We start from the raw sequence: 57,535 nt of genomic DNA on the forward strand, positions 1-57,535 counted from the left end.
CCGCCGCCCCCTCCACCACCCACACGTCCGGCCGCGACGACGCGGCCGAGGAAGCGAGAACCGCATGACCTCCACCCAGCGCACCAGCGTCCTGCTCGGCACCCAGGACCTCACCGTCGAGGACCGCCCCGTCCCCGCCGTCGACCCCGGCGACGTGCTCGTCCGGGTCGCCGCCGTGGGTGTCTGCGGCTCCGACGTGCACTACTACCGCCACGGCCGCATCGGCGACTTCGTCGTCGAGGAGCCCCTCGTCCTCGGGCACGAGCTGTCCGGCACGATCGAGGCCGTCGGCGAGGGCGTCGACCCGTCCCGCGTGGGGGAGCGCGTGGCCATCGAGCCGCAGCGCCCCTGCCACCGCTGCGCGCAGTGCCTGGCCGGCCGCTACAACCTCTGCCCGCACATGCGCTTCTACGCGACGCCGCCGGTCGACGGCGCCTTCACCGAGTTCGTCACCATCGAGGCCGAGTTCGCCCACGTCCTGCCCGACGCCGTCTCGTTCGAGGCCGGCGCGCTCCTGGAACCCCTGTCCGTCGGCATCGCCGCCGTCCGCAAGGCGGCCATCGTGCCCGGTTCGTCGGTGCTCATCGCCGGCGCCGGTCCGATCGGCATCATCTGCGCCCAGGTCGCGAAGGCCTTCGGTGCCTCGCGCATCGTCGTCAGCGACCTGTTGCCGGAGCGCCGGGCGCGGGCCCTGGAGTACGGCGCCACCGAGGTCGTCGACCCCACCGCCGTGTCCGTCGCGTCCGACATCGTCCCCGTCGACGCGTTCATCGACGCGAGCGGTGCACCCCGAGCGGTGTCGGACGGCATCAGGGCGGTCGGTCCGGCGGGTGCCGCGGTGCTGGTCGGGCTCGGCAACTCCGAGATGACGCTGCCGGTCGAGCACATCCAGAACCTCGAGGTCACGGTCACCGGGATCTTCCGGTACACGAACACGTGGCCGGTCGCCATCGAGCTGGTCGCGTCCGGGCAGGTCGACCTCGACTCGCTCGTCACCGGTCGCTTCGGGCTCGACGACGTCCGCGAGGCCCTCGAGAGCGACACCGACCCGGAGTCGCTCAAGTCCGTCGTCTACCCCGGCGGCGTCCCGGCCTGAGTGGGCTGCGCGTCGTCCGGTGCGAGGTCCCGTACTCCGTGACGGCGCGCAGACCTCGCACGGAGTGCGGGACCTCGCACCAGAGCGAGCGACCCGGCGGAAGCGCACGCGGCGTGCGGACGCGCGCACAGGGCGGACGGGAGGCGCGGGGCCAGGCCGCCCCGCGCCTCCCGTCCGGCACGTGACCCGGAACGGGGCCACCGCCGCGTCACCGGGACGCGCTACGGTTCGCGCATGACCGCTTCACCGGCCGCCGTCGCGCCGCAGCGCACCGACCGGCGCGCGCTCGTCTCCTGGGCGCTCTGGGACTGGGGTTCCGCCGCGTTCAACGCGGTCGTCACCACCTTCGTGTTCAGCACGTACCTGGCCAGCCGGGCGTTCGTGGACCCGGCGCTCGTCGCCGACACGTCCGCGGCCGGCAAGGCGATCGTGGAACGGGAGCTCGCGCACAACGCGGCCGTCGTGTCCACCGCACTGACCATCGCGGGGATCGTCGTGGCCCTGGTGGCACCGGCCATGGGGCGGCTCGCGGACTCGTCCGGGCACCGCCGCCGGTCGGTCCTCATCGCCACGATCGGCGTCGCGCTGTCGATCGGCGGCATGGTCTTCGTGGCGCCGAGCCAGCCGTACCTGCTGCTCGGCGCAGCCCTGCTCGGCATCGGCACCGTCGCCTACGAGGTCGCGAGCGTCGGCTACAACGCCATGATCGGGCAGGTCGCCTCCGGGGAACGCACCGGCCGCGTCTCCGCCATCGGGTGGGCCGCCGGGTACTTCGGCGGGATCGTGCTGCTCGTCCTGCTGCTCGTGCTCTGCATCCAGGACTTCCGGGGCGACGGGGTCGTCGGCGGGCTCCTGCAGCTGCCGGCCACCGTCGCCGCGGGGCAGTGGGACGTCCGCGTCGCGATCGGCATCGCCGCCGTCTGGCTGGCGGTCAGCTCGATCCCGCTGTTCCTCACCGTGCCCGAGGCGGCGCCCGACCGCACCCGCGGTGGCGGCGTGTTCAGTGCCTACGCGGACCTCGGCCGGGACATCGCACGGCTGTGGCGCGAGCGCCGCAACGTCCTCGCGTTCCTGCTCGCCAGCGCGGTGTTCCGCGACGGCGTCGGGGCCGTCTTCACGTTCGGCGGGATCGTCGCCGCGCAGGTGTTCGGGTTCACGCCGTCGCAGGTCATCCTGTTCGCCATCGCCGCGAACGTCGTGGCCGGCATCGCGACGTTCGTCTCCGGACGCCTCGACGACCGGTTCGGGTCGCGTGCGCTCATCATGGTCTCGCTCGTCGGCCTCGCCGTGTGCGGGGTCGGGGTCTTCGCCGCCGGCAACGAGACGCAGTGGTTCTGGGTGCTCGGGCTGACCCTCGCCGTGTTCGTCGGTCCGGTGCAGTCGTCGTCCCGCGCGTACCTGGCGCGGCTGGCGACCCCCGGCCGCGAGGGGGAGCTCTTCGGCCTCTACGCCACCACCGGCCGGGCCGCGTCGTTCCTCGCGCCGGCGCTGTTCGGCGTGGCGGTGACCGTCGGTGGGTCGACCCGGTTCGGGATCCTCGGCGTGGTCGTCGTGCTCATCGCCGGGCTGGTGCTGATGGCGTTCGTCAAGCGGGAACCGCAGGGCGCGCGGGCCTGATCCACGGCGTGCCGTCGGCGCTGCCTGGAGGCGCGGTGCCGGTCCGTCCACAGACTGCGGTTCTGCGCACGGTTGGGCACAGGGCCGTGGTCGCGTCGGGCGGCCCGGGCCGCGGTGCGCCAGGATGGGTGCATGACCGACCAGCGCATCGCCGTCGTCGTCCTCGCCGCCGGGCAGGGCACGCGCATGAAGTCGTCCACGCCCAAGGTGCTGCACCGGCTCGCCGGACTGCCGCTCATCGGGCACGTCCTGCGCACGGCGTCGTCGCTCAACCCCGAGCACGTCGCCGTCGTCGTGCGGCACGAGCGTGACCTCGTCGCGGCCGAGGCCGTCGAGCGCGTCCCCGACGCGATCGTCGTCGACCAGGACGACGTCCCCGGCACCGGCCGCGCGGTCGAGGTGGCGGTCGAAGCACTACCCGCCGACTTCGACGGCGCCGTCGTGGTGCTGTCCGGCGACGTCCCGCTGCTCGACGCCGCGTCGCTCCGGCTCCTGGTCGACGCCCACGTCGGCGGCGGCAACGGGGCGACCTTCGTGAGTGCGATCGCCCCGGACCCGACCGGCCTCGGACGGATCGTGCGGGATGCTTCGGGCGCCTTCGTCAGCGTCGTCGAGCACAAGGACGCGACGGCCGAACAGCTGACCATCACCGAGGCGAACGCGGGCATCTACGCGTTCGACGTGGCGCACCTGCGCGCCGCCTTGCCGTCGCTCACCACGGCGAACGCCCAGGGCGAGAAGTACATCACCGACGCCCCCGCGCTGATCAGCGAGCGTGGCGGGCGCATCGACGTGGTCACCCTGACCGATCCGTGGCTCGTCGCCGGCATCAACGACCGAGCGCAGCTCTCCGACGCCGCGCGTGAACTCAACGCCCGCATCGTCCGCCGCCACCAGCTCGCCGGCGTCACCGTGCAGGACCCGGCGACCACCTGGATCGACCTCGACGTCACCATCGAGCCCGACGCCGAGGTCCTGCCGGGCACCCAGCTCGTCGGCGCCACCGCGATCGCCGCCGGCGCCGTCGTCGGGCCGGACACCACACTCCGCGACACCGAGGTCGGGGCCCGCGCCACCGTGAACCGCGTCGACGCCACCCTCGCCGTGATCGGGGACGGCGCCTCGGTCGGCCCGTTCGCCTACCTGCGGCCGGGCACGATCCTCGGTGACGACGGCAAGATCGGCACCTTCGTCGAGACGAAGAACGCCCGGATCGGCCGCGGCAGCAAGGTCCCGCACCTGTCCTACATCGGCGACGCCGAGGTGGGCGAGGACTCGAACATCGGCGCGAACACCATCACCGCGAACTACGACGGCGTGCACAAGCACCGCACCGAGGTCGGCTCGAACGTCCGCACAGGCTCGCACAACGTGTTCGTCGCCCCCGTTAGGATTGGTGACGGTGCGTACACCGGCGCCGGGACCACCGTCCGCAAGGACGTTCCGGCAGGATCGCTCGCGATCAGCTACGCCCCACAGCGCAACACCGACGGATGGGTCGAGGAACACCGACCCGGCACACCGGCGGCCGAGGCTGCTCGGCTCGCGAACGGCGAATAGATCCCGGCGACCACCCGTCGCCGACATCGACCCCGCGTGGGTCAGGGAGTGAGCACCGCACTTGTCCGGAATCAAGACAACCGGCCAGAAACGACTCGTCCTCGTCTCGGGGCGAGCACACCCGGCGCTCTCTGCCGAGATCGCGGAGGAGCTCGGGGTCGACCTCGTGCCGACCGATGCCCGGACCTTCGCGAACGGTGAGCTCTACGCCCGCTTCGACGAGTCGGTCCGTGGCTGCGACGCCTTCGTCATCCAGTCGCACACCGCGCCGATCAACGAGTGGCTCATGGAGCAGCTCATCATGGTCGACGCGCTGAAGCGTGCCTCGGCGAAGCGCATCACGGTCGTGGCGCCGTTCTACCCGTACGCCCGCCAGGACAAGAAGGGCCGCGGCCGCGAGCCGATCTCGGCCCGCCTCGTCGCCGACCTGTTCAAGGCCGCCGGCGCGCACCGCATCATGAGCGTCGACCTGCACGCCGCGCAGATCCAGGGCTTCTTCGACGGCCCGGTCGACCACCTGTTCGCCATGCCGGTGCTGCTCGAGCGTTTCCGCCAGATCCTCGACCCGAAGACGCTCACCGTCGTGTCGCCCGACATGGGCCGCGTCCGTGTCGCCGACATCTGGTCCGAGAAGCTCGGCGCCCCGCTCGCCATCATCCACAAGCGCCGCGACCCGCTCGTGCCGAACCAGGTCTCGGTGCACGAGATCGTCGGTGACGTCAGCGGCCGCGTGTGCCTGCTCGTCGACGACCTCATCGACACCGGCCGCACGATCGCCAAGGCTGCCGAGGCGCTCAAGAACGCCGGCGCCACGGGTGTCGTCGTCGCCGCGACCCACGCCGTCTTCTCCGACCCCGCCACCGAGCTGCTGCAGAGCGAGTTCATCGACCGCGTGGTCGTGACGGACACCCTGCCCCTGCCGATGGAGAAGCGCTGGGACCGCCTCGAGGTCCTGCCGATCGCCCCGCTCATCGCCCGTGCCATCCACGAGGTCTTCGACGACGGTTCGGTGACCTCGATGTTCGACGGCGCCGCTTGACCCACCCTGCGCGTGACGCCCTCGCGGCCCGGCTCCGGGCCGCGGGGAGCGTCTTCGCCGAGGACGAAGCCGACCTGTTGCTCGAGGCCGGTGACGGTGAGCCGGTGCGACTCCGCACCCTCGTGCAGCGTCGGCTGGCCGGTGAGCCGCTCGAGTACGTGCTCGGCTGGGCCGCCTTCGACGGGCACCGCATCCGTGTGACCCCAGGCGTCTTCGTGCCGCGAGCCCGCACCACCGTCGTCGTCGAGCAGGCTGCGCGTCGGCTGCAGCGCTACGACCGCGTGGTCGACCTGTGCTGCGGCGCCGGCGCGATCTCGGTCGCCCTGTTCGGTCGCGTCGGGGCGCTCGACCTCGTCGCCACCGACATCGACCCGGACGCCGTCGACGTCGCGGCCGAGAACATCGGGGACCGCGGCATCGTCGTCGCCGGTGACCTGTTCGCGCCGCTGCCCGATCGGTTCCGCGGCGCCGTGGCGGTCATCGCGGTGAACGCCCCCTACGTGCCGACGGCCTCGATCGAACTCATGCCGACCGAGGCCCGCGAGCACGAACACCGCGTCGCCCTCGACGGTGGTGCGGACGGCCTCGACCTGCACCGGCGGATCGCCGCGGGTGCGGGGGAGTGGCTCCGCCCCGGTGGCGCCGTCGTCATCGAGGTGTCCGAGGCCCAGGCCGAGGCGTCCGCCGCTGCGTTCACTGCCGCCGGGTTCTCCGCCGTGGTCGAGCGGGAGGCCGAGGTCGACGGCACCTGCGTCGTCGCGACCCTGCCCGCCTGACCCTGCCCCTGACCCTGACCCTGACCCTGCCCGCCGGGCCTGGCCTGCGCGCCGAACCCCGGGGTCGAGCGGTCACGACACACCGCTCAGGTTCGCCGAGGCGGCACGAAGTGTCGCCTGCGCGTCCGCGAACCGACGCTTTCTGCACCCCCGGCGCGACGCACGTGGCGTGTCGCGCGAGCACGGCGAGGGGCGTGGCGGGTCGGCACCGGGCCTCCAGGCCGTCGGGTGACCGGAGCGCGCCTGCGTCGAGCGGTCACGACATGCCGCTCAGGTTCGCCGAGGCGGCATGAAGTGTCGCCTGCACGTCTGCGAACCGACGCTTTCTGCACCCCGTGCGCGACGCATGTGGCGTGTCGCGCGAGCACCGTGAGGGGCGTGGCGGGCCGGCACCGGGCCTCCAGGCCGTCGGGTGACCGGAGCGCGCCTGCGACGAGCGGTCACGACATGCCGCTCAGGTTCGCCGAGGCGGCATGAAGTGTCGCCCGCGCGCCCACGAACCGACGCTTTCTGCACCCCCGGCGCGACGCACGTGGCGTGTCGCGCGAGCACGGCGAGGGGCGTGGCGGGCCGGCACCGGGCCTCCAGGCCGTCGGGTGACCGGAGCGCGCCTGCGACGAGCGGTCACGACACGCCGCTCGGGTTCGCCGAGGCGGCACGAAGTGTCGCCCGCGCGCCCACGAACCGACGCATCCTGCCCACTCGACGGCCGTCAGGGGGGCGTGTCGCAGGCCCGTTGCGGGACCGTCAGCGCGCGTCGACCGTCACCGTGTGCCAGCCCGTCGCGCCGTTGGGTGCCGGCGGCCGGTCCACGCTCGTCTGCACCTCGCCGTCCGCACTGGTCGCCCGCACCTCGATGCGGTGGGAGCCGGCGGTCGGCGTCCACCGCACCACCCACTGTCGCCAGGTGTCCGCGGAGATCGAGTCGGCGAGTTCGGCGCGCTGCCAGTCGCCGCCTCCGACGCGGACCTCGACGGCCTTCACGCCCCTGTGCGGCTGCCACGCGACCCCGGCGATCGCCACCGGCTTGCCCGCGGTCACCGTCGACCCGTTCCGCGGGGTGTCGATGCGGGACTCGAGCTTGACCGGGCCACGCTCCGACCAGCCACGCGGTGTCCAGTAGCCCTGCGCGTCGGCGAACCGGGTGACCTCGAGCTCGGTGACCCACTTCGTCGCCGAGACGTACCCGAACAGGCCCGGCACGACCATCCGCACCGGGAACCCGTGCTCGGTCGGCAGGGGCTCGCCGTTCATCCCGACCGCGAGCAGCGCCGCGGTGCCGTCGTCCTGCAGCACGTCGAGCGGGGTGCCCGCGGAGAACCCGTCGATGCTCCGTGAGAGCACCATGTCGGCGTCGCCCGTCGGACGTGCCCGGGCGAGGAGCTTCCGGATGGGGTAGCCCAGCCAGCGGGCCGTGCCGATGAGGTCACCGCCGACCTCGTTCGACACACAGCTCAGGGTGGCCACGTGCTCCTCGAGCGGCAGTGCGAGCAGCTCGTCCCACGTCAGCGTGACCTCCTGCTCGACCGCACCGTGGATGCGGAGCGACCAGTCGGCGGGATCGACCTGCGGCACCCGCAGGGCCGTGTCGATCCGGTAGAAGTCGGCGTTCGGCGTGATGTAGGGGGTGATGCCGTCGACGTCGAGCGATGCACCCGCGGGGACCGCCGGTGCAGCGGTCGCCGCCACGGGCAGCCGGATGGCCCGCCGGGCAGCAGCGGCCGCCTGCATCGCGGACGACCCCAGCCGGGAGGCGGTGCCCACCACGACCGCGAGGGTCGCCGTCGTGACGCCCCAGACCAGGAACGTCCGACGCTCCGCCGAGGCGGGTCGCGGTGCCGCCGTCGGCACGCTCGCCGCGGCCTCCCACCGGCGCAGCCGCTGGAGCAGCAGGCGCAGGACGACCACTGCCGCCGCGATGCCGAGGACCGTCGGGGCGCCGTCGAGCGTCCCGCTGCCCGAGCGGGTGCTGACGGCCAGCAGCGCCAGCACACCACCGGCGGCGAACACGAGGGCGCCGAAGGGTGGGCGCACACGTTCGAGGACACCGGCGCCGGCACTGATCGCGATGACGATCACCGTCATGAGCACGAACAGGGCGACCTTGTCCCCGGTGCCGAACACGGCGACCATGGAGTCCTTCGCACCCGGGGGAGCGAGGTCGATGACGGCGGACCCGACGGCGACCAGGGGGCTGCCCGCTCCGCCGAGCAGCAGCGCGCCGAACTCGGCGACACCGAGGAACGCGGCGGCGGCCACGACGCCGACGATCGCGGCGATCAGCGTCCAACGTCGGGTCACAGGGCCGTCGGGCCCGCTCGGGCCGTCCGACGGACCCGCCGTCGGTCGACCGATCGGTTCGTCCGTCGTCTCGGTGGTCACCGCCCGAGCGTAGGTCGCCCGGCCGCTCGTGGGCTGTGTGCGCGCGCTTCCCCGCGCGTTCATCGGGTTCGGCCAGCAGGTGGCGCGCGGCTCGTGGGAGGATCGGACCGTGCTGCAGCGTCCGGATGGTGTCCCGCGGTCCGGTCGTGCCCGCGGTGCACGGCGGACACCGATGTCGCCGGCACGTCGACTCGCCACCCTGCGCTGGGTCATCGTCGCCGTCTGGCTGGCCCTCCTGATCACCCGGATCGTCGTCGTCTCCACGGCGCCGGGCGTCGACCTCTCCTGGTACGGCATCGTCGAGTTCGGCGCGATCGGCCTCGGCGTCGTGGTCATCGTGGTCGCCGTCGTACGGACCGCCACGGCACGGCGGCGGCAGGCGGACGAGGCCCTCGCGCTCGCCATCCGGCGGATCGACCCGACGGTGTGGCTCGTGCCGGCGGCGCCGACACCGGAACTCCGTGGCGTCGTCGACGAGATCCGTCCGGACACCCACCTCGGTTCGCGCGTGACGTGGGCCTTCGGCGCCACCGAGGCCTCCCTGTGGGAACTCGACGAACGGCGGGCGACCCGGCTGCTCGTGATCCGGTGGAGTCGCGTCGTGCACGTGGGGCTCGAAGACGTGGCGGAAGGCTTCGACGGCTCGGAACGACTCGACGGTCCAGCAGAGGCCGGCGGCGCGGGGCAACCCGGCGGCTCGCCGCGACCCGGCGGGTCCGGTGGTGCTCGCCGCGCCTGTGCGGTGGCGATCCACCACGTACGACCTGACGACACCCCCGCCGTGGCGACCTTCTTCGTCCGGACCGCCCCGGGTTCGCGTCGGCTGCTCGGGCGCGGTCCGCGGCTGGACCGGCTCGTCGCCGACCTGGCGCGGGAACGCATCGTCGCCTGACGCGACGGAGGGCCCCGGGGTCGGCGAGGCCCTCCTTGCGATGACCCGCACCGACCTCGGTCGTCGGCAGCGGGCGCGGTCGTCAGTGCGTGGACGGCTCCTGCTCGACCTCGCGGCGGTCGTCGTCGGACCACAGCGTGTGGAAGGTGCCGTCCTTGTCGATGCGCTGGTAGGTGTGTGCGCCGAAGAAGTCGCGCTGGCCCTGAATCAGCGACGCCGGCAGCCGGTCGGACGCGAGCGAGTCGAAGTACGACAGCGCGGACGAGAAGCCCGGCGCAGGGACGCCCGACGCGGCCGCGATGCCGACGATGCGGCGCCAGGCGGCTTCGCCCTCGGCGACGGCGTTCGCGAAGTACGGGTCGACGAGCAGTGACTCGAGCTTCGGGTTCTCGGCGTACGCCTCGACGATGCGGTTCAGGAACTGGGCCCGGATGATGCAGCCGCCCCGCCAGATCTTCGCGACGTTGCCGAGGTCGATGTCCCAGCCGTACTCCTTCGCCCCGGCGATGATGAGGTCGAAGCCCTGCGCGTACGCGACGACCTTCGAGGCGTAGAGCGCCGCACGGACGTCGTCGGCGAAGGTGTCCGGCACCTCGGCGATCTGCGGACGGTTCTTGATCGACTGCTGCACGGCGGCACGCTGCGTCGGCTTCGACGAGACGGCGCGGGCGAACACGGCTTCGCCGATGCCCGAGACGGGGATGCCCAGGCCCACGGCGTTCTGCACGGTCCAGACGCCGGTGCCCTTCGAGCCGGCCGCGTCACGGATGACGTCGACGAGCGGCTTGCCGGTGTCGGCGTCGCGCTGCTTGAGGACCTCGCCGGTGATCTCGATCAGGTAGGACTCGAGGTCGCCCTTGTTCCACTCGTCGAACACCTGCACCAGGTCCTCCACCGAGAGCCCGCCGACGCGACGGAGCAGGTCGTACGACTCGGCGATGAGCTGCATGTCGGCGTACTCGATGCCGTTGTGCACCATCTTGACGAAGTGACCGGCGCCGTCGGTGCCGATGTGGGTCACGCACGGTTCACCTTCGGCCACCGCGGCGATCGACTTCAGGATCGGCCCGAGCGTCTCCCAGGCCTCCTTCGAGCCACCGGGCATGATCGACGGGCCCTTGAGTGCACCCTCTTCACCACCGGAGATGCCGGTACCGACGAAGTTCAGGCCCTTCTCGCGCAGGTCGTGCTCACGTCGGATGGTGTCGTGGAAGTTCGCGTTGCCGCCGTCGACGATGATGTCGCCCGGTTCGAACCGTTCGGCGAGCTGCCCGATCACGGCGTCCGTGCCCTTGCCGGCCTGCACCATGATGATGGCTGTCCGGGGCTTCGACAGCGAGGCGACGAACCCGTCGATGTCCTCGGACGCGATGAACCCGGCGTCGCCGTGCTCCTGGAGCAGTTCCTCGGTGCGGGCGTACGTGCGGTTGTAGACCGCCACCGTGTTGCCTTCGCGCGATGCGAGGTTGCGGGCGAGGTTCGAGCCCATCACTGCGAGTCCGACGACTCCGATGTTCGCCCGACCGTTGTTGTCTGCCACGAGGGTCTCCTTTGTCCTGACGTTGGCGCCCAACCTACGACCGGTGGTCTGGGATCGCACAGGTGTTCCGGGAACTGGGGACCAGAGTTCACCGGATCAATACTGTGGAGGGATGAGCGAGCTCGCTGTCCACCCGCCCGTCCTCGTGATGGGGGTCTCCGGCTCCGGCAAGTCCACCATCGGCCAGGCGCTCACCGACGCCCTGGTCGCGCAGGGCGAACCGTGCGTCTTCGTCGACGCCGACGACCTGCACCCGGTCGCCAACAAGGAGAAGATGCGGCAGGGCACCCCGCTCACCGACGAGGACCGCTGGCCGTGGCTCGACGCCTGCGCCGAGCGGATCGCCGCGGTCGAATCGGACGGCTCCCGCTGCGTGATGGCGAACTCGGCGCTCAAGCGCGCCTACCGGGACCGTCTGCGCGAGTCCGCGCCGGGTCTCGTCATCGCCTTCCTCGACGGGTCGCGCGACCTGATCGCCGAACGGCAGTCCCACCGCCAGCACGAGTACATGCCGACGACGCTGCTCGACTCGCAGTTCGCGACCCTCGAGCGGCCGCAGCCCGACGAGGCCGCCGTCGCGGTGTCGATCGACGGATCGGTCGACGACACCGTGCGGGAGATCCTCGCCGCGCTCGCGGTCACTTCCGGCTGAGCTCGGACAGCCGGGCGCGGTACTCCTCGGCGTCGATGTCGCCGCGAGCGAACCGGTCGGCCAGCACACCGCGGGCGTCCGAGCGGGCGCGCCAGCTCCCTCGTCGGAGCACCCCGAACACCAGGAACACGACGAGGAACGCGAAGAAGAAGAACGCGGGGAACAGGAAGAACGGGAACCCGCCGCCCTGCCAGTACGGGCCGTGGGCTGCTGCCGTCGTGAGTGCGGATGCGGTGATGGACGTGAACACGGTGATCTCCTGTGGTCGGTTTCGGGGCCGCTGTCGCGACACGTCGACTCTCCGGCCTGGAGGCCCGCCACGCGTCCGCCGCGCAGCCCCACTTCCGTCTGCTCCCGCGGTCGTACTGCGGTCGTTCCTCACCAGGGACCTACTCCCCGGGGAGTAGTCCACAGGCACCCCTGCGGTCGATGCCGGGGCGGACCGACGTCCCTAGGCTCGACCCATGACGACAGGGCCACGCGAAGACGACCGCGACCTGGCTGGCGACCGCTGGCCGGGGCGTCAGCGGTTCGCCCGGTCCGGTCGGGTCCTGCCGGTGGCCGTCGTGCAGATCGTCGGCACGATCCTCGCGTCCCGCATCACGGTCGCAGGGCCGGGCGGTCCGCCGTGGGCACGACACGGTGCGATCGGCGGCGTCGATCCCGTCGTGCTCGGCCCACTCGCCGGCGCGCTCCTCGTGGCCGGCGTCGTCGTCCTGCCGTGGCGGTGGAGGTGGCCACGATCGGTGCTGCTCGTCACGTTGGCGACAACCGTCGGGTACGCCCTGGTCGTGAGCCCCCGCGGGCCCTTCGTGGCGGCGCTCACGATGGCCATCGCGAACGCGTGGCTGCGGGGCCACCGACGGACCGTGGCGGTGGCCGCTGTCGTCGCCGTCCTGGTGCTCCCGTCGGCCGACGTGCTGCTCGGCCGGGCTCCGGGGCTCGACCTCGGTGCTGTGCTGCTGTGCGCGGCGTGGCTGACGGTGACGATCGCCGTGTCCGAACTCGTCCGGGTGCAGGTCGAGCGGGTCGCCGAACGCCGTCGACAGCGTGCGGAAGCCGAACGGGTGCGGGCGGGCGAGGAGCGTGTGCGCATCGCCCGCGAACTGCACGACTCGGTGGCGCACAGCATGTCCCTCATCAACCTGCAGGCGGGCGTGGCTCTGCACCTCGGTGACGGACTCCCCGCGCAGACCCACGACGCCCTGCTGAACATCCGTGACTCGAGCCGCGATGCGCTCGTCGAGCTCCGGACGATCCTCGGCGTGCTGCGCTCGGTGGACGGCGGCCCCGCGAGCACCGGTGGACCCGATCGGAGTCCCGTTCCCGGCCTCGATCGGGTCGCGGAGCTCGTCGATCGTGCCCGTGCCGCCGGCGTCGCGGTCGATCTCCGGATCCACGGCGACCCGTCGAGCGTCACCGGGACCAGCAGCCGGAGCGCTTTCCGCATCGTGCAGGAATCCGTCACCAACGTCATGAAGCACGCCCCCGGTCACGACACGTCGGTCGTGGTCACCGTCGGGGCCGACGTCGTCGACCTGATCGTCGAGGACCACCCGTCGGCCGTCCCGGACCGCTTCGCGCGACGAGACGGCCTCGGCGCGACCGGCAAGGGCATCATCGGCATGCGGGAGCGCGCCGCCGCGGTCGGCGGAGAGCTGTCCGTGGGGCCGACGACGGACGGCGGTTGGCGCGTCGTGGCACGCCTGCCGATCAGTACCGGCGGTTCGACCGACGACGCCGGTTCGATCGACCTCGCGGACGGAGCCGGATCATGACCCCGATCACCGTCCTGCTCGTCGACGACCAGGTCCTCATCCGTGCCGGCCTCCGCGCGCTCCTCGACGCCGAACCCGGCATGGCGGTCGTCGGCGAGGCCGGCGACGGGGACGCTGCGGTCGACGCTGCCCGGGCGCTGCGACCCGACGTGGTGCTCATGGACATCCGCATGCCCGGCACCGACGGGCTCGCCGCCACCCGCAGCATCAGCGACGACCCGGACCTCGACGGCGTGCACGTCGTCATCCTCACGACCTTCGAGCAGGACGATTACGTCTTCGAGGCGATCCGGTCCGGGGCGGCCGGGTTCCTGGTGAAGGACACGGAACCCGCCGAGCTCCTCCGCGCCGTCCGCACCGTGGTGGCCGGCGACTCGTTGCTCTCACCCGGTGCGACCCGTTCCCTGGTCGAGGCGTACGCCACCCACGCGAAGCCGTCGTCCCTCGCGCCGGGCCTCTCGGTGCTCACCGATCGCGAGCGCGAGGTCATGCAGCTCGTGGCGGTCGGACTCACCAACGCCGAGATCGCCGCGCGGCTGTTCGTCAGTCCGCTCACCACGAAGACCCACGTCTCCCGAGCGATGATCAAGCTCGGTGCCCGCGACCGCGCGCAGCTCGTCGTGTTCGCCTACGAGACCGGACTCGTCACTCCGGGCTGGCAGCCCTGACACCGCGGCCGATCAGCGGCGCACCGCACTGATCGCCCCGTGCGGCCGGTGCCCCGGGTCCGTGCGGGTGTGGGCGTCCACGACGTCGAAGCCCGCTTCGTCCAGCAGCGCCGCCAGGGACGCGACCGGCCAGCGGTACGCGGTGACGACCGCGTGGTCGAAGGCTTCGACCGCGGCGCCCTCGAAGAACCCGAGCAGCAGCCCACCGCCGGGGGTGAGCACCCGATCGAACTCGGCGAGTGCCCCACCGATCCGCGACGGCTCGTGGTGGATCACCGAGTACCAGGCCAGGATCCCGTCGGCGCTGCCGTCCGCGAGCGGGAGCGCTTCGAGCGACCCGAGCCGGAAGTCGACCGAGGCGCTGTGCGTCCGTCGAGCGTGCTCGACGAACTCCGGCACCGCGTCGATGCCGCTGGCACGGTGCCCCTGCCGTGCGAGGTGCGCCGTCCAGTGACCGGGTCCGCACCCGGCGTCGACCAGGGGGCCGCTGCGACCGGTTGCCCAGGCGTCGACGAGGGCTCGGTCGTCGGGGTGGACGGCGTCCATCGACCCGAGCAGCGCCGCGTACTCGTCAGCTCGAGCGCTGTACGCCGCCGACACTCGCTCCGTCATGCGCCGACCGTACCGCCGCAGCGCCGGACCGTGCGAGGTTCCGTGTCCCGTGCGACCCGGCAACCCTCGCACCAAGCACGGAACCTCGCACCACCCAGCAGCCCCGCCGCGGCCGCCCACGTCAGAGCTTGAACGTCGCCCGCGGGATGTCGGACACGATGCGCCGGGCGGTTCGGACCGCGTCCTCCTCGGAGACCTGGTGCGTGACCACGAGCGACGCCAGGTACGCGGCGTCCGCCCGCCGCGCCATGTCGTGCCGCGCGGGGATGGAGCAGTACGCGCGGGTGTCGTCGATGAACCCGGAGGTCTTGGTGAACGACGCGGAGTCGGTGACAGCCGACCGGTAGCGCCCGATGGCCGCCGGGGTGTCGATGAACCACCACGGCGCGCCCGCGTACACGGCGGGGTAGAAGCCCGCGAGCGGCCCGATCTCGCGCGAGAAGACGGTCTCGTCGACGGTGAAGAGCACCAGGTGGAACCCGGGAGCGGTGCCGAAGGACTCGAGCAGCGGCCGGAGGGGCTCCGTGAAGGACCCGACGGCCGGCAGGTCGTGCCCGGTGTCCGGCCCGAAGCGCTCGAGCGTCGGGGTGTGGTGGTTCCGGATCACCCCGGGGTGCAGCTGCATGACGAGGCCGTCCTCGACGCTCATCTCCGCCCAGCGGTAGAGCATGTCGTGCCGGTACGCCGTCGCCTCGGCCTCGGTGATCGACGACGCATCGTGCAGCGCCGCCGCGTGGATGCGTTCCCGCTCGCTCGACGGCAGGGGAGCGGAGCCCGCGTCGAGCACCCCGGTGTCCGTGGCGGTCGCGCCGTGCTCGATGAAGTACCGGCGACGTGCGCGGAGAGCCGCCAACAGCCCTGCGTGGGTGCCCGTGTCGATGCCGGCGGCCTCGCCGATCGACGCGACCACGGGCCTCCAGTCCGACCGCGCCGGGTCGAACACGGCGTCCGCGCGGAACGTGGGGAGCACCCGGCCGGTGAAGCCGGGGTCCGCCGCGAGCTGCGCATGCGCAGCGAGGTCGTCCGCCGGGCCGTCCGTGGTGGCGAGGACCTCGATGCCGAAGGCGTCGAAGAGCGCGCGTGGCCGGAAGGCGGGGGACGCCAGCAGGCCGGCGATGTGGTCGTACTGGTCGTCCGCGTTCGCGGCGGACGGTGCCTGGTCGAGCCCGAACACGTCGTGCAGCTCCGTCTCGAACCAGTAGCGCACGGGGGTCCCGAGGAAGTCGTCCCAGTGCTCCGCCAGCTGCCGCCAGATGGTTCGGCCTGGAGGCACGCCATGCGTCCCCGACAGGTCCGCGCGTCCCAGCGCGGCCAGGTCCACCCCGTTCGCGTGCAGCAGGCGGAGCACGTAGTGGTCGGGGGTGATGAGCAGCGACGCGGGGTCGCTGAACGGCTGGTCCGAGGCGATCAGCGCCGCGTCGACGTGCCCGTGCGGCGAGATGATCGGGGCGTCCTTGACCGCCTCGTACACGGTGCGTGCCACGGCTCGCGCTCCGGGGTCGGCGGGGAACAGCCGGTCGGGGTGCGGTGCGAGCCGGGTGGTGCTGCTGGTCTGGGTCATCATCGACTCCTTCAGGACGGACGGTGTGCCGAGGCGGGCGCGGGCCCGGTCGACTCGCGCACGGTCAGGTGGGTGGGCAGGGCGACGGCGCCGGACATGTGCTCCCCGGGCAGTTCGTCGGCGGGCAGCGCGCCGAGCCGTCCGAGCAGCATCCGGATCGCGACCCGGCCGGCCCGCTCGATCGGCGAGGTCATCGTGGTGAGCGGCGGGTTGCAGAAGTCGGCGCCGAAGATGTCGTCGCAGCCCACGATGCTCATGTCCTCGGGGACGCGGACCCCGCGCTCGCGCAGCCGGGCGAGCATCCCGATGGCGATCAGGTCGTTGAAGGCGATGCACGCGGTCGCACCGGCGTGCACGGCGGCGTCGGCGGCCGCGGCGCCGGAGTCGACGAAGGGTGCGTGCGGCCCGACCCTGGCGACGCGGATCCCCAGGCGCTTGGCGACCTGCACGAGGGCGCGCCACCGACGCTCGTTGGACCACGAGCTGTCCGGCCCGGCGACGTACAGGATCTCCCGGTGTCCCAGCGACACCAGGTGCTGCACCGCCTGCTCCACCCCGCCGGGGGTGTCGATGAGCACCGAGGGCACGCCGGTGGGCCGGCGGTTCACGACGACCAGGGGGATCCGTTCGGCGAACCGTGCGATCTGCGCGTCGGACAGGCGTGACGCCGTGAGCACGACCCCGTCGGCCTTCGCCCCCACGGCGGTGAGTGCGGCCATCTCGGCGTCGGCGGACTCCTCGGTGTCGACGAGCAGCTGCGTCCAGCCGGCCCCGGCGAGCTGGTGCTGGGTGCCGCGGATGACGTCGAAGTAGAACGGGTTCGTGATGTCGGACACGAGCACGGCGACGGCGCGGGTACGGCCCGAGGTCAGCGCCCGCGCCGTCGAGTTGGCGACGTAGCCGAGCTCGCGGGCTGCCCGCTGGATGCGCTCCTGGGTGACGGGGTTGACCCGGTCGGGCAGGGACAGGGCGCGGGAGACGGTGGACGCGGCGACCCCGGTGGCGTCGGCGATGTCGCGGATGGTGACGCGACGCGCGGCACCAGCGGCGGTGCCGGCAGCACCGCCCGTGCGCCCGCCGCCGTCCGTCGAGAGGTCCTTCACGAGGCCGAACGTATTCGCGTCTGGCAACAAGTGGCAACCGGTTGCCGCATGTTGCCAACGGCGGAACAGTGGTGCCACCGAGCAGCGCCGCTCGGAGGAGGTCTCGAGGAGGAAACCCCCGTGAAGACGCGAAGACTGCAAGTCCGCACCCTCGTCGGTGCCGTCGCCGTGGTCGCCCTCGCCGCACTGTCCCTGCAGGGATGTGCCGTGGTGAACGGCAGCGGCGACGACCCGAACACCCTCCGCGTGATGATGGGCGCGGACACCACCTACCCCAAGGAACGCAAGCAGTGGCAGCGGGACACCGCCGCCGAGTTCAAGCGCACGACCGGTGCCGACATCCAGTGGGAGACCTACTCGTCCGCGCAGGAGGAGTTGACCGCGATCCAGACGAGCGTCATCTCCGGGCAGGGCCCCGACGTCTACGCGATCGGCACCACCTTCACCCCGACCGCGTACGCCACCGGTGCGTTCGTCGAGATGGGCACGAAGGAGTGGGACGCGATCGGCGGCAAGGACCAGTTCGACCCCGCGTCGTTCGGCATCTCCGGTCCGAGTGCGTCGAAGCAGATCGGGATCCCGTTCGCCAGCCGTCCGTTCGTGATGGCGGTGAACAAGGACCTGCTCGCGAAGGCCGGCATCACCGACATGCCGACGACGTGGGACGAGCTGACCGCCGACGCGAAGGCCACCACGGGTGACGGACGCCACGGCATGGCGATCGCCTACGCCGACGGCTTCGACCCCTGGAAGTTCGTGTGGGGGATGGCCCAGAACGCCGGCAACACGATCGTCGACGGCTCGAAGGCCGAGATCGACAGCGAGGCCGTCGAGAACGCCTACCGCACCTACTTCGACTGGGTGACGAAGGACGGTGTCGTCGACCCGGCCGCGATCGGCTGGAACAACGCCCAGGCCCTCGCGCAGTTCACCGAGGGCAAGGCAGCGTTCTTCCCGATGACGACCACCACCGCCATCAACTCGTTCCAGGACACCAAGGTCGACGGGAAGTACGAGTTCGCCCTGCTGCCGACCGTCCCGCCGGGTGCGACGGAACGGCCGTCCGACGGCATCGAGGCCGCCAGCATCCTGTCCGGCGACAACTGGGTCGTCGCCGACTACGGCACCAAGCAGGAGCTGTCGTTCGCGTTCGTCGAGCAGCTCAGCGCGCCGGAGGCCCAGCTCGAGTACTACGACCTGTTCGGCAACCTGCCGACCAACGCGTCGGCCGCCGCCGACCTGGCGGCCGACAACCCGCAGCTCAAGCCGATCATCGACGCCGGCCGCCTGTCCAAGCCGACCGCGTTCACCGGCGCCTGGTCGGACATCCAGCTCGCCCTGGTCGACGTGGTCGTGCAGTCGATCCCGTCGCTGAAGTCCGGCGAGGTCACCGACGACCAGCTCCGCAAGCGACTGCAGGACGCCCAGAAGGACGCCCAGGCCACCCTCGACCGTCAGAAGAACGGAGGTCTGTGATGACCAGCACGCAGACCAGGCCCCGCACCGACGCGGCGCCCCCTCGGCCGGTCCGTCCCGCCGGCAAGACGCCCCTCTACAAACGGGGGCGTCCACTGTGGATGCTCCTGCCCGGCGGCGTCCTCATGCTCGCCGTCATCGTGGTGCCGCTCCTGGTGGGCTTCTGGATCGCGATGCTCGACCTCGACCAGTACACGCTCCGCCAGTGGTTCAGCGCCCCGTTCGTCGGGCTGGCCAACTTCACCGAGGCGTTCACGAACTCGCCGCTGCTGCACTCCATCTGGATCTCGGTGTCGTTGTCGGTGCTCGTCACGGCCGTGACCGTGCCGATCGGGGTCGCCGCCGCGATCTCGACGCAGAACCGGTTCCCCGGTCGCGGGCTCGTCCGTTCGATCTACCTGATCCCGTACGTGCTCCCCGCGTTCGTCGTCGGCACGTTCTTCCGCACGATGCTCCAGCCGCAGGGGGTCGTGAACTCGATCCTGCACACCGACGTGCTGTGGCTGAACGGCTCCGCGTCGTACTGGGCGCTCGCCGGCGTGATGATCTGGACGAGCTGGCCCTTCGTCTACCTGCTGTCCCTGGCGGGGCTGCAGGCCGTGGACAACGAGGTGCACGAGGCCGCCGCGCTCGACGGGGTGACCTGGTGGGCGAAGCTGCGGTACATCATCTTCCCGTACCTGCGCGGACCCCTCAGCCTCGCGGTGATCATCTCGATCCTGCACAACATCAACAACTTCACGCTGCCGTTCGTGCTGTTCGGCATCCCGCTGCCGTCCAGCGTCGAGGTGATGCCCGTCCTGACGTACATCGCGAGCTTCCAGTCGTTCCGCTTCGGCCTGTCCGCGGCGATGGCGATCTGCTCGCTCGTGATCGTCGCGATCCCGCTGTTCGTCTACCTGCGGGCGGTCAAGCTCGACACCGGTGACGACGCCGGCCCCAACCGGAAGCAGCGTCGCGCCGACCGCGCCACGCTCGCTGCCGCCCCGACCGCCGCCGACATCGACGGAGCACGCGCATGACCACCCCGAGCACGTCCTTCAGCACCCGCACGCGCCCCACGGCGACGCTCACCGAGAGCATCACGACCGGCAACGGCGGGCGACGGAGCAAGCGCCCCTACGACACCGACGTCACCCGGTTGCTGCCGCGCTGGCTGCTCGTCACCGTCATCGCGGTGATCATCGCGTTCATCGCCGTCCCTGTGCTCTACATCCTGTTCGGCTCCGTCAACTCCGACGTCGCCGTCGCCCGTGGCGAGTACTTCCCGTCCGAGTTCACCCTGTCGAACTACGTCGAGATCTGGTCCACCGTCGCCCTCGGCGAGGGACTGGTGAACTCGATGCTCACCGCCGGTGCCGTCGCCGTCGCGAGTGCCGCACTCGCCGTGTCGACGGCCTACGTGCTCGTTCGGTTCCGGTTCCTCGGGCGGCTGACCATCCTGCGTGGGCTCCTCGCCCTGCAGTCGATCCCCGGCACGCTCCTGCTCCTGCCGGTCTTCGTGGTGTTCTCGAACATCGCCAGCGCCACCGGCGTGCAGATCATCGGCACCCGCTGGGGCCTGTTCGTCACCTACCTGACCTTCGCCCTGCCGTTCTCGACGTGGGTGATGGTCACCTACCTGCGCGGTCTGCCGAAGGAACTCGAGGAAGCGGCACGCATCGACGGCGCCAGCTCGACGAAGATCCTGACGAAGATCGTGCTCCCGCTGTCGTGGCCCGGCATCGTCGTGTCCGCGATCTTCGCCTTCCTGCTCGGCTGGAACGACGTCCTGTTCTCAACGATCATGACGACCCCGAACACCCGGACGGTCGCCGTGGTCCTGCAGGTGCTCGGCACCACCCAAGAGGGCGGCGCGGTCCCGATCTACGGCCAGATGATGGCCGCCTCGATCGTCTGCGCCGTCCCCGTCGTCGCCCTTTACCTGATCTTCCAGCGCTACCTGGTCGGCGGGCTCACCGCCGGCTCCGTCAAGTAGGCCGCAACCCAGAACCGGACTGGAGGCCCGTGGCGGCCCCGCCACGCGCCTCCCGTCCGAACGAAAGGACACCATGACCGACCAGCCCAGTTGGGAACTCTCCGGTTTCGGCGACGAGATCGACGCCGACCCGGTCGTCCAGGTCGCGGTCCTCCAGGCGCTCGGTGCGAGCGCCATCGAGGTCCGCAGCGCCTGGGGCGTCAACGTCGTCGACCTCGACGAGGACCAGCTCGCCGGACTCCACCGGCTGCTCGACGAGCGCGGGCAGACCGTGTCCGCGATCGCCTCGCCGATCGGCAAGGTGCCCGTCGACGAACCGGTCGAGCACGAGGTGTCACGACTCGCCCGTGCGATCCGCGCCGCGCACGCCCTCGGCACGACGAACATCCGGATCTTCTCGTTCTACTTCGAGGGCCGCACACCCGACGACGTCCGCGACGACGTCCTCGTCCGGATGCGGGCACTGGCCGACCTCGCCGAGCGCGAAGGGGTGACCCTGCTGCACGAGAACGAGAAGGACATCTACGGCGACGTCCCCGCGCGGGTGCTCGACATCGTCGAGAGCGTCGGTTCGTCCGCGCTCCGCCTGGCCTGGGACAACGCGAACTACGTGCAGTGCGGCGTCCGGCCCTTCTCCGACGGGTGGGAGCAGCTCGCCCCGTACGTCGACTACCTGCAGGTCAAGGACGCCCTCGCCGCCGACTCGTCGGTGGTGCCGGCGGGCGAGGGCGACGGCGAACTGCTCCAGACCCTCACCGCGCTCCGCGACGCCGGCTACTCCGGGTACGCCTCGCTCGAGCCGCACCTCAGCGACTTCACCTCCCTCGGCGGGTTCTCCGGCCCCGCGGCCTTCGGTCGTGCCGGACGGGCCTTCCGCACCCTCACCGACCAGATCGGAGTCACCCTGCGATGACCGAACCCACCAACCCGCTCCGCCTGGCCGTCGTCGGCGCCGGTGTCATCGGACGCCACCACGCCACCGTCGCCGTGCACCACCCCGACCTGCAGGTCGTCGCCCTCGTCGACGCCGTGCCCGAAGCCGCCACGAGCGCGGCGGAGGCGGTACAGGAGCTGGGTGCCGCCCGCCCGATCACGACGTCCACCATCGAGGAGGCGATCGAACAGACCGACATCGACGTCGTCGCGATCTGCTCGCCCTCGGGCATGCACGTGCAGCTGGCCGAGGCCGCCCTGGCCGCCGGCAAGCACGTCGTCATCGAGAAGCCGCTCGACACCACGATGCCCCGGGCCCGGCAGATCGCGGCGCTCGCCGCAGCCGCTCGCGACCGTGGGCTCGTCACGAGCGTCATCAGCCAGCACCGCTTCGACCCGGCGTCGGCAGCCGTCGCCCGGGCCGCGCACGACGGCGGGTTCGGCACCGTGACCTCGGGGCTCGCGAGTGTCGCCTGGTACCGGTCGCAGGGGTACTACGACTCCGGTGACTGGCGCGGCACCTGGGCGCTCGACGGCGGCGGCGCGGTGATGAACCAGGGCGTGCACACCGTCGACCTGCTCGTCTGGGCGCTCGGCCGTCCGGTCGAGATCTCGGCCCAGACCGGCCTGCTCGCGCACGACCGCATCGAGGTCGAGGACACCGCCGTCGCCACCGTCCGTTTCGCCGGCGGAGCGCTCGGGGTCGTCCACTGCACGACCGCGGCGTACCCGGGGCTCTCCGCCCGGTACGCCGTGTACGGCACGCACGGCTCCGCCATCGTCGACGACGACCGGCTCGCGTACTTCCACATCGCCCCCGACACCGCCACGCTCGAGTCCGCCGCGACGACGTCGAACGCCACCGCGGTCGCCGGCGCGGTCGACCAGAAGGACCAGGTCGTCCCGCCCGAGCACGTCGTCGGCGGCCCGGCTGAACCCGACCACTTCGCCGCGGGGCACGCTCGGCAGTACACGGACATCGTCGACGCGATCCGGCAGGGACGCGAACCGGGTGTCACCGTCCACGCGGCCCTGGTCTCGCTCGCCACCGTCCGCGGGCTCTATGTCAGCGCGACGCTCGGGCAACCCGTGCGCATCGACGACGTGATCGAGGGGAAGTACGACGACGTGGTGCCGGTCGTCGGCGCACCCGCAACCGCCACCGCGACCGAAGGAGCAGTCCGATGAAGTTCTCCGTGTTCACCGCCTCCACCCCAGACTGGACCCCGTCCGTGGCCGCCGAGACCCTGGCCGCGCAGGGCTGGGACGGCATCGAGTGGCGCATCGTCGACGACCGCCCGGCCGACGGCGCCGAGGTCCCCGCCGAGCGGACGTTCTGGGCGGGCAACGACTCGACGTGGCAGTACACCGGCATCCGCGACCGGGTCGGCGAGATCGCCCGGGTCACCGACGCCGCAGGGCTCGAGTACTCGGGCATCGGTGGCTACCAGCCGGCCGCCGACCACGACGGCGTCGAGACGATGCTGCGGGTGACCAGCGAACTGGGTGCCCGGCAGGTCCGCGTCACGATGCCGAACTACCGAGCCGAGAAGGAACGCACCGGCGAGACCTACCCCCGGCTCTTCGACCGCACCCGCACCGACCTCGAGTGGGCGGCGGACCGCGCGGCCGAACTCGGCGTCAAGGTGTTGGTCGAGCTTCACCACATGACCATCACACCGTCGGCCTCCGCAGCACTGCGGTTGATCGACGGTCTCGACCCCGCACACGTCGGGGTGATCCACGACCTCGGCAACCTCGTGATCGAGGGTGACGAGGACCACCTCGCCGCGTTCGAACTGCTCGGGCCGTACCTGGCACACGCCCACGTGAAGAACGCCCGCTGGGTCGACACCGGCGACACCCGTGCCGACGGCAGTTCGATCTGGCAGCACGAGTGGGCGCCCCTGCGCACCGGCCGGGCATCGGTCTCCGAGTACCTCGACGCGCTCCGCCAGGTGGGCTACGACGGGTGGGTCACGATCGAGGACTTCTCCACCGACCTGCCGCTCGAGGCCCGCACCGCCGACAACCTGGCGTACCTCCGCTCCCTCGTGCCGGTGACCGCATGACGGAGCGCCGACCGGGCATCGTGCACGTCGGGGTCGGGGCCTTCGCGCGCGCCCACCTCGCCTGGTACACCGCCCACACCACGGGGGAGCCGTGGGGCATCACCGCCTTCACCGGCCGCTCGCCCGCGGCGGCGGACGCGTTGGCCGCGCAGGACTGCCGGTACACGCTGGTCACCCGAGCCGCGTCCGGCGACGGAGCCGAGGTGGTCGACACGATCGTCGCCGCCCACCCGGGCAGCGACGACACGGCCTGGAGGCACCTGGTCGCGTCCCCCGAGACGACCATCGTCACGCTGACGGTCACCGAGCAGGGCTACCGGCCCGCTTCCGACGTGCCGGCGCGGTTGGTGGCGGGGCTCGACGCCCGCCGTGCCGCCGGCTCCGGGCGCATCGCGCTGGTCAGTCTCGACAACCTGACGCACAACGGGGAGGTCCTGCGCGGTGCCGTGCTCGACGCCGTCGCCGACGACGACCTGCGCGACTGGATCGAGGCGAACGTCGCGTTCCCGAGCTCGATGGTCGACCGGATCACCCCCGCGACCACCGACGCCGACGTCGCGCACCTGTCGGAACTGCCGGGTGCGCTCGCCGGAGACCGGGTCCCCGTCGTCACCGAGCCGTTCGCCGAGTGGGTGCTCGAGGACGCCTTCGCGGGGATCGACCGACCCGCGTGGCAGACGGCCGGCGTCCGGATCGTCGACGACGTCACCCCGTACGAGCAGCGGAAGCTCTGGCTGCTGAACGGCTCGCACTCGCTCCTCGCCTACCTGGGGTTGCAGCTCGGCCACGACACCGTGGCCTCGGCGATGGACGACCCGGTCTGCCGCACCGCCGTCGAGCAGCTCTGGGACGAAGCCGCGCTCGAGCTCCCGCTGCCCGACGCCGAGGTCACCGACGCCCGCGCGGCCCTGGTCGAGCGGTTCGCCAACCCGCGCATCCGGCACACCCTGCGGCAGATCGCGTCCGGCGGCTCGCAGAAGCTGCCCGTCCGGGTCGTCGACGTCGTGCGGCACCGGCTCGCCCGCGACCCCTCGGCCGGCATCGGCACCGGAGCGGCCACCGCCCTCGCCGCGTGGTGGTTGCACGTCACCGAGCAGTCCGACCTGGTGGACGACCCCGGTGCCCCCGGGCCAGACTCGGATGTGCACGACGTCCTGGCCGTCGTCGCACCCGAACTCGACACCACCCCCGTGGTCGCCGCCGTGACGGCGGCGGCCGACGCCATCCGCACCGCCGCGGCACGCGCCCGCGAACACTCCAACGGAGGAGTCCACGCATGACCGACACGAACACCACGAACCCCGCGGCCCCGGTCCCCGGCGCCGCCGACAGCGGGCCGGCCGACACCACCGCCGGCCGTGCGGACACCTGGGCCTCGGCGGACCGCGGGCAGCTGATCGAGCGGGCCGAGGTCATCGTGACCAGTCCGAACCGGAACTTCGTGACGCTCAAGCTCACCACGGCCGACGGCGTCACCGGGCTCGGTGACGCCACCCTGAACGGCCGTGAGCTCGCGGTCTCCGCCTACCTGTCCGAGCACGTCGTCCCGCTGCTCGTCGGCCGTGACGCCAGCCGCATCGAGGACGCCTGGCAGTTCCTGTACCGGTCGTCGTACTGGCGCCGTGGTCCGGTCACCATGGCCGCGATCGCCGCCGTCGACATGGCCCTCTGGGACATCAAGGCGAAGGTCGCCGGCATGCCGCTGTACCAGCTGCTCGGCGGGGCATCGCGCACCGGGCTCATGGCGTACGGCCACGCCTCGGGCAAGGAGCTGCCCGAGCTGTTCGACTCCATCCGCGAACACCAGGAAGAGGGCTACCGCTCGATCCGGGTGCAGACCGGTGTCCCCGGCCTCGAGTCCATCTACGGCATCGCGTCGAACAGGACCACCGAGGGCAACGCCGGCGTCCGCTACGACTTCGAGCCCGCCCAGCGCGGTGCGTACCCGGCGATGGAGGACTGGGACACCCGCGCCTACCTGCGCCACGTGCCCACCGTGTTCGAGGCCGTCCGCAACGAGTTCGGCCCCGAACTGCCGCTGCTGCACGACGGCCACCACCGGATGACCCCGCTGCAGGCCGCCAAGCTCGGCAAGTCCCTCGAGCCCTACGACCTGTTCTGGCTCGAGGACTGCACCCCCGCCGAGAACCAGGAGGCCCTGAAGCTCGTGAGGCAGCACACCACGACGCCGCTGGCGATCGGCGAGGTCTTCAACACCATCTGGGACTTCAAGGACATCATCCGCGACCAGCTCATCGACTACGTCCGCGGTGCCGTGACACACATGGGCGGCGTCACCCCGCTCAAGAAGACGATGGAGTACGCGGCGCTCTACCAGGTCAAGTCCGGGTTCCACGGACCGACCGACATCTCCCCGGTGGGCCTCGCCGCGCAGATGCACCTCGGGCTCGCGATCCACAACTTCGGCATCCAGGAGTACATGCAGCACGGCCCGCAGACCAACCAGGTGTTCCACCAGACGTTCACGTTCACCGACGGCTACCTGCACCCGGGTGACGAGCCGGGCCTCGGGGTCAGCCTCGACGTCGACGAAGCCGGCAAGTACCCCTACGAGCAGGCGTACCTGCCGTTCAACCGCCTGGCCGACGGCACCGTCCACGACTGGTAGCGGCGGGCAGGCCATCCGGCGGGCAGGTCACCCGGCGGGCAGGTCGTCCGGCGGGCAGGGTGCTGAGCGGGCACAGTGGTGACATGGAGTTCGCGGACGTCGCCAGGGAGCTGCTGCTCGTCGCGCCGCAGGACTTCGTCGCCGAGCGCACCGCACGAGCGCGCGCGGTGCGGAAGGACGACCGTGCCCTCGCCACGGCGATCGGGAAGCTCCGGAAGCCCGCCCCGGCGGCCTGGGTGATCGACCTGCTCGCCCGCGACGGCGCCCTCGACGACGCCGTCGACCTCGGACCGGCGCTCCGCAAGGCCCAGGCCGACGCCGACCCCGACGCGATCCGGACCCTCCGTCGGCAGCGCGCCGAGGTCGTCGACGCCCTCGCGCAGGCCGGTGCGGACCTGGCGTCCGACGCCGGACACCCCGTCACCCCGGCGGTGCTCGAGCAGGTCCGGTCGACGATCGAGGCGGCGATGGCGGACCCGCACGCCGGCGCGGCCGTCCGGTCGGGGCTGCTCGTGACGGCGCTCGAGAGCGTGGGGTTCGACGCGGTCGACCTCGATGGGGCGCTCGCGGATCCGGACGCGGTCCCCGATGCCTGGTCCGGCAGCGATGCCCCACCCATCCCCATCTCCCAGGCGAGGGGTGCGCGGAAGGCGAGCCGTGCCTCCAGGCCCGCGCAGCGCGACGCCCCGGAGCCGGACGCCGAACCCGATACCGATCCCGATCCCGAACCGGAACCGAAGCGCGACCCGGCCGCCGACCGGAAGGCCGCGCGCCAGGCCGAGACCGCAGCGCGCACGGAGTCCCGCGACGCCGACGCAGCACTCGACACCGCCGAGGCCGATCTCGAACAGGCGGAGGAGCGCCGCGCGGAGCTCCAGCGTGCCCTCGAGCAGGCCGAGGCCGAGATCACCCGGCTCGAGGCAGCCCGCGACGAGGCCGAGGCGGCGAGCGACCGGGCGCGAGACGTCCTCCGCGCCGCGCAGGAGCACCGTCGGAAGGTCGGTCGCTGAGCCGTCCGGTCGGACCTCATCACCTCGGATGAAAAGCTGCCGCACGGCTCGGTCCCCGTCCGGCGCGGCCCATACGCTCGCGTCATGACCTCCCTCCTCCGCCGGTACCGGCACCTGCTGGCCCCCGCCGCCGGCGCCGTGTACCTCGTGCTCTGGATCGTCGCCGAGGCCGGACGTGCGGGGCTCGCCGACCACGTCGTGGTGGTGTCGGCCCTCGCCGTCGCCATCGGCCTCTCCGCGTGGATGCCCGCGACCGCGCTCGGACTGGTCGTCGGCATCCCGCTCCTGCAGGCGGCCCGGCTGCTGACCCGGCCGACCGACACGACCTGGCCGGAGTACCTGGCGATCGCGATCGTCGTCGGCGTCGTCGGCGCCGGTCGGTCCGACCTGCTTCGCTACCTGGCGGTCCCCGTGCTCCTGCTCGCGAGTGCGGCGGCCGCCTGGGCGATGGCGGTCCCGACCGCTGCCGACCAGGACGTCTGGGGCAGCTGGGTGGGGAACTCCGGCGGGACCCGGTCCGACCTCGTCACGATCACCTTCGCGTTCGTCGGGGTCAGCGGTGTCACCTGGGCGGTCGGTGTGGCCATCGGTGCCGCGTGGCGGATCGGCCTCGCCCGGGTCCGGGTGATCGAGGCGCAACGCCGCACCGAGGTGACCACGACCGAGCTCCGGGCCGAGCAGGAACGCGCACGGATCGCCCGCGACGTGCACGACTCGCTCGCCCACTCACTGGCGGTCGTCGTGTCCCAGGCCCAGGGTGCCGCGGCCATCGCCGTGCGGGACGAACACGCCGCCCGGGCGCTGCAGGACATCGCCGACGTGAGCCGCTCGGCACTGGGTGACGTCCGGGCGCTGGTGGAACGCATCCAGGCGAGTGACGACGCCGACCGCCACGGGCTGCCCGACGTCCCCGACCTGGTCGAGGACATGCGGGAGCTCGGGATGACCGCGACGTTCGAGGAGTACGGCGCCGGGCTCCTGCCCGCGGGCAGTGCCAGTGCGCTGCACCGGATCGTGCAGGAGAGCCTGACGAACGTGCTGAAGCACCAGGGGCGGACAGCGACGGCCCGGGTGGCGCTCGACTGGCGCGGTCCGGGGCTGGGCGTCGTCGTGACGTCACGGGGGAGTGAACCCCTCGTCGAGCTCGACGGTGTCGGGTCCGGTGTCGCCGGGATGCAGGAGCGTGCCCGACTGTCCGGCGGCTGGCTGCGTGCCGGTGTCGGCGACACCCCGGACGAGTGGGTCGTCACCGCGTGGCTGCCGACGACCGTCGCCGTGCCGACCACGGCGACGGCCGACACCGACAACGACCCCGTCCTGCCGGAGCACGTCCGATGAGCGCCGTCCGCGTCGCCGTCGTCGACGATCAGCGACTGTTCGCCACCGGGATGCAGATGCTCGTCGATGCCCAGGACGACATGACCTGTGTCGGGGCCGCCGGCGACGGTGCCGCCGCCCTTGAGCTCTGCGCCGCCGAACACCCCGACGTACTGCTGCTCGACCTGCGGATGCCGGTCATGAACGGCATCGAGACCCTGACGCGTCTCGTCGCCTCGACCCAGGACCGGCCACGGGTCGTCGCGCTCACGACCATCCGCCGCGACGATGCCGTGCTCGCCGCACTCCGCGCCGGCGCCGCCGCGTTCCTGACGAAGGACGCCCTGCCCGAGGTCGTCATCGCGACCATCCGCGACGTGCACGCCGGCCGACCGGCTCCGACCGAAGCCGAGGCGCTCGACCTGCTGCGCGCGCAGGGCACCCCGGCCGTGACCGACCGACGCGACGAGGTCCTCGACGCGCTGACGGCCCGCGAGCGCGAGGTATTCCTGCTCGTCGCGAAGGGGCTGAGCAACGCGGAGATCGCCGAGTCGGTCTTCCTGAGCGACGCCACCGTGAAGACCCACGTCCGCGCCGTCCTGACGAAGCTCGGACTCCGGAACCGGATCCAGGTCGTCATCACCGCACACGAACGCGGCCTCGTCCGCGCCTAGGGGGAACCATGCAGATCACGAACCGCGTCGCGAAGACCGGCACCCTCGTCGTCGTCCTCGCCGGGCTGGCCGCCGCCGTCGTCCACGGCCTGCCCGAACGCGCCGACGTCGCGGTCGCACCCACCGTCGAACAGGACAGCACGGCGTGGGCGATGCCGCTCGACGCCTTCGTCGCACCGGCCTCGTCGAAGACCGCGTACGCGGAGGACCTCGTGGCCCAGCCCTGCCTGCGGAAGGCCGGCATCGACGACCCGGCTCCCTGGGCGACCGCGACCGGGCTGCAGGCCGACGACGACGCGGCCGACACCGCCGCTCGGGCGAACCCCTCACCCGCACTCGCGACCACCCGGCCCCTCACCGCGGCGCTCGCCGAGACCCGCGGTTACCACGGGCCGTCCGCCGCCGGTGCGAACCACGAGGGCATGCGGCAGTGGGGGTACGACCCGGACCGCCAGGCCGCGTTCGCCGCGCTCCCGGACGACGTGGCCGCCCGCTGCTGGAACGCAGCCCGGAAGACCCTCGGCACCACGCTCCGTGGCACCGAGCAGACCGCATCCGAACTGGCCCAGCGCCTGACGTACCTGGCGGCGCTGGACGCACGCCAGGACGACCCGGTCCGCACGGCCGCGGCCGGGTGGCGCACCTGCATGGCGCCGTCCGGTGTGCCGGACCTGCCGGCGGGTCCGGAGGGCATGCCGACCCCCTCGATGCACGTCAGCGCCCGTGACGGCGACCGGGTCGTCCTGTTCTCGGACGATCCGGGGAAGGCCGAGGTCGCCGTCGCCGAACGGGACGTCGCGTGCCAGGAGTCATCCGGCTACCGCGGCGCGCTGTACGCGGCGGAGTGGGAACGGCTGCTGCACGTCACCGCGACCGACGCGGCCGCGCTCCGGAAGGGCTCGACGCGGCAGCCGCAGGTGGACGCCCGCCTCGACCGCGTGATCGCGCGGCTCGCCCCGGCGGCACCGACGGACGTCGACTGACCCGGCGTTCGCGGGGAGCGGTCCTGGGGGGAGCGCCCCGCGCCCGCCGCGTGGGGACGACGGACGGGAGGCCCGTGGCGGGACGGCCACGGGCCTCCCGTCCGTCCCGGCGCACGTCCGGATCGTGACGTGCGACACGCCCGGACGGTGCTGCTAGACTCGGTGACTGACTTCGGCGAGGGCTGCGCACGCGCGGCCGTGATCGACGCGGTGGGATACCCGGCAAGACCCTGGGATCGTTCCTCACGCGTGCACGCGTTCGAGTTGCAACACCACAGACCCCCACGATGCCGGCACTCCGGCGTCGTCCACGACACCAGGAGGCACCATGGCCGACTACACCAAGCTCGCAGCGGAAGTCCGCACCAAGTTCGGCAAGGGCGCTGCTCGCAAGCTCCGCGCGGCCGACAAGATCCCCGCGGTCGTCTACGGTCACGGCACCGAGCCGATGCACATCTCGCTGCCCGGTCACGAGACCATGCTGCTCGTCCGTACCGCCAACGCGGTCGTCGACCTCGACATCGAGGGTGCTGCGCAGCTCGCCCTCGTCAAGGACGTCCAGCGTGACCCGGTGCGCCAGATCATCGAGCACATCGACCTCGTGGTCCTCCGCCGCGGCGAGAAGGTCACGGTCGACGTGCCCGTCGTCATCGAGGGCGAGTCCTTCTCCGGCACCATCCACGTGCAGGACCTCAACACGATCTCGCTGCTCGTGCTCGCCACCGACATCCCGGAGCACGTCTCCGTGAACGTCGAGGGCCTCGAGGACGGCGTGCAGATCCACGCCTCGCAGCTCGAGCTCCCCGAGGGCGCCGAGCTCGAGACCGACCCCGAGGCGCTCGTCGTCGCGATCGTCACCCCGCGTGGCACCGCTGACGACGACGCCGCGGACGAGGCCTCGGCCGAGGCCGGCGCCGAGTCGGGTGCCGAGGGCTCCGCGGACTCCGAGTAACACCCCTTCGAAGACATCTGGTCGACGCTGTGACGGATCACATCCTCGTCGTGGTCGGGCTCGGGAACCCCGGGCCCGACTACGCCGGCAACCGCCACAACGTCGGCCAGATGGTCCTCGACGAACTCGCCTCCCGCATGGGAGCGACGTTCAAGAAGCACAAGACGCCGAACCAGGTCGCCGAGGGGCGCCTGGTGCCCGGCGGCACACGACTCGTGCTGGCGAAGCCCGGGTCGTTCATGAACACCTCGGGCGGACCGGTCTCCTCGGTGCTCGGGTTCTACAGCGCCACCCCGGCCGACCTCGTCGTCGTGCACGACGAGCTCGACCTGCCGTTCGACACCGTCCGCCTGAAGGGCAACGGCGGCCACGGCGGGCACAACGGGCTGCGCGACATCATCAAGGCCACCGGCACGAACGAGTTCATGCGCGTCCGGGTCGGCATCGGACGTCCGCCCGGTCGGCAGGACCCGGCCGACTACGTGCTGCGTGACTTCTCCGCAGCCGAGAAGAAGACGCTGCCGATCCTGCTGGCCGACGCCGCCGACGCGGTACAGGCGATCGCCGAGGTCGGGCTGCTCGCCGCACAGCAGCGCGTGCACGCTCCGTCCTGAGCACTCGGCGCTGTTCGCCCGTCGCGCACGCCGCGGCCGGTGTCGGTGGCGGCCGGTACCATCTCCTGAGTGACGATCTCGGGCATCATCCCTGCGCTCTCGCGCGCCTCCGCCTTCGATCGCGTGCTGCGCGCCGCACCGCGCGACGCCGACTTCTCCGTCGTGGACGGCCTGCGCGTGCCGCTGCTCGGCGCGCTGCTCGCCGAGCGCAACGGTCCGCAGTGCGTCCTCGTCATCACGGCGACCGGGCGTGAGGCCGAGGCGGTCCGCGAAGCGTTCGGCAGCTACGTCCCCGACGCCGACGTGCTCGAGTTCCCGGCGTGGGAGACCCTGCCCCACGAACGCCTCAGCCCGAGTGCCCAGACCGTCGGCAGGCGCATCGCGACGCTCCGGAAGCTCGCTGCGTGGCAGGCGGCGGACCCGGCCGAGCGGCGCCAGACCATCGTCGTCGCGAGCGTCCGCGCCGCGTTGCAGCCGATCGCGAGCAACCTGACGTCCCTGGCGCCCGTGGTGCTGCGGACCGACTCGCGGGGCAACGACCTGGCGGCGATCGCGTCCCAGCTGGTGGACCTCGCCTACTCGCGCGTCGACCTCGTCACCCGCCGTGGTGAGTTCGCGGTCCGCGGTGGCATCCTCGACGTCTTCCCACCGACGGCCGACCACCCGGCACGCATCGACTTCTTCGGCGACGAGATCGAGGCGATCAAGGCGTTCTCCGTCGCCGACCAGCGCACCACCGAGGACGACCTCGGGTCGGTCGAGCTCACCGCCTCGCGCGAACTCCTGCTCAGCGACGACGTCCGGCAACGGGCGCGCGAGATGCTGCACGAGTTCCCGAACCTGTCGCAGATGCTCGCGAAGATCGCCGAGGGCATCCCGGTCGAGGGCATGGAGTCCCTCGCTCCGGCGCTCGTGCAGGACCTCGTGCCGATGACCTCCTACCTGCCGGACGACGCCACCATCGCGGTGTTCTCGCCCGAGCGGGTGAACGGCCGCGCGAACAGCCTCGCCGAGACGAACACCGAGTTCCTGCAGGCGGCCTGGAGCGCAGCGGTCGCCGGCGCCCAGGCCCCGATCGACCTGGACGCCGGCAACTTCCTGACCGTGCAGCAGCTCAAGAACACCCGCGGGCAGCGCACCTGGTGGACGGTGTCGCCGTTCGACTCCGGCCTCGACGAAGGGGACACCGAGCGTGTCCTCACCGACGCCGAGGCCGCTGCCGAGGCCGGCGAGTACATCCGCGTCCGGGCCGAGGCCGTCCCGAGCTTCGCCGGCAGCGCCGACGGGGCGATCGCGCACGTCAAGTCGCTGACCGACGACGGGTGGGCCGTCGTGGTGACCGCGCAGGGCCAGGGCCTCGTCGAGCGTGCGGTGCAGGTGCTCGCCGACGCCGGGGTCGCCGCCCGTGCCGATGCCGTGACCGCGCCGCCCGAGCCCGGCGTCGCCGTCGTGACGACCGCGACCGTCGAGCACGGCTTCGCGATCCCCGACCCCCGCATCGCGGTCCTGAGCGAGGCGGAGTTCTACGGCCGCAGCGTCCAGCAGGGTGCCCGCACCGTCAAGAAGCTCGCGAGCCGGCGCAAGAACGTCGTCGACCCGCTGCAGCTCAAGCCGGGCGACGTCGTCGTGCACGCGACCCACGGCATCGGCAAGTTCGTCGAGCTCGTCAGCCGCGAGGTCTCCAGCGGCGGCCGCAATGCCGTCAAGACGCAGCGTGAGTACCTCGTGCTCGAGTACGCGCCGTCGAAGCGCAACTACCCGGGTGACAAGCTCTTCGTGCCGACCGACCAGCTCGACCAGCTGTCGCGGTACGTCGGCGGCGAGTCCCCGACGCTGTCGAAGATGGGCGGCTCGGATTGGTCCGCCGCCAAGTCGAAGGCTCGCAAGGCCGTCCGCGACATCGCCGTCGACCTGGTCAAGCTGTACTCGGCGCGCATGGCGTCGAAGGGGCATGCGTTCGGTCCGGACACCCCGTGGCAGCGCGAGCTGGAAGAGGCGTTCCCGTTCGCCGAGACCGCCGACCAGCTCACCACGATCGACGAGATCAAGCGCGACATGGAACGCCCGATCCCGATGGACCGCCTGCTCTCCGGCGACGTCGGCTACGGCAAGACCGAGGTCGCGATCCGTGCCGCGTTCAAGGCCGTGCAGGACGGCAAGCAGGTCGTCATGCTCGTCCCGACGACCCTGCTCGTCCGCCAGCACATGGAGACGTTCCAGGAGCGCTTCGCCGGGTTCCCCGTGCACCTGCGCGCCCTGAGCCGGTTCCAGACCGAGAAGGAGTCGAAGGAGACCATCGCCGGGCTCGCCGACGGCACGGTCGACATCGTCATCGCGACCCACCGGATCCTGTCGCAGGGCATCACCTTCAAGGACGTCGGACTCGTCATCATCGACGAGGAACAGCGGTTCGGCGTCGAGCACAAGGACCAGCTCAAGAAGTTCAAGACGAACGTCGACGTCCTGGCGATGTCGGCGACCCCGATCCCGCGCTCGCTCGAGATGGCGGTCACCGGCATCCGCGAGATGTCGACCCTGGCCACCCCGCCCGAGGACCGCCACCCGATCCTGACCTTCGTCGGGCCGCAGTCCGACCTGCAGGTGGCGGCGGCGATCCGCCGTGAGCTGCTGCGCGAGGGCCAGGTGTTCTACGTGCACAACCGCGTGAAGGACATCCAGTCGGTGGCCGCGCACCTGGCCGAGATCGTGCCGGACGCCCGCATCGCCGTGGCCCACGGGCAGATGTCGGAGACCACCCTCGAGCAGGTCATGGTCGACTTCTGGGAGCGCCGCTTCGACGTCCTCGTCTCGACGACGATCATCGAGACGGGCCTGGACATCGCGAACGCGAACACGCTCATCATCGACAAGGCGGACAAGTACGGCCTGTCGCAGCTGCACCAGCTGCGCGGTCGAGTCGGCCGTGGGCGGGAGCGCGGGTACGCGTACTTCCTCTACGACTCCGACAAGCCGCTGTCCGAGACCGCCCAGGACCGCCTCGAGACCATCGCCGCGAACAACGAGCTCGGCGCGGGCATGCAGGTCGCCATGAAGGACCTCGAGATCCGCGGGGCCGGCAACCTGCTCGGCGGGGAGCAGTCCGGCCACATCGCGGGGGTCGGGTTCGACCTGTACCTGCGGATGATCGGCGAGGCGGTGTCGCAGTTCCGTGGCGACGTGGCCGAGGGGCAGACCGAGCTCCGGCTCGAGATCCCCGTCGACGCGCACATCCCCGAGGACTACGTCGAGTCCGAGCGACTCCGGCTCGAGGCGTACCAGAAGCTCTCGGCGGCCTCGGCCCCGACGGCGCAGCCGAACGCGATCGACATGGTGCTCGACGAGCTCACCGACCGCTACGGGCAGCCGCCGCAGGCCGTGCAGACCCTGGTCGAGGTCTCCCGCCTCCGTCGCATGGCGCAGCAGGTCGGCCTGTCCGACGTCGTGGTGATGGGCTCGAACCTGCGGGTCGCCGGCAAGGAGCTCGCCGACTCGTCGCAGGTGCGGCTCAAGCGCATGTTCCCGGGGGCGCGCTGGTTCCCGCAGCAGAACGCGACGAGCATCCCGATGCCGCGTCCGCACGACCAGGCGCTGCCGGACGACGCCCTCATCCAGTGGGTGGAGAGCATCCTCACCGCCGTGTACGGGGCGACGACCCCGGCCGAGGCGCCGGCCGCGTAGCCGTCCACGGCGCGCACGCCGTTCGCGACGATCCACGCGTCGAACGACGCGCGCTCTGTCGCGGAACGAGTGCAAACCCCGGCCCGCGAGTCGCTACTCGGTGTCCTCGGCCTCGGACAGCTCGCGGCGCGCGCGGTACGCCCGCGCCCGCAGGGTGACGACGACCGCCGACGCGACGATGGCGATGCCCGAGCCGACGAGCACGGCGAGGACGCCCTCGTCGAGGATCTCCTCGTTGCGGGCGAACGCCAGCTCGTTCATCAGCAGCGACACCGTGAACCCGATGCCGCCGAGCACGCCGACGGTGATGATCGAGAAGAACGACAGCGACGAGCGGCCGGGCGAGCGGAAGATCCGCGTGGCGATCGTGCCGAACAGCGTGATGCCGATCACCTTGCCGACCGGCAGTGCGAGGACGACCGCCCAGAACGTGGGGGAGAGCTCGCTGATGCCGACCGAGGGGATGATGACGGCGGCCGACGCGAACGCGAACACCGGCAGCACGATGGCGTTCGACCACGGCTCGACGTTCTCGTGCAGGGTGTGGCCCGGGCGGCGGGGCAGCACGAGCCCGAAGGCGACGCCGGCGATCGTGGCGTGCACACCGGAGTGGTAGACGAGCCACCAGGTCAGGAGCCCGACCACGACCATCGCCACGATGATGAGCGTCTGCCCGCTGCGCCCCGGACGGAGCATCCGGCCGAGCAGCCAGAACGCCGCGAGGGTGACGACAGCGCCCGCGAGGGCCAGGAAGTCGGTGTCGTGGGCGAACACCACGGCGATGATGATGATCGCGATGAGGTCGTCGAGCACGGCCAGCGCGAGCAGGAACACCCGGATGCCGCTCGGCAGCCCGCGACCGAACATGGCGAGCACCCCGAGCGCGAACGCGATGTCGGTCGCCGTCGGGATCGGCCAACCGTGCGTGTACTGCGTGCCCGCGGTGACGAGCAGGAAGATGCCGGCCGGGACGAGCACGCCGCCGACTGCCGCGATGGCGGGGATGATCGCGGTCTTGGGGTTCGACAGCTCGCCGTCGACGAGTTCCTGCTTCAGCTCGATCGCGACGAGCAGGAAGAAGACCGCGAGCAGACCGTCGCTGATCCAGTGCGCGATCGACAGGTCGAGGCCGAGGGCACCGAGCGGCAGGTGCGCGTCGAGCAGCCGTTCGAGGCCGGGGCCGACCGGCGAGTTCGCCACGACCAGGCCGAGCACGGCGGCGGCGAGGAGCGCGATGGCGCTGAAGCGGGGGGAGCGGACGAGGGACGACATGGATCTCCGTCTCGAGGGGTCGGGTGAGTGTCCGTCGACCAGACTTCCCGACACACCACGGCCAGTCTACGCGGGTGGCACGATGACCAGATGACCGCCGTACCGGACCTCGTGACCGTCGTCGACCGCCTGCTCGCCGAGGACGGCGGGTGCGTCTGGAACCGGGCGCAGACCCACGCCTCGCTCGCGCGCTACGCCGTCGAGGAGTCGTACGAACTCGTCGACGCCATCGACGACGGCGACCCGGACGACGTCCGCGAGGAACTCGGCGACCTGCTCTACCAGGTGGTCCTGCACGCGGGGATCGCCGCCCGCGCGGGGGAGTTCACCCTCGAGGACGTCGCCGCCGGGGTGCGGGACAAGATGACCAGGCGGCACCCGCACGTGTTCGGTGACGAGACGGCGGACACCGTCGAGGACGTCGTGCGGGTCTGGCGTGCGGCCAAGGCGGCCGAGAAGGCGAGCCGACGGAGTGCGTTCGACGGGGTGCCGCGGGCGATGCCGCCGCTGGAGCGCGCGGTGAAGCTACTGGAACGCCTGGAGGAACGTGGGGATGCCGACGCGGTCGTCGCGTCCGTCGTCGGGGCCGGGGCCGGGGCCGGGTCCGGCTCCGGCGTCGGTTCCGGCGTCGGCCTGGAGGCCCGTGGTGCGTCCGCCGCGCCGGCGGCGGACGACGGCGTGGGGACGGTCGACGCTGAGTGGGGGCGAGCGGTGCTCGGGGAGGTCGCGGCTGCGGCACGACGCGGGGTGGACCCGGTCGCGAGTCTGCGGGCCGCCGTGTCGGCGCTGGAGGAGGCCGGTCGGGCCGTGGAGTGATCCCTGGTGCGCGACGTCGGTCCGGGCTCGGAGAATCCGGGCAGGGGAGAACGGGCGCCCTCCCAACCCGAAAAAGAGAGGACGCCCGTGAGCGGGCGTCGGCTCCACCAGGGAGAGGGGCCGACAGGGAAGCCCGCTCGAACCGCGGGACGCACTGCAGCACGTCGCCCCGCGAACGGTCCGGAGCGTGGATCAGGCACGCTCTGGACCGAGGTTCTGCATGCAGTATGCCAGTAGGTCGGCAGGCGCGCAAGTCGAAAGCGCCCGTCTGCCAGAATTGACCGCATGGCAACGACCGTGACGGCACCCCGTGGCATGCGTGACTTCCTCCCGGCGGACAAGGCCCGGCGCGAGCACGTGCTCGGTGTCGTGCGGGACGTCTACTCGCGGCACGGTTTCGACGAGATCGAGACCCCGGTGGTGGAGGACGCTGCGCGGCTGCACTCCGGGCTCGGCGGCGACAACGAGAAGCTGGCGTTCGCGGTGATGAAGCGCGGGCTCACCACGGAGGACCTGCGGGCAGCCGAAGCACCGCTGGACCTCGCCGACCTCGGTCTCCGGTTCGACCTGACGGTCCCGCTGGCCCGGTTCTACGCCTCGCACCGTGCGGAGCTGCCGTCGGTGTTCCGATCCGTGCAGATCGCGCCGGTCTGGCGTGCCGAGCGCCCGCAGAAGGGCCGCTACCGCCAGTTCGTGCAGTGCGACATCGACATCCTGGGGGAGCCCGGGCAGCTCGCCGAGATCGAGCTCATCCGCGCGACGACCGCGGCCCTCGACGCCCTCGGGGTCAGCGGCACGACGATCCGGATCAACGACCGCCGGATCCTGCTGGCGCTCCTCGCGTCGTGGGGGATCACCGAGCCGGCCGCCGCCGACCGCGCGCTCATCACGATCGACAAGCTCGACAAGATCGGTGCGGACGGCGTCGCGGCGGAACTCCGCAGCACCGTGGGCGCCGACCTGCCCGGGCTCGAGGACACCATCCGCGCGCTCGAGGCCGCCGACTGGGCGTCGGTCGAGGGGGCGCCGTGGCTCGACGCCGAGGCCTTCGCCGACCTGCTCCGCCTGCGCGAGGCGCTGCCCGGGGTCGACCTGCGCTTCGACCCGACGCTCGTGCGGGGCATGGGCTACTACACGGGCACGATCTTCGAGGTCGCGCACCCCGACTTCGGCTACAGCCTCGGTGGCGGCGGCCGGTACGACGGGATGATCGGCCGGTTCCTCGGGCAGGACGTCCCCGCGGTCGGGTTCTCGCTCGGGTTCGAGCGGCTCGTCGACCTCGTGACCCTCCCGGACTCCGCCGAAGCCGACGCCGTCGTGCTCGTGTACGACAAGGACGTCGACCCGGTCCGGCTCGCCGCGCTGAAGACCGAGGCGCTGGCGTCCCACCGACGCGTCCGGCTCGAGCGCCGCACGAAGAACACGAAGAACCTGCTCGCCGGCCTCGCCGCCCAGGGCTTCACGGCGTTCGCGACCGTCTCGGCGGACACCGCGTCGCTCGAGGGCGTCGAGTTCCGCCCGCTCGACTGAGCACCCAGTCCTCGTTCCAGCACGGACTGGTCCACAGCCCGGCGTCACGGCCGACGTCGTGTTCACCTCCGCTCGCTAGGATCGACACCGCAATCACCACAACCAATGTGTAGGGAGTACCCCGTGGCCCTGATCGATGCCGTAGGCGCACGCGAAGTCCTCGATTCCCGAGGCAACCCGACAGTCGAGGTCGAGGTCCTCCTCGACGACGGCGTCGTGTCCCGCGCGCTCGTCCCGTCCGGTGCATCCACCGGCGCGTTCGAGGCGTACGAGCTGCGCGACGGCGACGCCTCGCGCTACGGCGGCAAGGGCGTGCTCAAGGCCGTCGACGCCGTCCTCGACGAGATCGGCCCGGCGCTCGAGGGCTTCGACGCCACCGACCAGCGCCTCGTCGACGCCGCGCTCATCGAGCTCGACGGCACCGAGAACAAGTCCCGCCTCGGCGCGAACGCGATCCTCGGTGCCTCGCTCGCCGTCGCCCGTGCCGCAGCCGACTCGGTCGACCTGCCGCTCTTCCGCTACCTGGGCGGCCCGAACGCGCACACGCTGCCCGTCCCGCTGATGAACGTCGTCAACGGTGGTGCCCACGCGGACACCAACGTCGACATCCAGGAATTCTTCCTGGTGCCCTACGGCGCCGAGTCCTTCTCCGAGGCACTCCGCTGGGGCGTCGAGACCTACCACGCCCTCAAGGGCGAGCTGAAGAAGCAGGGCCTGGCCACCGGCCTCGGCGACGAGGGCGGCTTCGCGCCGGAGCTCGCGTCGAACCGCGCGGCGCTCGACTTCCTGCTCACCGCGATCGAGAAGGCCGGCTACACGCCCGGCAAGGACATCGCCGTCGGCCTCGACGTCGCGTCCACCGAGTTCTTCTCGGACGGCAAGTACCAGTTCGAGGGCAAGCAGCTCTCGAGCCAGGAGTTCACCTCCTACTTCGCCGAGCTCGTCGCGAACTACCCCCTCGTCACCATCGAGGACCCGCTGGCCGAGGACGACTGGGAAGGCTGGTCGCACCTGACCGCCGAGCTCGGCGACAAGGTCCAGATCGTCGGCGACGACCTGTTCGTCACCAACCCGAAGCGGCTGCAGCGGGGCATCGACGAGAAGGCCGCGAACTCGATCCTCGTCAAGGTCAACCAGATCGGCACGCTCACCGAGACGCTCGACGCGGTCTCGCTCGCGCACCGTCACGGCCTGACCTCGATCCTGTCGCACCGCTCCGGCGAGACCGAGGACACCACGATCGCGGACATCGCGGTCGCGGTCGACGGTGGCCAGATCAAGACCGGCGCCCCGGCCCGCTCGGACCGCGTCGCGAAGTACAACCAGCTGCTCCGCATCGAGGAAGAGCTCGGCGACGCCGCGGTGTACGCCGGTCGCTCGGCCTTCCCGCGCGCCGCGTCGCTGTAGCCGGCCCGTCCAGCAGTACCCGCACCACCGAGACGCCGTCCTCCTCCGCGAGGACGGCGTCTCGTCGTGTGTGCGGCCCCGAAGAGTCGAGCGGTCAGGACGTGCCGCGCGCGCTGCGTCGAGTGGTCACGAGTTGTCGGCTGGCCCGGGCCTGACCGACAGGACGCGACCACCGGACGTGCGTCGGGCGGTGTGTGGTGACCACTCCAGGTGCGGGACTTCAGGGGCGGGCCGAAGCCGTGCCTCCCGGCTGCCTCGATCGGACCCGGACCCGCCCGCCGTCTGCGTGACGCCGTCGTGTCAGGCTGACGCCGCGAAGTTCGTGAGACGCCGCCGAATCCGGAGGCGTCTCGACGAGACGACGGCGTCTTCGGATGGGCAGAGACGTGACGACGCGAGACGCTGGGAGGGCGCCGAACGGCCGCGTGCCGGGCGGCCGGACCGACCGTGCCGGGTTATCGTCGGACCGTGCCCAGCCAGAAGCCCCGCGTCCGCCGCGTCCCCGTGGCGATGCCCGACGGCAGCACGCCCGCGCAGCCCTGGTACCGCTCGATCCACTTCTCCGGGTTCAGCCTGCTCATGCTCGCGATCATCGTGCTCTTCGTGGTGGTGCTCGCGCCGTCGCTCCGGACGCTCATCCAGCAGCAGGAGCAGATCGCCCAGCAGCAGCAGGAGGTCGCGAGCCAGAAGGCCGACGTCGCGCAGAAGAAGCAGGACGTCGCGCGCTGGGACGACCCGGCGTACATCGAGGCACAGGCCCGCGACCGACTGCTCTACGTGTACCCCGGCGAGGAGAGCTACCTCGTGATGGGCACCGAGGGCGGGGCCGCCGACACGACCCCCACCACCGACTCCGGCACCCCCGTGAGCGCGAAGGTGCAGACGCCCAAGGTCGACTGGGTGCAGGCGATGCTCTCGTCGGTGCTGCAGTCCGGGCTCACCGACGAGCGGGCAGCCGACCTCGTCGCGCCCGACGTCTCCGGGACGGGCGAGAGCAAGTAGTCCCGGACCGCAGGGCGCGGGGCCGTCTGGCCCGACGGTGCGAGGGGTTCCGCTTCTCCGGTAGGCTCACGTTCCCGTGACGACCCCTCCCTTCGACCCGCCCTCCGACCGCGACGTCCAGGTCGTGTCGGCGCAGCTCGGCCGACCGGCACGTGACGTCATCGGGATCGCGGCACGCTGCGTCTGTGGCAACCCCACCGTCGTCTCCACGAAGCCCCGGCTGTCGAACGGCACCCCGTTCCCGACGTTCTACTACCTGTGCCACCCCGCGGCCACCGCTGCGGTCAGCACCCTCGAGGCCAACCAGGTGATGCCCGAGCTGGCAGCCCTGCTCGAGGACCCCGAAGTCGCCGCGCAGTACCGCACGGCCCACGAGTCCTACCTGGCCGATCGCGAGTCGATCGAACACGTCGACGAGATCGACGGCATCAGCGCCGGTGGCATGCCCACCCGCGTGAAGTGCCTGCACGCCCTCGTCGGCCACGCCCTCGCCGCCGGACCCGGCGTCAACCCCATCGGCGACCTCGCGCTCGAGCGCGCGGACTGGTCGCCCTCCCGGTGTGAGTGCCGGGCGTATGATGACGGTGCAGACGCTGGAGTCGGGGCGGGTGGCGGCGAAGTCTGACTCGACTCCCGCACACCCCCATCCAAGGAGATCATCCCCCGTGCCCAAGATCCTCGTCGTCGGCGGCGGTTACGCCGGTTTCTACACCGCATGGAAGCTCGAGAAGCACCTTCGCCAGGGCGAAGCCGAGGTCGTCATGGTGGACCCGCTGCCGTACATGACGTACCAGCCGTTCCTGCCCGAGGTCGCCGCCGGTTCCATCGAGCCGCGTCACGCGGTCGTCGCGCACCGTCGTCACCTCAAGAAGACCCGCGTCGTCACGGCGAAGGTCACCAAGGTCGACCACGCCACCAAGACGGCGACGATCACCCCGACCGAGGGCGAGGCGTGGGAGGAGTCCTACGACCAGATCGTGATGACCGCCGGCGCGGTGTCCCGCACGTTCCCGATCCCGGGCGTCGCGGACGAGGCCATCGGTCTGAAGACCATCGAGGAAGCCGCGTCGATCCGTGACCGCATCCTCAGCAACTTCCACAAGGCGGCGAACCTGCCGGCCGGTCCCGAGCGCGACCGCCTGCTCACCGTCGTCGTCGTCGGTGGCGGCTTCGCCGGCATCGAGGTGTTCGCCGAGCTCCGCTCCTTCGTCACCGACCTGCTGAAGAGCCACCCGCAGCTGTCCTTCGACGACACGCACTTCCACCTGGTCGAGGCGATGGGCCGCATCATGCCCGAGGTCTCGCTCGAGACGTCGCACTGGGTGCTCAAGAACCTCGCCGAGCGGGGCGCGACCGTGCACCTCGAGACCCAGCTGGCCTCGGCCGTGGGTGGCGTCTGCGAGTTCAAGACGAGCGACGGCGCGATCGAGACCATCCCGTCCGACCTCATCATCTGGACCGCCGGTGTCATGGCGAACCCGATGGTCAAGGGCACCGACTTCCCGCTCGAGCAGCGTGGCCGCATCCGCGTGCAGCCCGACCTGCGCGTGGTCGACGACAACGGCGTGATCGCCGACGCATGGGCCTGCGGCGACGTCGCAGCCGTGCCGGACCTGACCGGTGGCGGTGTCGGCGGGTTCTGCGTGCCGAACGCACAGCACGCCGTGCGCCAGGCCAAGCAGCTGGCGAAGAACGTCGTCGCGACCATCCGTGGCGAGGCGACGACCGACTACAAGCACGAGAACCTCGGTGCCGTCGCGGGCCTCGGCCTGGGCACCGGTGTGTTCCAGTCCGGCAAGTTCGCCATGAAGGGCTTCCTGGCCTGGGGCGCGCACCGCGGCTACCACGGCCTGGCCATGCCGTCGTGGGAGCGCAAGTGGCGCGTCATCGGTGACTGGGTCGGTGGCTTCTTCCTGGGCCGCGACATCGTGTCGCTCGACGACCGCGAGACCCCGCGTGCCGCGTTCGAGGCGTTCGCGTCCCGTCCGAAGCCCGCTGCCGAGGCCCCGGCCGCGCCCGCCGCGGCCCCGGCTCCGGAAGAGGGCAAGGTCGCCGGTGCTGCCGGCCCCGTCTACGGCGAGCCCGCGAAGGACGTCTCCAACGCCGCCGAGCCGGTGAAGGCCGAGGCCGACGCCAAGTAGCAACACTCGTCACGAAGGCGGTCACCTGCGAAGGGTGGCCGCCTTCGTGCATCGGTAGGCTGTTGCGGCCCGCCCCCGTGGCCCAATCGGTAGAGGCATGCGACTTAAAATCGCCGAGTTGTGGGTTCGAGTCCCACCGGGGGTACCGACTTCGTGAACCGACACGCGACTCACAATCGCCGAGTTGTGGGTTCGAGTCCCACCGGGGGTACCGAACGCCGCACGCCCAGTAGCATCGACGATCGTGGTCGGACTCGGAAGCGCACTCGCCAACCTGCAGAACGCCCTCCGCCGACCGGAGGCCCACGTCGAGGTCGTCGACGGCGAGAGCGTCCCGGTCGGCATGCTCCTCGGCACCCTCGGAGCCCTGCTCCTGGACGCGGGCAGCTCCGTCACCGACGTCCGGTCGGCGCTCGAGAAGGCCCGGGACGCCGCCGGGGTCGGACCGACGCTCGCGATCGGGGTCCTGCCCGCCCTGGTGATGGTGAGCGAGGTCTCGACGGGCGCCGCCACCATCGTCAACGCCGAGGGCGTCGAACTGTCCTCCCGCCAGGCCGCCCGCGCCAACCGCGTCGTGCTCGGGCTCGAGAGCGGCTCCATCGCCCTCGCCGAGATCCCCGCCCGCGTCCGGGCCATCCGCGCCGGCACCGTCCCGCCGCCCGCCCTGCCGTGGATCCTCGGCAACGCCCTGACCTCCGCCGGCCTGGCCGTCGTCTTCCGCTGCCCCTGGTGGGCGATCGTGCTGGCGCTCGTCGTCGGTGGACTGGTCGGCGTGATCGGACTGGTCCTCCGGCGCTTCCGCGAAGCCGTGGCGATCATCCCGTTCCTGGCCGCGTTCGTGTCGACGGCGATCGTCGGCCTCGTCGCCGCGGGCACCGGGTTCGAGCAGGTCCCGCTCTTCGCGGTCTGCGCCCCGGTGGCGGTGTTCGTCCCCGGCGCCCTCATCACCAACGCGTTGCTCGAACTCACCGCCGCGGACATCGTCACCGGGTCGTCGCGGCTGGTGCAGGGGCTCATCATGCTCGGCTTCATGGCCGCCGGCATCGCGTCCGGCAGCGCCCTGACCGGATTGCACGTCGATCCGTCGTCGGCCGCGCTCGTCGGCGAGGTCGCGGGGGTCGGCACGGACCTCGCCGGCTGGGAGTCCGTCCCCGTGTACTGGGTGTCGTGGGTCGCCGTCGTCGTGTTGGCGGTCGGCCTCGGCCTGGTGTTCCGGTCCGGGTGGCGCCTGACGCTCGTGTCGGTGGCGGTCATGGTCACCGCGTACGCGGTGGTGAGCGCGACCACGCCGCTCTGGGGCAGCGTGGTCGCGACCGGGGCCGCAGCGGCGCTGCTGTTCGTCGCGACCCGTTTGCTGGAGCGGCTCGTGCCGGCGATCCCGGCGACGGTCTCGTTCTTCCCGGCGTTCCTGCTGCTCGTGCCGGGGACGGTCGGGCTGGTGGCGGTCGCCACCTTCGACCCGGAGGCGCTCGCGACCCCGCTCGCGACCTTCGTCAGCCTGTGCATCGGGACGAAGATCGGCGGGCTCCTGCCCGGCCTCTTCGCCCGCAACGCGCCCCGGCGCGCGGTGGACGCGACCAGCTGACGGCCCGGAGGCCCGTGGCGGCGCCGCCACGGGCCTCCAGTCCGTCACCGGCCGGGTACCGGGCCCGCTACGGCTCGATCAGCCGGCCTGCTGCCTGGTCCGCCGCGGCCGTTGCCTTCGCAAGGTAGTGCACCTTCTTGCCGGTGGCGTTGTAGGGGACGTCCGCGACGAAGCGGTACCGCCGAGGGCGCTTGTACCGGGCGAGGCCGGGGTGGGAGCCGGTCCACTCCTCGAGGACGGCGGCGGCCTCGGCGTCGTCGGTCGGCAGCCGGTCGCCGGCGCGGACGACGTACGCCGTGACGACCTCGCCCCACTGCGCGTCCGGCACGCCGACCACGACGGAGTCGACGACCCCGGGGTGCTCCTGCAGCACGGCCTCGACCTGGACGGGGTGCACGTTCTCGCCACCGGAGATGATCATGTCGTCCTTGCGGCCCACGATCGTCACCCGCTCGTGCTCGTCCCACGTGGCGAGGTCGCCCGGGTAGAACCAACCGTTCGCGAACTTCTCGGCCTCGAGCCCGGGGTTCCGGTACGAGTAGCCGGACTTCACGGTGCGCACGGCGAACTCACCGATGTCGGTGCCGTCCTTCGCCACCGTGTCGGTCGGGTCGGCCAGCCGGTCCTCGTGGACGCGGACGACGGCGACGTCGTCGTCGGTCGACGCGCGCCCGGTGGAGCCGGCGCCGTCCGGGAAGTCCTCGGGGCGCAGGAACGTGTTCCAGAAGGTCTCGGTCGTGCCGTAGCCGTTGAAGATGCGGGGCGAGAGCAGCTCCTGGTAGCGCAGCGCCGCGGCGCGGTCGAGCGGCGCTCCCATCGTCACGATGCCGTTGAGGCTCGACAGGTCCCTCGCCCGACGTTCCTGTGCATCGGCGAGCTGCACCAGGTTCGGTGGTGCTCCGATCAGGAACGTCAGGTGCTCGGACTCGACCAGGTCGAGTACGCGGTCGGCGTCGAAGTGGCGCAACGTGGTGAGCTCGGCGCCGACGTAGAACACCGGGTTCGGGCCGCCGGAGAACAAGCCGCCACGGTGGAACAGCGGCGACATGTTGAGCGTCTTGTCGAACGGGCTGAGCGGGAAGTGCATGACCACGTCGTGCGCGCTGAGCACCTCGACGAGGCTCGGCAGCGGGACGGGCTTCGGGCGACCGGTGGTGCCCGAGGTGTAGAGCCGGGTCGACTCGTCGTAGGTGCTGCGCGGGCCGATCGCCGCGAGTTCCTCGGGGGAGAGGGGCTCGGACGCGAGCAGCTCGGCGAACCGGTCGTGGTCGCCGCCGACCGGGACGACCTGGTCCGGCAGGTGCGGCGACGACCCGAGCGCGGCGGCGATCGCACTCGTCCGCTCGGTGTCGTGCACCAGGACGGCGGGTGCGGAGTCCTCGATGATGAATGCGACCTCGTCCGGGGCGAGCCGGAAGTTCGTCGGCGAGAACACCGCGCCGATGCGGTGGCATGCCAGGTAGAGCATCGCGAACTCGGGTGTGTTGAACAGCTCGACCATCACGATCGATCCCCGTCCGCCGCCGTGCCGGACGAGCCATCCGGCGATCCGGTCGACGGCGTCGCCGAGCTCGGCGTAGGTCCACGAGCGGTCCGTCTCCGGCTCGCGCAGCGCGGGTCGGCCGGCGAAGCGGTGGGTGTTGCGGGCGAAGCCGTTCGCGTAGGTGAAGCTGCCCTCGAACACCTCGCGGAAGCGTGTCGCGTCGTAGTCGGATCGGGTGTCGGTCATCATCGCTCCTGCCGCGGTCGTGCGGTGCGGCGCGCACCGTCGGTGCTGCGCGCGGGCACCGATCGCGCGTCCTGCTGCACCGCTGGTCCGGTGCGGCGTGCGTCGTCCGTGCGGTGTGACGTGCACCGCTCGTCACACTAGCCCGCGCTCCGCGAACCGGCTCTGATGTGCGTCTTCTGTCCCACGGCCGGTGCGGAGCGCCGCTCTGGAGGCCCGGCCCGGCTCAGACGCGCGCCGCGCGCCGGTCGGTGCGCAGCCAGACCAGGGCCGCGATCGCGGCCGCAACACAGGCCGCGGCGCTCCCGACGAGCAGGGCCGGTGCGGCGTGCGTGCCGGTCGCCCCCGAGTAGACCGCCGTGGTCAGCGTCACGGCGACCACCGCGAGTGCGACGTACCGACCGCGGGAGGCGGCGAGCATCGCGCTGCCGGCGGAACCCGCGACGGGCAGCAGGGTCGCGACCACGGCACCGAGGCCACCGACGCACAGCGTGATGGCGAACTCCGACCCGAGCGACACCCAGAAACCCCCACCGGCGAGCAGGCTGTGCAGCACCCAGCCGGCCGCGGCGAGTCCGAGCAGGGCCAGCACCCGCCAGGTCGCACCCCGGGCGCTCGCAGCGATCCCGGTGCCGAGGCGGAGCGGGCCGGTCCCCAGTCCGGGGCGGCCGGACGGCACGAGGACGACACCGACGATGAGGGCGGGGGAGAGGTCGGCCGCACGGGTGACGCCGCACGCCACGAGCGCTGCGAGCACGAGCCACGGCGACACCCGGAACCCGACGGTGCGGTGATCGCTGCCGGCGGCCCACCGCGTGGCGAACACGACGGCGGCGGTCAGGACACCGGTACCCGCGAGGACGGCGATCGCCAGACGGGCGTACCGGGCCTCGAGCTCGACGCCGACCCCGAGCAGGGTGCACAGCGCCGCGACGGACACCGCGATGGTGATGGACGCCCAGGTCGGCAGGACGTCGTCGCCCCGGGCGCGGTCCGACCGCGAGCGGTTGCGTCCGAGCAGCCCGGCGAACGGCGAGCGGAGGCGGCCGCGGGTGACTGCGGCCACGAGGGCGAGCGGCGCGGCGATCAGCAGGAGGAACCCGGCGGCGACGGCGGTGGCGACCAGGACGGTCCGCCACGAGAACGCCGCCTGGATGGTCGGGACGGTGCGGTCGTAGGTGGTCGCCGCAGTCCAGTCGCCCGCGGGGCCGGACCAGTCGGGGTGGCCTCCGGTGCTGCCGACGCCGGTCGGGGCGCTGCCGGTACCGGTGCCGTTGCTGGACCCGTTGCCGTTGCCGGTGCCGACTGCGGCGCTGTCGTCGTCGCCGTCGCCCCCGGGGCCGTCGGGGTGCGTGCTGTTGCCGGTGCCGCCGTGGCCGGTCGTGCCGGGGGTGCCCGCCGTCGCGCTGGACCCCGGCGTCGAGGTGCCCGGTGTCCCCGGGGTGTCCGTGGCGCCCGGCGTCGGTGCTGCGGTCGGGGCCGTGGTGGTGGACCGCACCGTGACGCGCACGGCGGCCGACGACCGGGAGTAGTTGCCCGCGACGTCGTGCTGCGTCGCGGTGAGCTGGTGCCCGCCGGCGCGCAACGTCGACCCCGTGGTGGAGCACGACCATGCGGCGTCCGACCCGACCACCACGCCGCACACCGGCGCACGGTCGACGTACACGGTCACGCGGGCGCCGGGTTCACCGGTCCCGGCCACCGTCGTCCCGCGGGTGCCGATGCGCTGGCCGTCGTCCGGTGTCGTGATGCGCGGGGCTGCCGGCGCCGTGCGGTCGACCGTGACCGTCACGGGAGCGGAGGCCGCGCTCCGCAGGTCGGACCGGTACCCGTCGGCCGTGCTGGCCGTCTGCGACGCCGTGACGGTGAACCGGCCGTCGGCCCGGGTCCCCAGGGCGGCGACCCACCGGCCGTCCGCACCGACCCGGGCGGTCTGCTGCGCCGAGGACCCGGACACCGACAGCGTCACCGTCGATCCGGGGTACCCCGTACCGGAGACCGTCCCGCCGGTGGGCCCGGCGGACGCGAGGGTCGGCGGGACGATGACGTCCGATGCCGGTGCGCTCGCGACGGGCAGCGCGGCCGTGAGGTCGCGCACCGTGAACACCTGTTGCGGACCGGAGCGGACGGTGCCGAGACAGGCCCACGATCCGTTCGGGTCGACCCGGGTCGTGCACCCGGACGAACCCGTCGCGCCCGGCCCCGCCACCCGGACCGCGTGCCCGGGGGTGCCGGTGCCGTGGAAGCGTGTCGTACCCGTCGTGACGTCACCCGGGTCGGCGATGGTGGGCCGCACGGCGGGTCGGGTGGGTGCGGGCGTCGGAGCGCCCGGACGGCCGGTGCTCGGCGGAGCGATCTCGCTCGTTCCGGGCGTGGCGGTGGGAGGAGCGGCGGCGGGGGCTGCCGGGGCGCCCGCAGCGGCCGCGACGAGCGACGGGCCGCCCGCGTCGACCGCGTCGACCGCGACGGCCGGGGCTGCCGCGGCGCCGAGCAGGGCGGCGACGAGGACCGTCGTCGCCGCTGCGAGCAGGGCGAAGCGGGCACGACGACGAGGGCTGACGCCCCCGACAGCCCCCTCGTCCACGTTCTCCCCGCTCGTGTTCACCGGACCCATCCCACGGGATCGGCGGCCTCCGGTCAATACACCTCGCGGATGAGGTTCCGTATCGGGCCGCAGTCCGGGAGCCCGGTGTGCGTGACTCGGGAATCGGCCGTGAACACTGCTCACGGAACGGAGCATGCTCAGCGCGTCGATAGACTTCACGATGGCCGTTCAGGCCAACGCAGCACCGCGGATCCCGACGCGCAAAGGAGTACGCCCGCATGGACACCGGACTCGTCACGACGCTCATCGTCGTCGGAGTGGTGGTGGTCGTCCTGGTGATCATCGGGATCTACCTCTGGGTGACGTACAACTCCCTCGTCACGCTCAAGGTCCGGGTCGACGAGGCCTGGAGCGACATCTCGGTGCAACTGAAGCGCCGCGCCGACCTCATCCCCACCATCGTGGACACGGTCAAGGGGTACGCCACGCACGAGAAGGCGGTCTTCGACGACGTGACGAAGGCCCGCGCCGAGACCCTGTCCGCCGGTGACGCCGACACGGCGTCCACCGCCGAGGGGCACATGCAGAAGGCGCTCAAGAGCGTGTTCGCGGTGGCCGAGGGGTACCCGCAGCTGCAGTCGAGCCAGAACTTCCTGCAGTTGCAGTCCGAACTCGTCGACACCGAGGACAAGATCCAGGCCGCCCGCCGGTTCTACAACGGTGGCGTGCGCGAGCTGAACACGAAGATCCGGGTGTTCCCGAACTCCACGTTCGCGAAGAACCGCGGCTTCTCCGAGGCACCGTTCTTCGAGACGAACGAGCCGGCGGCCATCGCCGAGCCGCCGCGCGTCCAGTTCTGACCCCGGCGTGGGAGCCGACGTGTACAGCGCCATCGCGCGGAACAAGCGCAACACCGTCGTCATCGTCCTGGTGTTCCTGCTGATCATCGGTGCGCTCGGGTTCCTCGGCGGGTACCTCGCCGGCAACGTCTCGATCGGCTTCATCGTCCTCGTGGTCGCGCTCGGGTACGCGGTGCTGCAGTACTTCCTGGCGGCGCGGCAGGCCACCGCGATCGCCGGCGGGGTCGAGATCGACCGCGTCTCAGAACCGCGGCTGTGGCGCACCGTCGAGAACCTCGCCATCGCGACCGGCATGCCGATGCCCCGGGTGTTCGTCATCCCCGACCCCTCGCCGAACGCCTTCGCCACCGGGCGTGACCCCGAGCACGCGGTGGTGGCGGCGACGACGGGGTTGCTCGAGCTCATGGACGACCAGGAGCTGCAGGGTGTGATGGCGCACGAGCTCGGACACGTCCGGAACTACGACATCCGGGTGTCCACGATGGTCTTCGGTCTCGTCGTGGCCGTCGGGCTCATCGCCGACGTCCTGCTCCGCATCTCGATCTTCAGCGGTCTGTCCGGCGGGCGGAATCGCAACTCCGACAACGGTGGCAGCGCCAACCCGGTGCTGCTCATCGCCGGGATCGCCGCCGTCATCGTGGCCCCGATCGCCGCGGCCGGGGTGCAGGCGGCGGTGTCCCGGCAGCGCGAGTACCTGGCCGACGCGACGGGCGCGATGACGACCCGTCACCCGGAGGGCCTGGCGCGGGCCCTCGAGAAGCTCGGTGCGTACGGTCGACCGATGCAGACGCAGAACTCCTCGATGGCGCACCTGTGGATCGCCGACCCGATGCGCCCCGGCGTGATGGACCGGCTGTTCTCGACACACCCGCCGCTGCCCGACCGCATCGCGCGGCTGCGCGCAAACGCCGACCGGTTCTGAGGGGTCAGCCGACGCCGTCCGCGGCCGAGTCGTCAGCCGACGTGACCGGTTCGGGGGCGTCCGCGTCGTCAGCGGACTCGTGTGCCACCAGGGGCAGTCCGAGGACTCCGGCGACGGCCGCAGCAGCGGTGCCGCGGTCGGTCACCTCGATCGCGCCGAGGCCCTGCCAGCTCGCAGTCCGTCGCAGTGTGTCGGCGAGACGCTCGGGGTCCAGGTGCTCGCCGGGTTCCTGCCACGCGGTCCGGACGCGGAGCACCCCGCGCTGCCGGTCGCTCTTCAGGTCGATCCGGCCGACGAGCCGGTCGTCCTGCAGCACCGGCAGCACGTAGTAGCCGAACACCCGCTTCGGGGCCGGCGTGTAGATCTCGATCCGGTAGTGGAAGCCGTACATCCGCTCGGCCCGCCGCCGGAACCAGACGACCGGGTCGAAGGGGCTCAGCACCGCGTCGGCGGTCATCTGCCGGGGGACCCGAGCGCCCACGTGCAGCCAGGCCCGCTCGCCCCACCCCTCGACACGCACCGGCAGGAGCTCGCCGGCGTCGGTGAGCTCGGCGATCGCGGTGGCCGTGTCGTCGGAGCGCAGCCGGTAGTAGTCCGCGATGTCCGATCGGGTGCCGACGCCGAGCGCCCGCGTGGCCCGACGGACGAGCTCGAGCACGGCGTCGGCACGCGGCGGCGCGGTCTCGAGGAAGCCTGCGGGCAACACCTGCTCCGGCAGGGCGTACACGCGCTCGAAACCGGCTCGTCCGGCACTCACCGCCTCGCCCCAGCGGAACATCTGCTCGAGCCCGAGCTTCACGTCGCTCCATCCCCACCAGGGGCCGCGTCGCACGTTGGACTCGTGTTCCACCGCGCTCGCCCGCATCGGCCCCTCGGCCCGGAGCAGCGCGTGCAGTTCGCGCCGGACGGCAGCGGTCCGGGTGACGCCGTCGACCCTGGTCGGGCCGGCGTCACGCTCCCGCAGGGCGTCCATCCGCCACCGGAACAGCCGCAGGTCGTCGCGGGGGATGAACGCCGCCTCGTGCGCCCAGTACTCGGTGTACGGACCCGAGCGTCCGAGCGTCAGCCGGTCGAGCGTCGACCGGTCGTAGGCCCCGAGCCGGGCGAAGAGCGGCAGGTAGTGGCTGCGTTCGAACACGTTGACGGAGTCGATCTGCAGCAGCCCGAGCCGGCCGAACGCGCCGTTCAGCGCACGGGTCGAGACCGGCTCGGCGGGTGGCCGTCCGAAGCCCTGTGCGGCGAGTGCGACCCGGCGGGCCTCGGCGGCGGAGAGCGTCGACCTGGGCATGCGGCGACGCTACCGAACCCCGCCGACATGAGCGTCCACGAACGTATGCCGTATCTGGCACCTGGCCGAGAGCACGTCGATACACTCGGGCCATGGCATGGGGAAGCAAGCAGACACATCCCGACCCCGTGGTCGAGGAATCGGTCCCGATCGGCGTCCGCATCGCCGGTGCCTGGTCGTGGCGTGCACTCGTCGTCGTGGGCGTGATCGCCGTCTTCATCTGGCTCGTCACGGTCTTCAGCGAGATCCTCATCCCGTTCCTCATCGGCATCGTGGTCTCGGCGCTCCTGGTGCCGGTCTCGAACTGGCTGCAGCGACACCACGTGCCGAAGTGGTTGGCGGTCGTCATCAGCCTGCTCGGCGGCGTCGCGGCCCTGGGCGGCCTGATCTGGCTCGTCGTCGACCAGATCATCGCGTCGTACCCGTCGCTGCGTGACCGGACGATCGACCAGTACGCCAACATCAAGGACTTCGTGCTGAACTCCGGGTTCGGCATCAACCAGTCCGACGTGAACGGCTGGCTCGACGACGGCACGAAGTGGTTGCAGGACAACTCCGCCTCGATCCTGTCCGGGGTCGCCAGCGCGGGGTCGGGTGCGACGCACGTGTTCGCGGCGCTCTTCATCACCCTGTTCACCACGATCTTCCTGCTGATCGACGGCAAGAACGTCTGGCGCTGGTCCGTCCGGTTGTTCCCGAAGAAGGCGCGCGCAGCGGTGGACGGTGCCGGTGTCGCCGGTTGGATCACCCTGACGAGCTTCATCCGGGTGCAGATCTTCGTCGCCTTCGTCGACGCGGTCGGCATCGGTCTGGGGTCCTTCATCGTCGGGCTCTTCTTCGGCGGCATGCCGCTGGTGATCCCGATCGCCGCCTTCGTGTTCCTCGGCGCCTTCATCCCGGTCGTCGGCGCCATCGTCACGGGCTTCCTGGCGGTGTTCGTCGCGCTGATCTTCAACGGCCCCCTCGCCGCGGTCCTGGTGCTCGGCGTCGTGCTGCTGGTCCAGCAGATCGAGGGGCACATCCTGCAGCCCCTCGTCATGGGCAACGCGGTCAAGGTCCACCCGCTGGCGGTCGTCCTCGGCGTCACCGCGGCCTCCGGTCTCGCCGGCATCGCCGGCGCGTTCTTCGCCGTGCCGCTGATCGCGACCCTGAACGCCATGGTCACCACCATCGCGAGCGGACGCTGGCGACGGCTCGACTCCGACCACGTCCTCGAAGCGACGCCGAAGCGCGGACAGCACGGGCAGATCCAGTTGCTCCGACGCCGTCGGCACAAGGTCGGCGACGACGTCCCGGCGCCGGGCGTCGACTCGGGTCCCTCGGCCGAAGAAGACACCGCCAGCACCAACTGAGCGTCACGAGTTCGCCGCGGGGGCCGGGAACGACGATGATGGGGGAGTGACCGACACCAGCGCCTCCCCGCACACGCTCACCGCGATCCCGACGCTCGCGGACATCGAGGCGGCGCGCGAGACCATCAAGGGCGTCGCGCGCGTCACCCCGATGGAGACGTCGCAGTTCCTCGCCGAGCTGCTCGGGTCGCCGGTGCACCTGAAGTGCGAGAACCTGCAGCGCACGGGTGCCTACAAGGTGCGCGGCGCCTACAACCGCCTCTCGACCCTGTCCGCCGAGCAGCGTGCCAAGGGCGTCGTCGCCGCGAGCGCCGGCAACCACGCGCAGGGTGTTGCCCTCGCCGCCCGCGAGCTCGGCATCCCCGCGACGATCTTCACGCCGGTCGGGGTCGCCCTTCCGAAGCTGCAGGCCACCCGCCACTACGGAGCCGACGTCGTGCTGCGCGGCCACTCCGTGGAAGAGGCGCTGAGCGCCGCGAAGGACTTCGCCGCCCACACCGGCGCCGTGTTCATCCCGCCGTTCGACCACCCGGCAGTGATCGCCGGGCAGGGCACGCTCGGCCTCGAGATCATCGACCAGGTGCCGGACGTCGACACCGTCGTGGTGCCGATCGGTGGCGGCGGCGTCATCTCCGGCATCGCACTCGCCGTGAAGGGCATGGCCGAGCGGCTCGGACGGCAGATCCGGGTCATCGGCGTGCAGGCGGAGAACGCTGCGGCCTACCCGTCGTCGATCACCGCCGGCGAGCCCGTCACCATCACCACGAAGCCGACCATCTCCGACGGCATCGCGGTGGCGCGCCCCGGCGACCTGAACTTCCCGATCATCCGCGACCTGGTCGACGACATCGTCACCGTCTCGGACGACGACACCGCCCGCGCGCTGCTCGTCCTGCTCGAGCGCGCCAAGCTCGTGGTCGAGGCAGCGGGGGCCGTCGGCGTCGCCGCGATCATGTCCGGTGCCGTCCGCGACACCGGCCGCACCGTGGTGCTGCTGAGCGGCGGCAACATCGACCCGCTCATGATGGAGCGCGTGATCACCCGCGGGCTCGTGGCGGCCTCGCGGTACATCGGCATCCGCATCATGCTGCCGGACCGCCCGGGCCAGCTCGCCCGCGTCGCGCAGGTCATCTCGGACGCCGGCGCGAACGTGGTCGAGGTGTTGCACACCCGCCACGGGCAGGGCCTCGTCATCAACGAGGTCGCGCTGGACCTGTCGATCGAGGCGCGCGGCCCCGAGCACGCGCAGGAGGTCATCCAGCGCCTGCACGAGGTCGGTTTCCGCCCGGAACTCCTCGAGCACTAGTCCGCGACGATCCACGAGTCGTTCGACGCGTGGACTGGCGGAAGTGCGGTGCCCGCCCTGGGCGCGACCAGCGGACAGACAGGAGGCCCGTGGCGGTGTCGCCACGGGCCTCCTGTCTGTCGGCGGGCCGGTCTACGGCTCGTAGCGCTCGATCTTGACGACCTCGACGGCGATCTCCTTGCCGTTCGGCGCCGTGTACGTGGCCTTGTCGCCGGCCTTGAGGCCGACGATGGCCGCGCCGACGGGGCTGACGGGGCTGTAGACCGTCAGGTCGGAGCCCTCGGCGACGATCTCGCGGCTGCCGACCAGGAAGGTGGACTCGTCGCCGGCGATGACCGCCGTGACGACGGTGCCCGGTTCGACCGTCCCGTCGAACTCCGCTTCACTGACGGTGGCGTGCTTGAGGAGCTCGGTGAGGACGCGGATGCGGGCCTCGATCTTGCCCTGCTCGTCCTTCGCGGCGTGGTAGCCGCCGTTCTCCTTGAGGTCGCCCTCTTCGCGAGCGGCCTCGATGCGGCGCGCGATCTCGGCACGGCCCTCGCCGCTCAGCTCGTCGAGCTCCGCCTTGAGACGGTCGTGCGCCTCCTGGGTCAGCCAGGTGACCTGCGTGTCGTTGCTCATGTTCTGTCCCTTCGACCATGAAAAAACGAGACCGGCCGAGTGGTCGGTCTCGAGAGGCGAATCAGGACAGTCTAGGGAATCCAGCAGTCGTGGATCAAGCCGGTCACGCCCCGCGTCGTCGTGGTGACCTGCGTGGAGATGCTCCGGCTGCGCTGTTCGGACGCTGGCACGGTGATCTCCTTCCAGCCCACGATCGAGTAGCTCTTGTCGAGGACCTGCACGGCGCACTTCGCCTCGACGCCCGGGTCGACCGACACCTGCGAGTGGACGACGGTGCTGTGCTCGGACAGGACCTCGTACCCGATGACGTCCTGGTCGAGGCCGCGGTCGGACTGGTCGAGCCCGGCCCAGATCACCCACGCACCGAAGACCACGACGACCGCGATGGCCGCGACGATCGCGAAGAGGCGGCTGCGGCGCTTGCGGGCCGGCGTGCGGCCGTAGCGCTCGTCGAGGGTGGCGGTCTGGTGCTGTTCGGACAGTTCGGGGCTCCCGGGGTGGATATCCTGATCCCAGGGTAGTTCACGCGATGCTGTGCGCTGCCCGCGTCCGACGCCGCTCACCCGCAGTGAGGAACCCCACGTGCCCTACCGTCTGCTGGCCGTCCACGCCCACCCCGACGACGAGTCGAGCAAGGGAGCCGCGACCGCCGCGAAGTACGTGGCCGACGGGCACCAGGTGCTCGTCGTGTCCTGCACCGGCGGCGAGGCCGGCGACATCCTGAACGACCAGCTCGGCGAGCCGGCGACGAGTCGTGCGCACCGTGACATGGCCGGGTACCGCCGCACCGAGATGGCCGCCGCGCAGCAGGCGCTCGGCATCGACCACGTGTGGCTCGGCTACCACGACTCGGGGCTGCCCGACGCCGAGAAGGGCGAGACGGTCCGGCCGGGCACGTTCTCGACGGTGCCGCTCGAGTACAGCACCGAGGCCCTCGTCCGCGTCATCCGCCGGTTCCGCCCGCACGTGCTCGTCACCTACGACGAGAACGGTGGCTACCCGCACCCCGACCACATCCGCACGCACGAGGTGTCGATGGCCGCGTGGTCCGCCGCCGCCGACCCGTCGGCGTACCCGTCCGCCGGCGCCCCGTGGTCGATCGCGAAGCTCTACTACGAGCGCACGATGAACCCGCGCCGCTTCCGCACGATCTTCGAAGCCCTGCAGGAGCGCGACCCGGACAGCCCCGCGATCGAGCAGCTGCGCGAGTGGGTCGAGCGGTTCGCGGACCGGCCCGACCTCGCCACCACCCACGTCGACGTGCACGAGTACTTCGACCAGCGTGACGCCGCACTCCGCGCGCACGCCAGCCAGGTCGCACCGGACAGCGCCTTCTTCTACTGGCCGAACGACCTCCTCGCGACGGTGTGGCCGACCGAGGACTACCAGCTCGTGGAGGCACGCGTGCCGACCGAGCTCCCGGAGACCGACCTGTTCGCCGGGATCCCAGCCGACAAGGAACCGACCTCGTGAGCACCATCGCGGCGGCACTCGCCGCCACCCCCAGCCCCAGCCCCTCGGTCGTACCCGACGTCGACGTCACCCCGGGCGTCGTCTGGTTCATCGCGAT

Annotated in this window: 48 protein-coding genes and 1 tRNA gene; 37 read left to right on the forward strand and 12 right to left on the reverse strand. The window is 71.8% G+C overall.

Annotated features, from left to right (window positions below):
- Positions 1-64 precede the first annotated feature (64 nt).
- From DEJ35_RS14965 to DEJ35_RS14985, 5 genes are all read left to right on the forward strand, one after another.
- Positions 65-1,096, forward strand: a complete 1,032-nt coding sequence (locus DEJ35_RS14965) for an NAD(P)-dependent alcohol dehydrogenase (RefSeq protein WP_111193059.1) — start codon at positions 65-67, stop codon at positions 1,094-1,096.
- 234 nt (positions 1,097-1,330) lie between these two features.
- On the forward strand, positions 1,331-2,713 hold the full coding sequence (locus DEJ35_RS14970; protein ID WP_111193060.1) for an MFS transporter: 1,383 nt from the start codon (positions 1,331-1,333) through the stop codon (positions 2,711-2,713).
- 132 nt (positions 2,714-2,845) lie between these two features.
- Positions 2,846-4,273: a bifunctional UDP-N-acetylglucosamine diphosphorylase/glucosamine-1-phosphate N-acetyltransferase GlmU gene (glmU, locus tag DEJ35_RS14975; RefSeq protein ID WP_111193061.1), complete on the forward strand. Its 1,428-nt coding sequence runs from the start codon at positions 2,846-2,848 to the stop codon at positions 4,271-4,273.
- Between the two features lie 61 nt (positions 4,274-4,334).
- Positions 4,335-5,312 carry a ribose-phosphate diphosphokinase gene (locus tag DEJ35_RS14980; protein ID WP_111090688.1) on the forward strand — a complete coding sequence of 326 codons (978 nt, stop codon included), beginning with the start codon at positions 4,335-4,337 and terminating at the stop codon, positions 5,310-5,312.
- On the forward strand, positions 5,309-6,088 hold the full coding sequence (locus DEJ35_RS14985) for a putative protein N(5)-glutamine methyltransferase (protein ID WP_110860769.1): 780 nt from the start codon (positions 5,309-5,311) through the stop codon (positions 6,086-6,088). Before DEJ35_RS14980 ends, DEJ35_RS14985 begins: the two co-directional genes overlap by 4 nt.
- Positions 6,089-6,835: 747 nt before the next feature.
- Here DEJ35_RS14985 and DEJ35_RS14990 read toward each other — a convergent pair.
- Positions 6,836-8,470 (reverse strand): molybdopterin-dependent oxidoreductase, encoded by a 1,635-nt coding sequence (locus tag DEJ35_RS14990; protein WP_111090686.1) that lies wholly within the window; start codon positions 8,468-8,470, stop codon positions 6,836-6,838.
- Between the two features lie 109 nt (positions 8,471-8,579).
- Here DEJ35_RS14990 and DEJ35_RS14995 point away from each other — a divergent pair, with 109 nt between their 5' ends.
- Positions 8,580-9,362, forward strand: a complete 783-nt coding sequence (locus DEJ35_RS14995) for a hypothetical protein (protein ID WP_146238543.1) — start codon at positions 8,580-8,582, stop codon at positions 9,360-9,362.
- A gap of 82 nt (positions 9,363-9,444) precedes the next feature.
- Here DEJ35_RS14995 and gndA read toward each other — a convergent pair whose 3' ends face one another.
- On the reverse strand, positions 9,445-10,902 hold the full coding sequence (gene gndA, locus DEJ35_RS15000; protein ID WP_111090684.1) for an NADP-dependent phosphogluconate dehydrogenase: 1,458 nt from the start codon (positions 10,900-10,902) through the stop codon (positions 9,445-9,447).
- A gap of 112 nt (positions 10,903-11,014) precedes the next feature.
- On the opposite strand from gndA, the gene DEJ35_RS15005 reads away from it, so the two are divergent.
- Positions 11,015-11,554 (forward strand): gluconokinase, encoded by a 540-nt coding sequence (locus tag DEJ35_RS15005; protein WP_111123411.1) that lies wholly within the window; start codon positions 11,015-11,017, stop codon positions 11,552-11,554.
- Here DEJ35_RS15005 and DEJ35_RS15010 read toward each other — a convergent pair.
- Positions 11,541-11,804 carry a hypothetical protein gene (locus DEJ35_RS15010; protein ID WP_051596490.1) on the reverse strand — a complete coding sequence of 88 codons (264 nt, stop codon included), beginning with the start codon at positions 11,802-11,804 and terminating at the stop codon, positions 11,541-11,543. The genes DEJ35_RS15005 and DEJ35_RS15010 overlap by 14 nt on opposite strands.
- Before the next feature lie 214 nt (positions 11,805-12,018).
- On the opposite strand from DEJ35_RS15010, the gene DEJ35_RS15015 reads away from it, so the two are divergent.
- Both DEJ35_RS15015 and DEJ35_RS15020 read left to right on the forward strand, forming a co-directional pair.
- Entirely contained in the window at positions 12,019-13,332 is a 1,314-nt protein-coding gene (locus DEJ35_RS15015) for a sensor histidine kinase (protein ID WP_111193062.1), read from the forward strand.
- On the forward strand, positions 13,329-14,000 hold the full coding sequence (locus DEJ35_RS15020) for a response regulator transcription factor (RefSeq protein WP_110860757.1): 672 nt from the start codon (positions 13,329-13,331) through the stop codon (positions 13,998-14,000). Before DEJ35_RS15015 ends, DEJ35_RS15020 begins: the two co-directional genes overlap by 4 nt.
- A 12-nt stretch (positions 14,001-14,012) precedes the next feature.
- Here the strand turns inward: DEJ35_RS15020 and DEJ35_RS15025 are convergent, their stop codons facing one another.
- The 3 genes from DEJ35_RS15025 to DEJ35_RS15035 form a co-directional block, all read right to left on the reverse strand.
- On the reverse strand, positions 14,013-14,612 hold the full coding sequence (locus DEJ35_RS15025) for a class I SAM-dependent methyltransferase (RefSeq protein WP_111193063.1): 600 nt from the start codon (positions 14,610-14,612) through the stop codon (positions 14,013-14,015).
- A gap of 121 nt (positions 14,613-14,733) precedes the next feature.
- Positions 14,734-16,173, reverse strand: coding sequence for a glucuronate isomerase (uxaC, locus tag DEJ35_RS15030; RefSeq protein ID WP_111090680.1), 1,440 nt, complete (start codon positions 16,171-16,173; stop codon positions 14,734-14,736).
- Positions 16,174-16,184: 11 nt separating this feature from the next.
- A complete protein-coding gene (locus tag DEJ35_RS15035) occupies positions 16,185-17,276 on the reverse strand; it encodes a LacI family DNA-binding transcriptional regulator (protein WP_181435599.1) in 1,092 nt (363 codons plus the stop codon).
- 120 nt (positions 17,277-17,396) lie between these two features.
- Here DEJ35_RS15035 and DEJ35_RS15040 point away from each other — a divergent pair, with 120 nt between their 5' ends.
- From DEJ35_RS15040 to mfd, 15 genes are all read left to right on the forward strand, one after another.
- Entirely contained in the window at positions 17,397-18,752 is a 1,356-nt protein-coding gene (locus DEJ35_RS15040; protein WP_181435600.1) for an ABC transporter substrate-binding protein, read from the forward strand.
- Entirely contained in the window at positions 18,752-19,774 is a 1,023-nt protein-coding gene (locus tag DEJ35_RS15045; RefSeq protein ID WP_111193064.1) for a carbohydrate ABC transporter permease, read from the forward strand. Before DEJ35_RS15040 ends, DEJ35_RS15045 begins: the two co-directional genes overlap by 1 nt.
- Positions 19,771-20,730 carry a carbohydrate ABC transporter permease gene (locus DEJ35_RS15050; RefSeq protein ID WP_220032947.1) on the forward strand — a complete coding sequence of 320 codons (960 nt, stop codon included), beginning with the start codon at positions 19,771-19,773 and terminating at the stop codon, positions 20,728-20,730. Before DEJ35_RS15045 ends, DEJ35_RS15050 begins: the two co-directional genes overlap by 4 nt.
- A 73-nt stretch (positions 20,731-20,803) precedes the next feature.
- Complete coding sequence (locus DEJ35_RS15055) at positions 20,804-21,643, forward strand: sugar phosphate isomerase/epimerase (protein WP_111193065.1); 840 nt, start codon at positions 20,804-20,806, stop codon at positions 21,641-21,643.
- Positions 21,640-22,851: a Gfo/Idh/MocA family protein gene (locus DEJ35_RS15060; protein WP_111193066.1), complete on the forward strand. Its 1,212-nt coding sequence runs from the start codon at positions 21,640-21,642 to the stop codon at positions 22,849-22,851. The genes DEJ35_RS15055 and DEJ35_RS15060 overlap by 4 nt, the downstream gene beginning before the upstream one ends.
- Positions 22,848-23,735, forward strand: coding sequence for a sugar phosphate isomerase/epimerase (locus DEJ35_RS15065; RefSeq protein ID WP_111193067.1), 888 nt, complete (start codon positions 22,848-22,850; stop codon positions 23,733-23,735). The genes DEJ35_RS15060 and DEJ35_RS15065 overlap by 4 nt, the downstream gene beginning before the upstream one ends.
- Positions 23,732-25,015, forward strand: a complete 1,284-nt coding sequence (locus DEJ35_RS15070; protein WP_111193068.1) for a mannitol dehydrogenase family protein — start codon at positions 23,732-23,734, stop codon at positions 25,013-25,015. The genes DEJ35_RS15065 and DEJ35_RS15070 overlap by 4 nt, the downstream gene beginning before the upstream one ends.
- Complete coding sequence (manD, locus tag DEJ35_RS15075; protein WP_258378503.1) at positions 25,012-26,364, forward strand: D-mannonate dehydratase ManD; 1,353 nt, start codon at positions 25,012-25,014, stop codon at positions 26,362-26,364. Before DEJ35_RS15070 ends, manD begins: the two co-directional genes overlap by 4 nt.
- An 83-nt stretch (positions 26,365-26,447) precedes the next feature.
- On the forward strand, positions 26,448-27,374 hold the full coding sequence (locus tag DEJ35_RS15080; RefSeq protein ID WP_110860741.1) for a hypothetical protein: 927 nt from the start codon (positions 26,448-26,450) through the stop codon (positions 27,372-27,374).
- Between the two features lie 84 nt (positions 27,375-27,458).
- Positions 27,459-28,712: a sensor histidine kinase gene (locus tag DEJ35_RS15085; RefSeq protein WP_111193069.1), complete on the forward strand. Its 1,254-nt coding sequence runs from the start codon at positions 27,459-27,461 to the stop codon at positions 28,710-28,712.
- Positions 28,709-29,365 (forward strand): response regulator transcription factor, encoded by a 657-nt coding sequence (locus DEJ35_RS15090; RefSeq protein ID WP_110860737.1) that lies wholly within the window; start codon positions 28,709-28,711, stop codon positions 29,363-29,365. Before DEJ35_RS15085 ends, DEJ35_RS15090 begins: the two co-directional genes overlap by 4 nt.
- Before the next feature lie 8 nt (positions 29,366-29,373).
- Complete coding sequence (locus DEJ35_RS15095) at positions 29,374-30,348, forward strand: hypothetical protein (RefSeq protein WP_110860735.1); 975 nt, start codon at positions 29,374-29,376, stop codon at positions 30,346-30,348.
- Between the two features lie 328 nt (positions 30,349-30,676).
- Positions 30,677-31,300, forward strand: coding sequence for a 50S ribosomal protein L25/general stress protein Ctc (locus DEJ35_RS15100; RefSeq protein WP_110860733.1), 624 nt, complete (start codon positions 30,677-30,679; stop codon positions 31,298-31,300).
- 29 nt (positions 31,301-31,329) lie between these two features.
- Entirely contained in the window at positions 31,330-31,914 is a 585-nt protein-coding gene (gene pth / locus DEJ35_RS15105) for an aminoacyl-tRNA hydrolase (RefSeq protein WP_110860731.1), read from the forward strand.
- A 69-nt stretch (positions 31,915-31,983) separates the two neighbouring features.
- A complete protein-coding gene (gene mfd / locus DEJ35_RS15110) occupies positions 31,984-35,592 on the forward strand; it encodes a transcription-repair coupling factor (RefSeq protein ID WP_111193070.1) in 3,609 nt (1,202 codons plus the stop codon).
- Positions 35,593-35,685: 93 nt separating this feature from the next.
- On the opposite strand, the gene nhaA is transcribed toward mfd, so the two are convergent.
- Positions 35,686-36,864 carry a Na+/H+ antiporter NhaA gene (nhaA, locus tag DEJ35_RS15115; protein ID WP_110860727.1) on the reverse strand — a complete coding sequence of 393 codons (1,179 nt, stop codon included), beginning with the start codon at positions 36,862-36,864 and terminating at the stop codon, positions 35,686-35,688.
- 90 nt (positions 36,865-36,954) lie between these two features.
- Between nhaA and DEJ35_RS17390 the strand changes: the two genes are divergently transcribed.
- From DEJ35_RS17390 to DEJ35_RS15155, 8 genes are all read left to right on the forward strand, one after another.
- Positions 36,955-37,680, forward strand: a complete 726-nt coding sequence (locus DEJ35_RS17390) for a MazG family protein (protein ID WP_181435601.1) — start codon at positions 36,955-36,957, stop codon at positions 37,678-37,680.
- Positions 37,681-37,965: 285 nt separating this feature from the next.
- Positions 37,966-39,210 (forward strand): histidine--tRNA ligase, encoded by a 1,245-nt coding sequence (gene hisS, locus DEJ35_RS15125; protein ID WP_111090671.1) that lies wholly within the window; start codon positions 37,966-37,968, stop codon positions 39,208-39,210.
- A 123-nt stretch (positions 39,211-39,333) separates the two neighbouring features.
- Positions 39,334-40,617, forward strand: coding sequence for a phosphopyruvate hydratase (gene eno / locus DEJ35_RS15130; RefSeq protein ID WP_027464494.1), 1,284 nt, complete (start codon positions 39,334-39,336; stop codon positions 40,615-40,617).
- A 468-nt stretch (positions 40,618-41,085) separates the two neighbouring features.
- Positions 41,086-41,619 carry a septum formation initiator family protein gene (locus DEJ35_RS15135; protein WP_110860721.1) on the forward strand — a complete coding sequence of 178 codons (534 nt, stop codon included), beginning with the start codon at positions 41,086-41,088 and terminating at the stop codon, positions 41,617-41,619.
- Between the two features lie 76 nt (positions 41,620-41,695).
- Positions 41,696-42,244: a DUF501 domain-containing protein gene (locus tag DEJ35_RS15140; RefSeq protein WP_110860719.1), complete on the forward strand. Its 549-nt coding sequence runs from the start codon at positions 41,696-41,698 to the stop codon at positions 42,242-42,244.
- Positions 42,245-42,284: 40 nt separating this feature from the next.
- Positions 42,285-43,760, forward strand: coding sequence for an NAD(P)/FAD-dependent oxidoreductase (locus tag DEJ35_RS15145; RefSeq protein WP_111193071.1), 1,476 nt, complete (start codon positions 42,285-42,287; stop codon positions 43,758-43,760).
- A 71-nt stretch (positions 43,761-43,831) separates the two neighbouring features.
- Positions 43,832-43,905 (forward strand) — tRNA-Leu (locus DEJ35_RS15150).
- 99 nt (positions 43,906-44,004) lie between these two features.
- Positions 44,005-45,345, forward strand: coding sequence for a threonine/serine exporter family protein (locus DEJ35_RS15155; protein WP_111193072.1), 1,341 nt, complete (start codon positions 44,005-44,007; stop codon positions 45,343-45,345).
- 67 nt (positions 45,346-45,412) lie between these two features.
- Here DEJ35_RS15155 and DEJ35_RS15160 read toward each other — a convergent pair whose 3' ends face one another.
- Positions 45,413-47,074, reverse strand: a complete 1,662-nt coding sequence (locus tag DEJ35_RS15160) for a class I adenylate-forming enzyme family protein (protein WP_111193076.1) — start codon at positions 47,072-47,074, stop codon at positions 45,413-45,415.
- 223 nt (positions 47,075-47,297) lie between these two features.
- The gene (locus DEJ35_RS15165; protein ID WP_146244815.1) at positions 47,298-49,676 is read right to left on the reverse strand and encodes an Ig-like domain-containing protein; all 2,379 of its coding nucleotides are present in this window, start codon (positions 49,674-49,676) and stop codon (positions 47,298-47,300) included.
- A 218-nt stretch (positions 49,677-49,894) separates the two neighbouring features.
- On the opposite strand from DEJ35_RS15165, the gene DEJ35_RS15170 reads away from it, so the two are divergent.
- Complete coding sequence (locus tag DEJ35_RS15170; protein ID WP_027464499.1) at positions 49,895-50,476, forward strand: LemA family protein; 582 nt, start codon at positions 49,895-49,897, stop codon at positions 50,474-50,476.
- A gap of 19 nt (positions 50,477-50,495) precedes the next feature.
- Positions 50,496-51,398 carry a M48 family metalloprotease gene (locus DEJ35_RS15175; RefSeq protein WP_110860711.1) on the forward strand — a complete coding sequence of 301 codons (903 nt, stop codon included), beginning with the start codon at positions 50,496-50,498 and terminating at the stop codon, positions 51,396-51,398.
- A gap of 4 nt (positions 51,399-51,402) precedes the next feature.
- Here DEJ35_RS15175 and DEJ35_RS15180 read toward each other — a convergent pair whose 3' ends face one another.
- A complete protein-coding gene (locus tag DEJ35_RS15180; protein ID WP_111193074.1) occupies positions 51,403-52,686 on the reverse strand; it encodes a winged helix-turn-helix domain-containing protein in 1,284 nt (427 codons plus the stop codon).
- A 92-nt stretch (positions 52,687-52,778) separates the two neighbouring features.
- Here DEJ35_RS15180 and DEJ35_RS15185 point away from each other — a divergent pair, with 92 nt between their 5' ends.
- Positions 52,779-54,038 carry an AI-2E family transporter gene (locus tag DEJ35_RS15185; protein ID WP_258369887.1) on the forward strand — a complete coding sequence of 420 codons (1,260 nt, stop codon included), beginning with the start codon at positions 52,779-52,781 and terminating at the stop codon, positions 54,036-54,038.
- Positions 54,039-54,084: 46 nt separating this feature from the next.
- On the forward strand, positions 54,085-55,344 hold the full coding sequence (gene ilvA / locus DEJ35_RS15190) for a threonine ammonia-lyase (RefSeq protein ID WP_027464502.1): 1,260 nt from the start codon (positions 54,085-54,087) through the stop codon (positions 55,342-55,344).
- A 132-nt stretch (positions 55,345-55,476) separates the two neighbouring features.
- Here ilvA and greA read toward each other — a convergent pair whose 3' ends face one another.
- Positions 55,477-55,965 (reverse strand): transcription elongation factor GreA, encoded by a 489-nt coding sequence (gene greA, locus DEJ35_RS15195; protein ID WP_017886739.1) that lies wholly within the window; start codon positions 55,963-55,965, stop codon positions 55,477-55,479.
- Between the two features lie 71 nt (positions 55,966-56,036).
- Positions 56,037-56,528 (reverse strand): DUF4307 domain-containing protein, encoded by a 492-nt coding sequence (locus DEJ35_RS15200; protein ID WP_017886738.1) that lies wholly within the window; start codon positions 56,526-56,528, stop codon positions 56,037-56,039.
- Between the two features lie 19 nt (positions 56,529-56,547).
- Here DEJ35_RS15200 and mca point away from each other — a divergent pair, with 19 nt between their 5' ends.
- On the forward strand, positions 56,548-57,438 hold the full coding sequence (gene mca / locus DEJ35_RS15205) for a mycothiol conjugate amidase Mca (protein ID WP_110895435.1): 891 nt from the start codon (positions 56,548-56,550) through the stop codon (positions 57,436-57,438).
- The last annotated feature ends 97 nt before the right edge of the window (positions 57,439-57,535 follow it).

Origin of the sequence: Curtobacterium sp. MCPF17_051 (assembly GCF_003234595.1) — a bacterium.
Lineage (GTDB): Bacteria > Actinomycetota > Actinomycetes > Actinomycetales > Microbacteriaceae > Curtobacterium > Curtobacterium flaccumfaciens.

Bases quoted from the DNA above. Each gene is read 5' to 3' on its own strand.
- DEJ35_RS15160 (WP_111193076.1), bottom strand. From the start codon at position 47,074: ATGACCGACACCCGATCCGACTACGACGCGACACGCTTCCGCGAGGTG.
- hisS (WP_111090671.1), top strand. From the start codon at position 37,966: ATGGCAACGACCGTGACGGCACCCCGTGGCATGCGTGACTTCCTCCCG.
- DEJ35_RS15015 (WP_111193062.1), top strand. From the start codon at position 12,019: ATGACGACAGGGCCACGCGAAGACGACCGCGACCTGGCTGGCGACCGC.
- DEJ35_RS15060 (WP_111193066.1), top strand. From the start codon at position 21,640: ATGACCGAACCCACCAACCCGCTCCGCCTGGCCGTCGTCGGCGCCGGT.
- DEJ35_RS15100 (WP_110860733.1), top strand. From the start codon at position 30,677: ATGGCCGACTACACCAAGCTCGCAGCGGAAGTCCGCACCAAGTTCGGC.
- DEJ35_RS15065 (WP_111193067.1), top strand. From the start codon at position 22,848: ATGAAGTTCTCCGTGTTCACCGCCTCCACCCCAGACTGGACCCCGTCC.
- DEJ35_RS15005 (WP_111123411.1), top strand. From the start codon at position 11,015: ATGAGCGAGCTCGCTGTCCACCCGCCCGTCCTCGTGATGGGGGTCTCC.
- manD (WP_258378503.1), top strand. From the start codon at position 25,012: ATGACCGACACGAACACCACGAACCCCGCGGCCCCGGTCCCCGGCGCC.
- DEJ35_RS15090 (WP_110860737.1), top strand. From the start codon at position 28,709: ATGAGCGCCGTCCGCGTCGCCGTCGTCGACGATCAGCGACTGTTCGCC.
- DEJ35_RS15055 (WP_111193065.1), top strand. From the start codon at position 20,804: ATGACCGACCAGCCCAGTTGGGAACTCTCCGGTTTCGGCGACGAGATC.
- DEJ35_RS15170 (WP_027464499.1), top strand. From the start codon at position 49,895: ATGGACACCGGACTCGTCACGACGCTCATCGTCGTCGGAGTGGTGGTG.
- DEJ35_RS14970 (WP_111193060.1), top strand. From the start codon at position 1,331: ATGACCGCTTCACCGGCCGCCGTCGCGCCGCAGCGCACCGACCGGCGC.
- DEJ35_RS15095 (WP_110860735.1), top strand. From the start codon at position 29,374: ATGCAGATCACGAACCGCGTCGCGAAGACCGGCACCCTCGTCGTCGTC.
- DEJ35_RS15045 (WP_111193064.1), top strand. From the start codon at position 18,752: ATGACCAGCACGCAGACCAGGCCCCGCACCGACGCGGCGCCCCCTCGG.
- nhaA (WP_110860727.1), bottom strand. From the start codon at position 36,864: ATGTCGTCCCTCGTCCGCTCCCCCCGCTTCAGCGCCATCGCGCTCCTC.
- uxaC (WP_111090680.1), bottom strand. From the start codon at position 16,173: ATGACCCAGACCAGCAGCACCACCCGGCTCGCACCGCACCCCGACCGG.
- greA (WP_017886739.1), bottom strand. From the start codon at position 55,965: ATGAGCAACGACACGCAGGTCACCTGGCTGACCCAGGAGGCGCACGAC.
- DEJ35_RS15025 (WP_111193063.1), bottom strand. From the start codon at position 14,612: ATGACGGAGCGAGTGTCGGCGGCGTACAGCGCTCGAGCTGACGAGTAC.
- DEJ35_RS15050 (WP_220032947.1), top strand. From the start codon at position 19,771: ATGACCACCCCGAGCACGTCCTTCAGCACCCGCACGCGCCCCACGGCG.
- DEJ35_RS15080 (WP_110860741.1), top strand. From the start codon at position 26,448: ATGGAGTTCGCGGACGTCGCCAGGGAGCTGCTGCTCGTCGCGCCGCAG.
- DEJ35_RS14965 (WP_111193059.1), top strand. From the start codon at position 65: ATGACCTCCACCCAGCGCACCAGCGTCCTGCTCGGCACCCAGGACCTC.
- DEJ35_RS15070 (WP_111193068.1), top strand. From the start codon at position 23,732: ATGACGGAGCGCCGACCGGGCATCGTGCACGTCGGGGTCGGGGCCTTC.
- DEJ35_RS15185 (WP_258369887.1), top strand. From the start codon at position 52,779: ATGGCATGGGGAAGCAAGCAGACACATCCCGACCCCGTGGTCGAGGAA.
- DEJ35_RS15085 (WP_111193069.1), top strand. From the start codon at position 27,459: ATGACCTCCCTCCTCCGCCGGTACCGGCACCTGCTGGCCCCCGCCGCC.
- glmU (WP_111193061.1), top strand. From the start codon at position 2,846: ATGACCGACCAGCGCATCGCCGTCGTCGTCCTCGCCGCCGGGCAGGGC.
- DEJ35_RS15020 (WP_110860757.1), top strand. From the start codon at position 13,329: ATGACCCCGATCACCGTCCTGCTCGTCGACGACCAGGTCCTCATCCGT.
- DEJ35_RS17390 (WP_181435601.1), top strand. From the start codon at position 36,955: ATGACCGCCGTACCGGACCTCGTGACCGTCGTCGACCGCCTGCTCGCC.
- DEJ35_RS15180 (WP_111193074.1), bottom strand. From the start codon at position 52,686: ATGCCCAGGTCGACGCTCTCCGCCGCCGAGGCCCGCCGGGTCGCACTC.